56 protein-coding genes (2 of these 56 only partly in view) are annotated in these 57671 nt (G+C 38.5%); 22 read left to right on the top strand and 34 right to left on the bottom strand.

Translation table 11 applies throughout. The features are described from left to right. A protein-coding gene (locus B3E00_RS11760) for a hypothetical protein (protein ID WP_293884663.1) crosses the window boundary here: on the top strand, positions 1-234 show its 3' end. It extends 417 nt beyond the left edge of the window; the window shows 234 of its 651 coding nt (coding positions 418-651); its start codon lies off the left edge, out of view; it ends in the stop codon at positions 232-234. A gap of 46 nt (positions 235-280) precedes the next feature. On the opposite strand, the gene B3E00_RS11755 is transcribed toward B3E00_RS11760, so the two are convergent. After that, a complete protein-coding gene (locus tag B3E00_RS11755) occupies positions 281-679 on the bottom strand; it encodes a hypothetical protein (protein WP_293884664.1) in 399 nt (132 codons plus the stop codon). A gap of 216 nt (positions 680-895) precedes the next feature. On the opposite strand from B3E00_RS11755, the gene B3E00_RS11750 reads away from it, so the two are divergent. The 5 genes from B3E00_RS11750 to hemL all read left to right on the top strand — a co-directional run bounded on the left by B3E00_RS11750 (position 896) and on the right by hemL (position 7493). Further along, positions 896-1735, top strand: a complete 840-nt coding sequence (locus B3E00_RS11750; protein ID WP_293884665.1) for a hypothetical protein — start codon at positions 896-898, stop codon at positions 1733-1735. A gap of 218 nt (positions 1736-1953) precedes the next feature. After that, a complete protein-coding gene (gene hemA / locus B3E00_RS11745; RefSeq protein ID WP_293884666.1) occupies positions 1954-3195 on the top strand; it encodes a glutamyl-tRNA reductase in 1242 nt (413 codons plus the stop codon). A gap of 320 nt (positions 3196-3515) precedes the next feature. Then, complete coding sequence (hemC, locus tag B3E00_RS11740) at positions 3516-5102, top strand: hydroxymethylbilane synthase (protein WP_293938521.1); 1587 nt, start codon at positions 3516-3518, stop codon at positions 5100-5102. Between the two features lie 93 nt (positions 5103-5195). Next, positions 5196-6179, top strand: a complete 984-nt coding sequence (gene hemB, locus B3E00_RS11735; RefSeq protein WP_209577791.1) for a porphobilinogen synthase — start codon at positions 5196-5198, stop codon at positions 6177-6179. A gap of 3 nt (positions 6180-6182) precedes the next feature. Further along, positions 6183-7493 carry a glutamate-1-semialdehyde 2,1-aminomutase gene (gene hemL, locus B3E00_RS11730; protein WP_293938520.1) on the top strand — a complete coding sequence of 437 codons (1311 nt, stop codon included), beginning with the start codon at positions 6183-6185 and terminating at the stop codon, positions 7491-7493. A gap of 87 nt (positions 7494-7580) precedes the next feature. On the opposite strand, the gene B3E00_RS11725 is transcribed toward hemL, so the two are convergent. Genes B3E00_RS11725 through B3E00_RS11710 form a run of 4 tightly spaced genes read right to left on the bottom strand, consistent with a single transcriptional unit; the run spans position 7581 to position 9901 of the window. Continuing rightward, on the bottom strand, positions 7581-8126 hold the full coding sequence (locus tag B3E00_RS11725; RefSeq protein WP_293887617.1) for a DUF4252 domain-containing protein: 546 nt from the start codon (positions 8124-8126) through the stop codon (positions 7581-7583). A 5-nt stretch (positions 8127-8131) separates the two neighbouring features. Beyond that, on the bottom strand, positions 8132-8653 hold the full coding sequence (locus B3E00_RS11720) for a DUF4252 domain-containing protein (RefSeq protein WP_209577788.1): 522 nt from the start codon (positions 8651-8653) through the stop codon (positions 8132-8134). Positions 8654-8659: 6 nt separating this feature from the next. Beyond that, on the bottom strand, positions 8660-9343 hold the full coding sequence (locus B3E00_RS11715; protein ID WP_293884670.1) for a hypothetical protein: 684 nt from the start codon (positions 9341-9343) through the stop codon (positions 8660-8662). 42 nt (positions 9344-9385) lie between these two features. Next, positions 9386-9901, bottom strand: coding sequence for an RNA polymerase sigma factor (locus tag B3E00_RS11710; RefSeq protein WP_293938518.1), 516 nt, complete (start codon positions 9899-9901; stop codon positions 9386-9388). 273 nt (positions 9902-10174) lie between these two features. On the opposite strand from B3E00_RS11710, the gene B3E00_RS11705 reads away from it, so the two are divergent. Then, positions 10175-11011, top strand: a complete 837-nt coding sequence (locus tag B3E00_RS11705) for a hypothetical protein (protein ID WP_293884672.1) — start codon at positions 10175-10177, stop codon at positions 11009-11011. A 402-nt stretch (positions 11012-11413) separates the two neighbouring features. Here B3E00_RS11705 and B3E00_RS11700 read toward each other — a convergent pair whose 3' ends face one another. The 4 genes from B3E00_RS11700 to B3E00_RS11685 all read right to left on the bottom strand — a co-directional run bounded on the left by B3E00_RS11700 (position 11414) and on the right by B3E00_RS11685 (position 16369). Beyond that, positions 11414-12706 (bottom strand): DUF3472 domain-containing protein, encoded by a 1293-nt coding sequence (locus B3E00_RS11700; protein WP_293938516.1) that lies wholly within the window; start codon positions 12704-12706, stop codon positions 11414-11416. 464 nt (positions 12707-13170) lie between these two features. Further along, positions 13171-14184 carry an N-acetyl-gamma-glutamyl-phosphate reductase gene (gene argC, locus B3E00_RS11695; protein ID WP_209577779.1) on the bottom strand — a complete coding sequence of 338 codons (1014 nt, stop codon included), beginning with the start codon at positions 14182-14184 and terminating at the stop codon, positions 13171-13173. A 100-nt stretch (positions 14185-14284) separates the two neighbouring features. Further along, a complete protein-coding gene (argG, locus tag B3E00_RS11690; RefSeq protein ID WP_209577777.1) occupies positions 14285-15469 on the bottom strand; it encodes an argininosuccinate synthase in 1185 nt (394 codons plus the stop codon). Between the two features lie 183 nt (positions 15470-15652). Continuing rightward, complete coding sequence (locus B3E00_RS11685) at positions 15653-16369, bottom strand: GNAT family N-acetyltransferase (RefSeq protein WP_209577775.1); 717 nt, start codon at positions 16367-16369, stop codon at positions 15653-15655. A gap of 575 nt (positions 16370-16944) precedes the next feature. On the opposite strand from B3E00_RS11685, the gene B3E00_RS11680 reads away from it, so the two are divergent. Next, the gene (locus B3E00_RS11680; RefSeq protein WP_209577773.1) at positions 16945-17208 is read left to right on the top strand and encodes a hypothetical protein; all 264 of its coding nucleotides are present in this window, start codon (positions 16945-16947) and stop codon (positions 17206-17208) included. Positions 17209-17232: 24 nt separating this feature from the next. On the opposite strand, the gene B3E00_RS11675 is transcribed toward B3E00_RS11680, so the two are convergent. Further along, positions 17233-19341 carry a S9 family peptidase gene (locus B3E00_RS11675; protein WP_293938514.1) on the bottom strand — a complete coding sequence of 703 codons (2109 nt, stop codon included), beginning with the start codon at positions 19339-19341 and terminating at the stop codon, positions 17233-17235. A 338-nt stretch (positions 19342-19679) separates the two neighbouring features. Between B3E00_RS11675 and B3E00_RS11670 the strand changes: the two genes are divergently transcribed. The 4 genes from B3E00_RS11670 to recA all read left to right on the top strand — a co-directional run bounded on the left by B3E00_RS11670 (position 19680) and on the right by recA (position 23511). Beyond that, complete coding sequence (locus B3E00_RS11670) at positions 19680-21305, top strand: S8 family serine peptidase (RefSeq protein WP_293938512.1); 1626 nt, start codon at positions 19680-19682, stop codon at positions 21303-21305. Between the two features lie 80 nt (positions 21306-21385). After that, positions 21386-21577 (top strand): hypothetical protein, encoded by a 192-nt coding sequence (locus tag B3E00_RS11665; protein ID WP_209577767.1) that lies wholly within the window; start codon positions 21386-21388, stop codon positions 21575-21577. Between the two features lie 162 nt (positions 21578-21739). Then, positions 21740-22417, top strand: a complete 678-nt coding sequence (gene nth / locus B3E00_RS11660) for an endonuclease III (protein WP_293938530.1) — start codon at positions 21740-21742, stop codon at positions 22415-22417. 68 nt (positions 22418-22485) lie between these two features. Next, on the top strand, positions 22486-23511 hold the full coding sequence (gene recA / locus B3E00_RS11655) for a recombinase RecA (RefSeq protein WP_209577765.1): 1026 nt from the start codon (positions 22486-22488) through the stop codon (positions 23509-23511). 307 nt (positions 23512-23818) lie between these two features. Here the strand turns inward: recA and pruA are convergent, their stop codons facing one another. The 6 genes from pruA to B3E00_RS11625 all read right to left on the bottom strand — a co-directional run bounded on the left by pruA (position 23819) and on the right by B3E00_RS11625 (position 28251). Next, on the bottom strand, positions 23819-25456 hold the full coding sequence (gene pruA, locus B3E00_RS11650) for an L-glutamate gamma-semialdehyde dehydrogenase (protein ID WP_293938510.1): 1638 nt from the start codon (positions 25454-25456) through the stop codon (positions 23819-23821). A gap of 159 nt (positions 25457-25615) precedes the next feature. Then, complete coding sequence (gene msrA / locus B3E00_RS11645; protein ID WP_349681462.1) at positions 25616-26269, bottom strand: peptide-methionine (S)-S-oxide reductase MsrA; 654 nt, start codon at positions 26267-26269, stop codon at positions 25616-25618. Positions 26270-26517: 248 nt separating this feature from the next. Further along, a complete protein-coding gene (locus B3E00_RS11640) occupies positions 26518-27126 on the bottom strand; it encodes a superoxide dismutase (protein WP_209577760.1) in 609 nt (202 codons plus the stop codon). A 100-nt stretch (positions 27127-27226) separates the two neighbouring features. Continuing rightward, entirely contained in the window at positions 27227-27694 is a 468-nt protein-coding gene (locus B3E00_RS11635) for a nucleoside deaminase (RefSeq protein ID WP_293938506.1), read from the bottom strand. A 9-nt stretch (positions 27695-27703) separates the two neighbouring features. Beyond that, entirely contained in the window at positions 27704-28045 is a 342-nt protein-coding gene (locus B3E00_RS11630; RefSeq protein ID WP_209577756.1) for a tRNA-binding protein, read from the bottom strand. After that, complete coding sequence (locus tag B3E00_RS11625; protein ID WP_209577754.1) at positions 28042-28251, bottom strand: hypothetical protein; 210 nt, start codon at positions 28249-28251, stop codon at positions 28042-28044. Before B3E00_RS11625 ends, B3E00_RS11630 begins: the two co-directional genes overlap by 4 nt. Before the next feature lie 87 nt (positions 28252-28338). Between B3E00_RS11625 and B3E00_RS11620 the strand changes: the two genes are divergently transcribed. From B3E00_RS11620 to B3E00_RS11600, 5 genes are all read left to right on the top strand, one after another. After that, positions 28339-28947, top strand: a complete 609-nt coding sequence (locus B3E00_RS11620; protein WP_293938505.1) for a porin family protein — start codon at positions 28339-28341, stop codon at positions 28945-28947. A gap of 171 nt (positions 28948-29118) precedes the next feature. Further along, the gene (locus B3E00_RS11615) at positions 29119-29889 is read left to right on the top strand and encodes a succinate dehydrogenase cytochrome b subunit (RefSeq protein ID WP_209577750.1); all 771 of its coding nucleotides are present in this window, start codon (positions 29119-29121) and stop codon (positions 29887-29889) included. Positions 29890-29946: 57 nt separating this feature from the next. Then, a complete protein-coding gene (locus B3E00_RS11610; protein ID WP_209577748.1) occupies positions 29947-31881 on the top strand; it encodes a fumarate reductase/succinate dehydrogenase flavoprotein subunit in 1935 nt (644 codons plus the stop codon). Positions 31882-31895: 14 nt separating this feature from the next. Next, positions 31896-32669, top strand: coding sequence for a succinate dehydrogenase/fumarate reductase iron-sulfur subunit (locus B3E00_RS11605; RefSeq protein WP_293938502.1), 774 nt, complete (start codon positions 31896-31898; stop codon positions 32667-32669). A 166-nt stretch (positions 32670-32835) separates the two neighbouring features. Then, entirely contained in the window at positions 32836-36588 is a 3753-nt protein-coding gene (locus tag B3E00_RS11600; protein ID WP_293938500.1) for an ATP-binding protein, read from the top strand. Positions 36589-36795: 207 nt separating this feature from the next. Here B3E00_RS11600 and B3E00_RS11595 read toward each other — a convergent pair whose 3' ends face one another. The 3 genes from B3E00_RS11595 to B3E00_RS11585 all read right to left on the bottom strand — a co-directional run bounded on the left by B3E00_RS11595 (position 36796) and on the right by B3E00_RS11585 (position 39761). Then, positions 36796-37722, bottom strand: a complete 927-nt coding sequence (locus B3E00_RS11595) for a hypothetical protein (RefSeq protein ID WP_209577744.1) — start codon at positions 37720-37722, stop codon at positions 36796-36798. A gap of 90 nt (positions 37723-37812) precedes the next feature. Beyond that, positions 37813-38964, bottom strand: a complete 1152-nt coding sequence (gene gmd, locus B3E00_RS11590) for a GDP-mannose 4,6-dehydratase (protein WP_209577742.1) — start codon at positions 38962-38964, stop codon at positions 37813-37815. 242 nt (positions 38965-39206) lie between these two features. Next, entirely contained in the window at positions 39207-39761 is a 555-nt protein-coding gene (locus B3E00_RS11585) for a lipocalin family protein (RefSeq protein ID WP_293938498.1), read from the bottom strand. Between the two features lie 475 nt (positions 39762-40236). On the opposite strand from B3E00_RS11585, the gene B3E00_RS11580 reads away from it, so the two are divergent. Together B3E00_RS11580 and B3E00_RS11575 are read left to right on the top strand one after the other, a co-directional pair. Continuing rightward, entirely contained in the window at positions 40237-41151 is a 915-nt protein-coding gene (locus B3E00_RS11580; protein WP_293938496.1) for a lysylphosphatidylglycerol synthase transmembrane domain-containing protein, read from the top strand. Between the two features lies 1 nt (position 41152). Continuing rightward, positions 41153-41860 (top strand): SDR family NAD(P)-dependent oxidoreductase, encoded by a 708-nt coding sequence (locus tag B3E00_RS11575; RefSeq protein WP_293938494.1) that lies wholly within the window; start codon positions 41153-41155, stop codon positions 41858-41860. Between the two features lie 112 nt (positions 41861-41972). Here the strand turns inward: B3E00_RS11575 and B3E00_RS11570 are convergent, their stop codons facing one another. Continuing rightward, positions 41973-43346: an alpha/beta hydrolase family protein gene (locus tag B3E00_RS11570; RefSeq protein WP_293938492.1), complete on the bottom strand. Its 1374-nt coding sequence runs from the start codon at positions 43344-43346 to the stop codon at positions 41973-41975. 211 nt (positions 43347-43557) lie between these two features. Continuing rightward, positions 43558-43881 (bottom strand): DUF2089 family protein, encoded by a 324-nt coding sequence (locus tag B3E00_RS11565; protein WP_293938490.1) that lies wholly within the window; start codon positions 43879-43881, stop codon positions 43558-43560. Positions 43882-44004: 123 nt separating this feature from the next. Between B3E00_RS11565 and B3E00_RS11560 the strand changes: the two genes are divergently transcribed. Beyond that, a complete protein-coding gene (locus B3E00_RS11560; RefSeq protein ID WP_293884696.1) occupies positions 44005-44739 on the top strand; it encodes a lysophospholipid acyltransferase family protein in 735 nt (244 codons plus the stop codon). A 7-nt stretch (positions 44740-44746) separates the two neighbouring features. On the opposite strand, the gene B3E00_RS11555 is transcribed toward B3E00_RS11560, so the two are convergent. Further along, a complete protein-coding gene (locus B3E00_RS11555) occupies positions 44747-45877 on the bottom strand; it encodes a glycosyltransferase (protein ID WP_293938488.1) in 1131 nt (376 codons plus the stop codon). Continuing rightward, positions 45861-46835: a lysylphosphatidylglycerol synthase domain-containing protein gene (locus B3E00_RS11550; protein ID WP_293938486.1), complete on the bottom strand. Its 975-nt coding sequence runs from the start codon at positions 46833-46835 to the stop codon at positions 45861-45863. The genes B3E00_RS11555 and B3E00_RS11550 overlap by 17 nt, the downstream gene beginning before the upstream one ends. A gap of 100 nt (positions 46836-46935) precedes the next feature. Here B3E00_RS11550 and ruvC point away from each other — a divergent pair, with 100 nt between their 5' ends. Beyond that, entirely contained in the window at positions 46936-47502 is a 567-nt protein-coding gene (ruvC, locus tag B3E00_RS11545) for a crossover junction endodeoxyribonuclease RuvC (RefSeq protein ID WP_209577727.1), read from the top strand. Here ruvC and B3E00_RS11540 read toward each other — a convergent pair whose 3' ends face one another. Then, entirely contained in the window at positions 47503-48549 is a 1047-nt protein-coding gene (locus B3E00_RS11540) for a hypothetical protein (RefSeq protein ID WP_293938484.1), read from the bottom strand. A gap of 385 nt (positions 48550-48934) precedes the next feature. On the opposite strand from B3E00_RS11540, the gene B3E00_RS11535 reads away from it, so the two are divergent. Then, positions 48935-49408 (top strand): Lrp/AsnC ligand binding domain-containing protein, encoded by a 474-nt coding sequence (locus B3E00_RS11535; RefSeq protein WP_046674894.1) that lies wholly within the window; start codon positions 48935-48937, stop codon positions 49406-49408. A 36-nt stretch (positions 49409-49444) separates the two neighbouring features. Here B3E00_RS11535 and B3E00_RS11530 read toward each other — a convergent pair whose 3' ends face one another. The 10 genes from B3E00_RS11530 to rpsM all read right to left on the bottom strand — a co-directional run. Beyond that, entirely contained in the window at positions 49445-50509 is a 1065-nt protein-coding gene (locus B3E00_RS11530; protein WP_293938483.1) for a M20 family metallo-hydrolase, read from the bottom strand. Then, positions 50499-51305, bottom strand: a complete 807-nt coding sequence (gene proC, locus B3E00_RS11525; RefSeq protein WP_293938481.1) for a pyrroline-5-carboxylate reductase — start codon at positions 51303-51305, stop codon at positions 50499-50501. Before proC ends, B3E00_RS11530 begins: the two co-directional genes overlap by 11 nt. A gap of 27 nt (positions 51306-51332) precedes the next feature. Beyond that, positions 51333-52130: an acetylglutamate kinase gene (argB, locus tag B3E00_RS11520; RefSeq protein WP_293884702.1), complete on the bottom strand. Its 798-nt coding sequence runs from the start codon at positions 52128-52130 to the stop codon at positions 51333-51335. Positions 52131-52181: 51 nt separating this feature from the next. Then, positions 52182-53144: an acetylornithine carbamoyltransferase gene (locus tag B3E00_RS11515; RefSeq protein WP_293884703.1), complete on the bottom strand. Its 963-nt coding sequence runs from the start codon at positions 53142-53144 to the stop codon at positions 52182-52184. A 132-nt stretch (positions 53145-53276) separates the two neighbouring features. Beyond that, entirely contained in the window at positions 53277-54422 is a 1146-nt protein-coding gene (locus B3E00_RS11510; protein ID WP_293887612.1) for an aspartate aminotransferase family protein, read from the bottom strand. Positions 54423-54579: 157 nt separating this feature from the next. Then, the gene (gene rplQ, locus B3E00_RS11505) at positions 54580-55083 is read right to left on the bottom strand and encodes a 50S ribosomal protein L17 (RefSeq protein ID WP_209577717.1); all 504 of its coding nucleotides are present in this window, start codon (positions 55081-55083) and stop codon (positions 54580-54582) included. A gap of 130 nt (positions 55084-55213) precedes the next feature. Then, positions 55214-56206, bottom strand: coding sequence for a DNA-directed RNA polymerase subunit alpha (locus B3E00_RS11500; RefSeq protein WP_046674887.1), 993 nt, complete (start codon positions 56204-56206; stop codon positions 55214-55216). Between the two features lie 95 nt (positions 56207-56301). Then, the gene (gene rpsD / locus B3E00_RS11495; RefSeq protein WP_293881583.1) at positions 56302-56910 is read right to left on the bottom strand and encodes a 30S ribosomal protein S4; all 609 of its coding nucleotides are present in this window, start codon (positions 56908-56910) and stop codon (positions 56302-56304) included. A 60-nt stretch (positions 56911-56970) separates the two neighbouring features. Then, positions 56971-57360, bottom strand: a complete 390-nt coding sequence (gene rpsK, locus B3E00_RS11490; protein ID WP_046674885.1) for a 30S ribosomal protein S11 — start codon at positions 57358-57360, stop codon at positions 56971-56973. Between the two features lie 10 nt (positions 57361-57370). Then, positions 57371-57671, bottom strand: partial view of a 30S ribosomal protein S13 gene (rpsM, locus tag B3E00_RS11485; RefSeq protein WP_209577713.1) — the 3' portion only. It continues 77 nt past the right edge of the window; the window shows 301 of its 378 coding nt (coding positions 78-378); its start codon lies beyond the right edge, outside the window — the gene reads right to left on this strand; it ends in the stop codon at positions 57371-57373.

Below are 57671 nucleotides of genomic sequence, written 5' to 3'. Positions count from 1 at the left end.
AAATGGCCGACCTTCCGTTTTCAGATCTTACGCCATAGCAGCATTTTGCAGGAGCTGACCCCGCCAATCAACAAAGAACAGCGTGTGCGTCCGGTAGACCTCACTAACCCTAAAATTCTTAACGAAATTTTGGATGAAAAGATATGGTCATACGAATTGGATAAGATCGAAGAAGATTTAGGACTGGACAAATTGAAAAATCATTTTATACCGCATCGTCCAAACAAAAAATAAGCTAGGTGTTTTTCATCTAGCTTATTTTTTTCTGCAAAAGCCTTCACTACGCTGCCGACGCGACAACCTTTTTGGTACTCAACACCAACAATAAGATGCCTACCAGATAGACAATCCAGCCCCAGCGCATATGCAGGGATTTAGACAGCAATTTATCAGCAAAGCCCCAACCGAAATAATTATTGATCTTAAACCAGACCGCTGTGATACTCACAATATACCAGCAGGCCGCCAATCGCGTCATCCATTGATAAGCGCGAACTGCACGAACAAAAAACAAAAGCGCAGTCACCCCCAGAATCAGCAGGGTAATAAAGAACAAATAAGCATCTACCTGATAGAGGTTCCAATTTCCCTTAATAGGTACTTTTAAAAACGGCGTCATACTGGAAAAAAAGCAGATCACCAGTCCGACAATGGCAACGTATTTTTTGATAATAATCATAATTCAAATTGCTTTAAAATTCGTACGAATATAAGTTGAATATTGACACTTATATAACTTGTCTTTCGCTTTTTGAAAAATTATTCTATTTTTAGAGACAATTCTAGTTCAGTGTTAGCCACATTGATGCTAATCAAGAGCACATGGCGTAGGGCTTCACTGTGGTGATGAATATAAATGGGAGAATAAATTGTAGCATTAAGCCGAATAATAAACATGAAAAGAGAAGTTGAGGAAATAGCCGCAGAACAACCGGCACAGCCGAACAGAAAGAAAAAAGTCTATATCATTATCGGTGTCGTCCTATTGGTTATCCTGGCTGGCGGCGGCTATTACAATTATAACCAGCGACAAGCGATCCATGGATTGGAGGTCGATAGCACTGCCACCGCTGCTATCGGATATGAGAACGCAGACCCCAAAGACCTAGAAGACGCTGATGGTTGGAGTTCATTGGAAGACTATCAGCACTGGAACAATGCCATCTTCACTATACCGGAATATGACAATATTCCCTTGCGTTATAGAAGGGGTATTACAAAGATATTCATGGGCAACAACTATCTTGAACCTGTAGAGGATAAACCCATATACAAATTTACCCGGATAAAAGACCGCGCTAAATCTGTTTTCTGTTATGGAAACTTCACCGATCGCAACGATTCAGATAGTTGGAATAAGGAAATGGCATTTTTGATTGAAAAAAATGATTACCAAAGCAGTGCGATCTGGATCATTTCAGCAAAGGGTGATATTCTCTTCTGGAAGGAATATTCCAGTGAATTGCCGCTGATCAACAGTTTCAAAAAGGGACAAAAGATTTTTATGGATGAAATGAAGTTGGTCCCTGCTCCTGCCGACGGGATTATCGTTAAGAATAAGAACTCCAAATACGCATTGATTTACAATAAAAGTAGCAAAACTTTTGACAGCTATTACCAATATAGTGACAGTGAAATTCAAGAAGCTACGGCCTCAGAAGAGACACCATATGTGGAAGAATTGGAAGATGTCACCGTGGATTCTGTTGGTATTAATTCGGATGTTAACGAGTAGGGATTGCATTTTTTAGTTCAAAATTCTCGTCACTCCCGATCATGACGAAAATCATTTGGTCACAAAAAAAAATACAACAACCTGTAAAACAAAGAGTTAAAAATTAAAAATAGCTATTTAAAATCTTTCTAAATTAATCCCTTTGACAGATTTTTGACACAAGCACAAAGCTTTTAAGCTACATTTGTACCGTTAAATATAAGCGAGGGATTAGAGCTTTGAAAAATCTTAAAGTATTAGCGTTTACTCATAAACATGTCGAACTAAAAGATCTAGGTAATCTAGTAATCTGCAATGAGGATTTAGAAAGTCGGCTCATCAATCTAAAGCATAGCTTAGATATTCCGGAGATCTTTTATATTGGTACTTGCAACCGAGTAGAGTTTGTATTTTATGGTGCTCATGAATTGACCCATGAATTTATCGCCGATTTTATGGGTAAGTTAAACTTCTGCGTACCTCAAGAAAGGCTACAGTGCTACTTAGGACAGGTCAATAAATATGAGGGAATGGATGCTTTAAATCATTTACTTCGGATGTCCTGCTCACTTGAAAGTCTTGTCGTTGGTGAAAAAGAAATTCTGGCACAGGTAAGACGGGCTTATGATCGTTGTAGAGAAGCTGGTTTTACGGGAGATTTTTTACGCCTAATGATGGATCGTCTTGTAAAAACAGCTAAAGAGGTATACACCTATACTAAAATTTCCAGAAATCCCATCTCAGTTGTTTCTCTTGCTTACCGCAAATTACGTGAGTTAAAACTGGTTGAAAACCCTAGAATTGTCATCATCGGTTCTGGAGAAACCAATCAGAATTTAGCGAAATATTTCCAAAAGAATCAAAAAGCTAAGTTTGTTATTTTCAACCGTACTGTGGAGAATGCCAAGGCCTTAGCCAAAGAATTGAATGCTGAAGCTTTTCCTTTAGCAGACATTGGTCAATATAAAGAAGGTTTCGATATTCTGATAACCTGCACAGGCGCCCCTACCTCAATTGTCGACAATGCACTTTATCAATCCTTATTAAATGGTGAGACGGATAAGAAAGTTATCATTGACTTAGCCGTTCCGAATGATATTGATGCTGAAGTTCTCAAAAATAATCCGATTCACTATATCGAAGTGAGCAGCTTACAAGCAATTGCAGAGAAAAATATTCAAGAGCGTTATAATGAATTAGAGAGTGCGGAGAAGATCATTCAGGACAATATTGAGGAGTTTTTACCGTTAATCAAACAACGCCGTGTGGAAGTTGCGATGCGTGAGGTTCCTGAAAAGATTAAAGAAATTAAATCTTTCGCCTTAAATGAGGTATTTGCCCAAGAAGTGCAAGCCTTAACTCCAGAGGCACGAGCGGTGCTGGAAAAAGTAATCAACTATATGGAAAAAAAATACATTAAGGTTCCGATGGTTATGGCGAAAGAAATTTTGGTTAAAACTCCCGAAACCGAGAAAAACTAGCACTCCCACCCCGAAGTTTTTGTGCTTGACTTACCCTGTAATTCTTGAGTAGATTCTGTTTCTGTCCAGTGGGGCCAATCGTTGGCTGTTTCCTTTAAATTTCGGTTTATCAACTATTTCCTGACATATAATGACAGTAACGTGTCAACATATTCCTTCTATTTATTTATTTTTGTTCAGATAAATTGTTTTAAACAAATTTTCCGAAACTGTTCATTTCCGAAGCTGAATTGAATCAATAACGCGCCCAGTGCGCAAAGCATTTGTAGCTATCGGCAGAACATTTTTGTGATCGTTTTAATAGGTAAAGTAAAATTAACGTGAATAGAAAACTAATTATTGGTACCCGGGGAAGTGTTCTTGCCATGTGGCAGGCAAATTTTGTAAAAGATCGATTGGCAGAAATTGGAATTGAAGCAGAATTAAAAGTCGTAAAAACACAGGGTGATATCATACAACACCTTCGTTTGGATAAATTGGAAGGCAAAGGATTTTTCACCAAAGAGCTTGAAGAAGAACTTTTAAGCGGGACCATCGATTTAGCTGTTCACTCTCACAAAGATTTACCTACAGTCAACCCACCGGGATTGATTATTGCAGCGGTTTCTGAGCGCGAAGATCCGTCGGAGTTATTGATTATTCACAAAGATTGTGTGGACATTAAAAAGCGTCTTTCATTGAAGCACAATGCGACTGTTGGCACATCATCCAACCGTAGAAAAGCTCAGATATCAGCGCTTCGCCCTGATCTGGAATTTGACGATCTCCGGGGTAACTTGCAGACGAGGATGCAAAAGTTACGGGACGAGCAATATGACGCTATTGTGCTTGCAAAGGCAGGGATTAGCCGTATTGAAATGGATATCAGTGATTTCCATGTAGAAGAAATCCCTCCTGTTGAAATTATCCCCGCTCCAGCGCAGGGAGTGTTGGCGATCCAGATTCGCGAAGTTGATCAGGAGCTTTTTGACGCTTTGCAGCCATTGAATAATGAAGAAGTATCCAAAACAATCGCTGTAGAGCGTTTGGTATTGAATAAATTTGACGCAGGCTGTCATGCTCCGCTTGGCTGTTATTGCCGCAAAAGCGGTGATGAATACGAAGCTTGGGCTTCTATTGCCGAAACAAGTGAAGACTTCCCTGACCGGGTTTACCTGAGAGATACCGACGCAACACGTTTAGCAGAGCGCATCTTCAGCAAATATTCAAAGGACAGAAGACTGCCGCAGTCTGTATTTATTTCCCGGGAGGTAGACGAGAATTCCTATTTCGCAAGGTCCATGGCCAAACATAATATTGCAATTGAAGGCCGTTCGTTGATTAAAATATTTCCTATCATCAATAAATTGGATCCGTTCATTTTGAAACACGTGGATTGGATCATATTTTCAAGTAAAAATGGTATTGAGCACTTCTTCAATTTGGAACCTCGTTTGAGTAAAAAGACTAAGATCGGTGTCATCGGTCGCGGCTCAGAAGAGGTTTTACGCAAGTATGATCGCGTCGCGGACTTTTCTGGTGACAGCGAGGGGATTAATATGGAAGAAATTGCAAAGAAATTTGCAGAACTGGCGAATGGTGGTACCGTACTTATTCCACGGGCAAAAGAGTCTCTGGAAACAATCCAAAAAGCATTGAGTGCTGAGACGAAAATCATCAACATGCCGGTGTATGAAACTGTTTTAGAAGAAAATGTAGATCCATCGAATGCGGAAGTCTTGGTGTTTACGAGCCCAAGCAATGTGGAAGCTTATTTTGCGGACAATCTATTGGAACCTGGCCAGAAAGTAATCTGTATTGGTCGTTCTACAGGCGCAAAATTTGATGCGATGAATGTTTCTTATACACTTCCTTATTCTCCGGATGAAATTGGTCTTTCCGAAGCCGTTTTTGGATTGGAGTATTAGTGATTGGATAAAGCCGTTCGTACGTCAAACTGAGCTAATGGTTTTACCGCATTTGCATTTAAACAACACTAGATCATAAATAATCTTAATATAATGTTACAACGTCCGAGAAGAAATCGTAAATCTGCCGTGATTCGCGACATGATTCAAGAGACACGTTTAGACGCGTCAAATTTGATTTTCCCTCTTTTTATTGTTGATGGGCAAAATCAAAAAACTGAGGTTAAATCGATGCCGGGCATCTATCGCTATTCTATAGACAATCTATTGAAAGAAGTAGAAAGCTGCTTAAAACTGGGCTTACGCTCATTTGATCTTTTCCCAAATATTGAAGAGTCACTAAAAGACAAGTATGCTACAGAAAGCTACCGTGACGGAAGTTTATACCTACGTGCAATTGCCGCTGTCAAGAAAAATTTTCCAGAGGCTTGCATCGTGACAGATGTTGCCATGGATCCCTACAGTAGCGATGGCCATGATGGCATTGTCGAAAACGGTGAAATCCTAAACGATGAGACATTAGAAGTATTGGGTAAAATGGCCTTGGCACATGCACAATCGGGGGCTGATATTATCGCTCCATCGGATATGATGGATGGCCGCATCGGTTACATCCGTGAGCTACTGGACCATAATGGTTTTACCAAAGTTTCTTTGATGTCTTATACGGCAAAATATGCTTCGGCTTATTATGGCCCTTTTAGAGATGCTTTAGGTTCTGCGCCTAAACATGGGGATAAGAAGACCTACCAAATGAATCCTGCAAACGCAAAAGAAGCGCTTATCGAAGCCCAGCTTGATGCACAAGAAGGAGCTGATTTTCTGATGGTAAAACCTGGACTTCCCTACTTAGATATCGTTAAACTTCTAGCGGACAACTTCGATCTTCCGATTGCAGTGTATAATGTGAGCGGAGAGTATGCGATGTTAAAAGCCGCAATTCAAAACGGCTGGTTAGACGAACGTGTCATTCTAGAAACGTTATTAAGTTTCAGACGTGCCGGCGCCACTGCCATCCTATCTTACCACTCCAAGGAAGTATTGGAGAAAGGTTTTATTCCGCATTCAACTATTTAGACTATGCAAGCACCTGATATATCAAGAGCACAATCTGCTGAGCTATTCGAAAAAGCAAAACAATATTTCCCTGGAGGCGTAAACTCTCCCGTTAGGGCTTTCAAATCTGTATATGGTACCCCATTATTTATTGAACGTGGTGATAAAGCACATCTTTGGGATGCTGATGGGAATGAATTTATCGATTTTTGCTGCTCATGGGGCCCATTAATTTTAGGGCACAACAATGAGCAGGTTCGAGAGGCTGTAGCCGCGCAACTAGGCAAAGGATTAAGCTTTGGCGCTCCTACGGCATTGGAAAACCAATTGGCTGAATTGATTATTGAAAACAATAGATTTATTGAAAAAATTCGCTTTGTGAGTTCGGGAACTGAAGCAGTAATGTCTGCCATACGTTTGGCTAGAGGCTACACAAAACGGGATAAGATCATCAAATTTGACGGCTGTTATCATGGGCACTCCGACTCCCTTTTGGTGAAAGCTGGTTCGGGTTTGGTCACCTTTGGCGAGACATCCTCAGCGGGTGTTCCTAAAGCATTTGCAGATGAAACCATCGTTATTGAATTAAACGATAAGCAAGCTTTAGAAGCTGCATTTGCAGAATTTAAAGATCAGATCGCAGCAGTTATTATTGAGGGTATCCCTGCAAACAATGGATTATTGTTGCAGTCCAAGGAATATATTCACTTCTTGCGTGAGATCACCAAAGAAAATGGTGCGTTGTTGATAATGGATGAAGTGATTACCGGATTCCGCATCGGCTTTGAAGGTGCTTCAGCTTACTATGATATACAACCGGATATTATCACCTACGGGAAAATTATTGGTGGCGGAATGCCTGTTGGAGCTTATGGTGCATCGAAAGAGTTGATGGCTTGTATTTCTCCTGACGGTGCCGTTTACCAAGCCGGAACTTTATCTGGCAATCCAGTTGCCATGGCTGCCGGTATTGCAGCATTGGGCATCTTAGCTCAAAAAGATTTTTACACAAATTTAAATGCCAAAACAGAAGCTTTCGTCAATGATATGCGTGCTTACATTGCCGAGAAAGGGTATAAAGTTCAACTTTTCCACGTAGCTTCTATTTTTTGGTTTGCATTTACAGAACAGCAAGAAATTCAAAAAGCAAGTGAGATCGATCCTAAATCAATGGAATCGTATAAAGTAATGCATCGCGAATTATTAAATCGTGGTGTTTATTTTGGTCCATCTGGATATGAAGTTGGTTTTGTCTCTGACGCACATACGAAAGCAGACCTTGACCAGGCAAAACAACATATTTTTGATGCTTTGGATATTGTTTTCAGCGCATAAAGACTTTGCTATCTATAAAAAAATGCCCTCTNNAGAGGGCATTTTTTTATAGATGAGTAAGGATGGATTATGGAATCAGCGGCCTTATTAAAGTTTGTTGGCCAACTTCTTATCTTTAGACTTCATCTTATTCAGTCCGGCGATAAGTTCATCCAATGAAAACTTGCCTTTGATATCCATGAATACACTTTCGTCTTCATTGTCGTGGACCAGTAGGGAAACACGCTGAATGACATTGTTTTTATCAATACGGGCGTTCAATGATATTTCTTGTCCATCGGTATTGACAACCAAAAGTTCCTCAAATTTATTCTTCCTTAAAAACTTATGGTAGTCGTCCAAAATGCGTGCGTTCTTCGTTTTATCATTATTGGAAAGCGTCAGCATCCTGAACTTTTTTAAGTTCTTTACAATCGCGGCCATGGCTCGAGCGTCTTCATCGCTTTCATCCTTTAACGCTTTTTTCATAAAGGGTTTTGTTAACCACATCGGTAAATTGATGGCAACAATCTCGGCCTTGTCAGAGACATTAGACCGACTGATGAAATCCATATTGGACGTTTTTTTTATCATGCAGGACTGCATGGACAATAGAACGCCAACGAGACATAACAAGGTTAGTAATCTTTTCATAATTCTTATTTTTTCTCGTTATCGCCTTTGTTCTTATTAGCTTTATTATTGCCTTCATTGACCAAGTTAGTTACGTCTTTCAACGGTATTTCCCCATCAAGGATCATAAATAGATTTTGTCCATCTCCATTGATTGTGAGTAGAAGATTGTTTAAAATATCGGCATTTACAGACATATTTTCCACCATAAACCGGATATCCTGACCTTCGCTATTGAGCGACATGAGTTCCTCATACTTTAAGTTGGAAACCGCCCCCCGAATAATATCTGTCAAGGCTTTATCTTCACCATCCTCAACGATGAGCATACGCAGCGATTTAACGTTCTTTAGCAGCGGGCTGATGGTCTGCATATCATCATCGTCTATTTTTAAATTGCCCAACAGTTTGAACATCGGTGCTCCGATTTTAAGTGTTGTTACACCTTTCTTTCCCTGATATTGTTCAAAGAGCTTATCCAATTTTGAAATTTGTGCATTTGCCATACTTGCTACAAGTAGAAGGCAAGCTATTAAAAAACCTTTCATATTATTTTAGTTAATCGTTATTGACATTTGTTTTATATTCATTGCTTTATCTACGCCATTTTCCAGGTTGTTTGCCAGCAGGCCTAATGACTTTAACGTCAATTCGACGGCTTCCTGTTCGTTAGCGACAGGCTTACCGTTCAAGACAACATAATCTGCCTGATAGGACGTTTCCGATTCCAAACTTTCAGTTGCTACTTCCTTCTTCACTGCCCGACTTTCGGTTTGTTTTCCAATTTTTGGACGTTTGACTGTCTCAGCTGTCTGTAATGTTTTAGTACGTTTAATTACCTGGATCCTATCCTCAGTATGAGGATGCACTATTTCTGTGCGCTGATGTCCGACCGGCCCATTGTCAGCTGGTTTGAGATCATTTATTTCCTTTTTCGCGAGCAAAGGCGATTGTATTGCTGATTGCTGGTTTAGAAATAATGCTAACCCAATACTCATCAAAAGCACTGCCGCTGCTGCGTATTTTATCCAGCTATCATTCCACCACATATTCCCCTTTTTACTTTCGTTGATGTTGCTTTCAAAATCCTCGAAGGACCATTCCATCTTAAGATTCTTCTCTTCGTTCAATGATTGAAAAAAGAAATCCTCCGAATTTTTCAATTCTTTTTCTTCCTCTAATGACGACTGCCCATTAAAGTATTTGTCTTTCAATTCCTTTAACCTTTTATCTTCCATCACTCTATATCTTATTGTTCATTGATTTGGAAACCATAACAGCTATTTTCTGTCGGAATAAATACGTGCGGTTTCGTAATCGAATAATTTTGTCAGCTGCTCTTTCACCTTTTGTCTTGCGCGCATCAGATTAACCCGCACTGCCGACTCGCCCATCTCCAATACCTCAGCAATTTCATCAATGTCATAGTCCTCAACATCGCGCAGATGCATGACAAGGCGTTGTTTTTCTGGGAGTGAATTGATCATCCTGACAATAATTTCCTTTGTATTTCCAATAGTATACTCTGTTGTCGAAACCGCCTGATATTGATTGACATAATTCGATCTAACCTTACCTTTTTTAATCCGATTTAATGCCTCATTTTTTACACTCTGCATGCAGAAAGCTTCCATGTTTTTATATTGAAGCAACTGATCTTTCAATTGCCACAACCGCATCATCACATTCTGTACTGCATCAAAAGCTTCATCATCATCGACCAAGATCCGTTTCGCGAAGCGAAATAGCTTATCCTTATGGATGAAAACGGTATTTTTAAATTGCTCTTGGTTCATGCTATCATCAATATTGAGATTTACTCTGTTTTTAATTTCTAATCGGCTCTTGCACCATCTCAATATCACCTCCGCCTTTTATATCATCAAGACATTTCAGCATATTGATTTATTACATCTAATATGACTATTTTTTTAAGATTATTTATTTCACAGTAGATTATTCCTAAATCGGTATTGAAAAAGACCTATTTTTAACCTTATTACAAACAAAACATGCATACCAACTGTTACTTAAGATGCTGAGTGATTAAAAAATTAAACAGAAAAATTATGAAGTATTACAGAATTACAGGTATTACTGCTGCATTAGCGTTGATGGCAGGCGCTATCGGATGTAACAACTCTTCTACAAAAAGTACAGATGGGGCTGACTCAAGCAGCAGTATTGATACCAATACCGCACAAAAAATGGACGCTATCACGGTTAGCCCAATTGCAGACTCCAAAGAATTTCCTGGAGCTGATCTACAGATCGCATCGATCAGTTCGGAAAAGGTAGGTACTGACTCCGCAAAAGTATCGGTAAAATATGCAATTAAAAATTTCAAGTTGACTGAAATGACCGATGATGCCCATGCTACTCACATGGCAAACTCACACGATGGACAACACATTCATTTTATTTTAGATAATAAACCTTACACGGCTCTTTATAAGCCAGAGCACTCCGTGACTGTGGCGTTAAATTCGGAGCATTATCTACTCTCTTTTTTATCGAGATCGTATCATGAGTCCATAAAAACTACTGAAGCGTCTAAGTTGGTAAAATTTAAAATTGATGCCACAGGTAAATTGACAACGGATGCGATGCCAAAGGAACCGTCGCTATTCTATTCTCGACCTAAAGGTGAGTACAAGGGTGATGAAACAAAAAATCTATTGTTGGATTTTTACTTGGTCAATACTAAACTTGCACCAGATGGAAATAAGGTCGTAGCGGATATCAACGGGCAGACATTTACATTGGATAAATGGGGTCCTTATGAAATAAAAGGCTTACCATTAGGCGATACTAAAGTAAAACTGACTTTAGTAGACAAAGAAGGTAATGCAATTACAGGTGATAATGTTTCGGTAGAACGAGATATTAAGCTCATTGAGAAATAGAGTTAAAAAAATAAAAGAGTCGCATTTTGATGCGACTCTTTTATTTTTTACCAATTATTACTAGTAATTGATGCAATTTTTTCTTTCAACGAATGAATAAATTCATTTACATTTTTGTCAATTAGCAGCACCTCTCTTTTACTAATTATTTTTCCTTCTTCAGTAAAAAGACCGCTTGCCCCTGATCCGAATGTTTTCTTTCCAACTAAACTTAACGTTATACTGGAGCCATATTTTACACAATCAAAAATGGGTTCAAATCGAATTTTGCCATCTCTAAATTGCAGATCATATTTATAATGATATTGGGCATCCAACGCTCCTGTAAAAATCCCCTGTTCAACTTTAATGCAATCACGACCATTGATTGCTAAATATTTAAAAGAAAATTAAACATAAGTTTTAAGGTAATTTATCAAAGTCAATTTTTGGAGCTTTTCCCTTATTGACAAATTCAAATTTGCTTCCTGGCTTAACGATTTCATTAAAGAAACCACCATTTTTCAGAAAATAACCATTTTTTGTTATACCACCAATTGCATCAATTCGCTGATTAGCACGATACGTATTGTCGACACTCAATGACGCCTCTTGAACAGCCTTCCACTGCCCATCATATACCCATTGATTGCCAAACTCAACCTTTCTACCTAGATACCCTTGATTAGGGCTAAAATTCTCCAAGAAACTGTGGAATCGCTTCAGATAGGTATTCGTTTGTGGGCGTTTGAAACTTGCAATCACATTCCAGGCATTCTCTTCCGGAATAAAAAACCAAGCGGTATAATCAGTATTTCCTTTTCCATCGGGCTCTCCTTTCAAGAGAAACTTATAGGTTACCCCCGCCTTCCAAAAATACTTGCGGTAACTCTGTCCGCCAGAACCCTCGTTGCCAAATTCTCCGGAATGCACCTCTTTTCCTTTTTTCAGCAAATGGATTTTCTGTTCCTCCGGAATACTTTTCGGATCATCCGTATGGAATGGACTCCATACTGAAAAAAGAATACGTCGTTCTGTTTCCGAATTTACCTGTATACCAAAATATCCTTCTCCAAAACCGTTGGCCATAAAATAGGAACCAACTTTATCTTCTCCTGGAGGAACCGTCACCTCATTATAATAGTAGCTGACATTGCCTGCTGTAGGTACTGTGTAATTTAAATGGCAGGAAGGCCCTCTTCTGGACCAGTAATAATATTCGGGATCACTCGAGTAGATAAGACCATTGGATGCAGCCTCTCCACTAACAACTAATGCTGTTACATCGGCGAAGCGACGACCTGATTTACTTACTCCTGTTAAGTTGACCTGTACATAACCTGGAACCTTGATATCAATTAATAAAGCAGCTGTTTCCGATAGTTCAGTACTTTCTACATCTACGATCGCTTTTTTTCCCAATGCTGCGATTTCGATTTTAGATCTACCACCATCATTTTTTGCTTTCAGCTTTAGTGTTAACTTGCCTGCTTTTTGTGCTCTAAAATAGACCGATGCCACTTCTTTTTCGCTGGACCATCTCACAAGACCATTTCGACCAGAAATCTCTGCATTACCAGTTTGTCCTGCGGTAATGAAAGCATTGCCTGCAAGCGGAACTGTAAAAGTCTGTTGCGCTGTCTGCGCGATACTCGAAATTGACCCACAGAATAAGGCCCCCATAAAGAAGTACTGGATAAAGTGTTTTCTTTTCATATTTTATTTATCAATGTATATATGCACAGATTAGTATACCAACTTGGTCATTCATGCTTTCCATGAATTTAAGCTACCGTTATACCCGAAGCCCTCACATCGCCCAACTGCTATATCCGTTCTGAAATTTGACGTATAAGCTATCCTTCACTTTACTATTGAATAAGGATGGTATCGGTTCCTGAGCCGGATTATTGGATGAAGATAAGGGTTAGATTTAGAGAAAAAGAAATCAAATGTATATCAATCGATTGTGTAAAAAAACAGCCATAAAAAGAAGAAGATTCCAGCTGTAATCGATTGATGAGAAAAGGAGATAAAACGTATCAAACCACCAAGATTTGTACTACAAATGACCAATGCATAAAAAAAGTGAAGGGCTTGACTCTTCACTTTTCCACATGATGTTAATAACTATGTTAATAACATTACATCGATTGTAAGGTTATCACTGAGCTGATTAGTTAAAAACCAACGCTCTTTAAATTTAATCCTGTACGTTCATCTAAACCGAACATTAAGTTCATATTTTGCACCGCCTGTCCAGACGCCCCTTTCAGCAGATTGTCTGTTGCATTTAAAATAAGCAACTTGTTTCCATGCTTTTCGAGGTGGATAATACTTTTATTCGTATTGACAACCTGCTTGAGGTCGATATTTTTTTTGCTGACATGCGTAAAAGGGTGGGCTGCATAATACGTCTCATACACTTCATAAGCCTCTTCTTCGGACAAGTCCGTATCAACATAAATTGCCGAAAAAATTCCTCTGGCAAAATCACCACGCTGCGGCACAAAATTAATTCTTTCAGCGGCACGTTCCAGTAATGACTTGCTGGACACAGGTAAAAACCCCGCTTGAAGTTGATCCAGCGACTCGGAAATTTCCTGCAAATGCTGGTGCTCAAAAGACTTGTAGGCCGAAAGATTATTGTTGCGCCAAGAAAAATGTGTCGTCGCTCCTGGTTTCTGTCCCGCTCCCGTAGACCCAGTAGTTGCATTGACATGAAGCTGATTTGGCAACAAACCTTTACTAGCCAATGGCAACAGCGCCAACTGTATATTTGTTGCAAAACATCCTGGATTTGCAATATATTGTGCGATCTTGATTGCTTCTTTGTTTAATTCCGGAAGCCCATATACAAATTGCTGTCCTTGATAAGCCGTATTTGCCCGGAGCCGGTAATCTTGTGAAAGATCAATAATCTTCACAGATGCATCAACTGCATTTGCATCCAAAAATTTACGTGCATCGCCATGGCCAACACATAAAAACAAGACATCAATATCAGAGTGAAAATCAGAGGAGAACGTCAATTCCGTATCTCCGAATAAATCATTGTGTACTTCATATAACTTATTTCCGGCATTAGAAGCACTATTGGCAAATACGATTTCCACCTCAGGATGGTAAATCAACACACGTAATAACTCACCACCGGTATATCCTGCCGAACCAATTATCCCAACTCTTATCATTTTCTTGAATTTAGTATTTAGGTATGATTTAAAATGTTATGCAATGCATTTTTTTCTATTAATTTCGTCATAGGGAAAAATACATTGCATAAAACATGGTTTATTTTTGATTCACTTTGTGCCAAATGATCGTTTGATTTCCAAAAATTTTGGAGAAACCTTTCACGTCGTCACCTGTATAACCTTTATTCATTTCACCGTAACTACCAAATTTATTAGACATCAAGTCATGCTCAGACTCCACACCGATAACCACAAAACGATATGGATGAAGTTCAACTATCACGCGGCCAGTCACAGTCTCTTGTGAGGATTGTAAGAATGCTTCGATATCGCGCATAACCGGATCGTGCATCTGCCCTTCGTGCATATAATTACCGTAGAAAGCAGCGATCTGATCTTTCCAGGATAATTGCCATTTGGTTAAGGTATGCTTTTCTAAGGTGTGATGTGCCTTAATTAGAATCACTGAAGCTGCGGCTTCAAAACCCACACGCCCTTTGATACCGATGATGGTATCTCCGACATGAATATCACGACCGATTCCATAAGGTTGAGCAATAGCTTGCAATTCCTGAATGACCTTAACAGAAGCCATTTTTTCTCCGTTTAAAGCTACTGGCTCGCCCTTTTCAAAATCTATTGTAATTTGCTGTGGTTCTGAAGATGTCACTGGAGTCGGCCAAGCCGATTCTGGCAGATATTGATTGGATGTCAATGTTTCTGCTCCACCAACAGAGGTACCCCAAAGGCCTTTATTGATCGAATATTTCGCTTTTTCGGCGGAATATTCAACCCCATGTTTGTTCAAATATTCTATTTCTGCTTCACGGGACAATTGTAGATCGCGGATAGGCGTAATAATTTCAACCCCTGGGATTAATGTCTGGAAAATCATATCAAAACGAACCTGATCATTTCCTGCACCTGTAGAGCCGTGGGCGACACATTCAGCGCCGATTTGCTTTGCATAGTTTGCGATAGCAGTAGCCTGACATACGCGCTCCGCAGAAACTGACAATGGGTAAGTCGCATTCTTTAACACATTACCGAAGATCAAGTATTTAATAGTTTCGCGGTAATAGTCTGCTGTTTCGTCAATCGCCGTATGTGATTTTACACCTAATGCATAAGCACGTGCCTCAATATTCTTCAATTCTTCATCCGAAAAACCACCTGTATTTACAACGACGGAATGAACCTCTAAACCTAAATCTTGCGTAAGATAAATACAACAAAACGAAGTATCTAATCCTCCGCTGAATGCTAAAACTACTTTTTTCATTGAGATAAATTGTTTTTTTATTATGCTGAAACTCTTCTTAAGCGACCGGCTCTAATTAAGCCTGAAGCTTGCTGTTTCATCACTGTTCATTATTTATTTTCACTGGCTGCTAAGCCAGTTGACATACTATGTATGAAATTGTGGAGAACGATGTATGACATCAAATCGCTCCTATTAAACTTATCAAAATCCCTTTGCGACTTTGTTGTGCTTAGACAAATTGATAGACGCAAACTTGTTTGCCGATTTCCAGAACTTCGCCTGTATACGTTTTAACAAAGATTGTTTTTGTGTAATTCTTTCCAAGCGTTCCTTGGCTTCATGCTTACGCTGGATCTTCTCACGCAATTCACGTTCCTTTTCTTCCGGGTCCCAAAGCATGGCTGTGCACATACAATTTTTACGGTCTTTACTCATCAGGATCTCATAGTTGACACAACTCTGGCAGCCTTTCCAGAATTCATCATCTGTAGTCAGTTCGGAATATGGAACCGGTTCGTAACCCAATTCCGAATTGATTTTCATTACGGCGAATCCCGTTGTCAAGCCAAAAATCTTTGCTTTGGGGTATTTTTCACGAGAAAGGTCAAAGACTCTTTTTTTGATTGCTTTGGCCAAACCTACTTTTCGGAATTCGGGATTTACAATCAGACCGGAGTTGGCAACATAATCACCATGTCCCCAAGTTTCTATATAACAAAAACCTGCCCATCGGCCATCTTTATGTAAAGCAATCACTGCTTTACCTTCATTCATTTTGTTGGCAACGTACTCTGGTTTACGACGCGCAATACCAGTGCCACGAGCCTTTGCAGACTCGAACATTTCGTCGCAAATAACCTCTGCATAATGTGCATGCTCAGGTTTAGCCGGGATAATTAAAAAATCTGATATAGTCATTGACTTACGACCCTAATAATAAAACAACAACTACCGCCGTGTTTTGTTGACTAAATAAATTAAAATAACGGATTCAAAACCATCGGACAATCATGGTCTTACTTGGAAAGATTCACTACCTCAAATCAAGCCCGAGGTAGTATGGGTCGTCGGAAGCGTAAAACAGGTATTTCTACGAAAATGAAAGCACAGAAGACCTTCTTCATAAACTTTTCAAAAGTTTGCGTATAAGAATAATCTTTCTTTTTGTTCTGTTTCATTTTTTATGATCTGTCAATTGTTTCTGACGATGCAAATGTATAAAAATATTTTTTTCTTTTCCACAATATTCTTATTGATTTTTTGCAAAAATTAAAAATTCAAAATCTAACACAAAAGCTGCTATGTAAGCTTCATTTTCAAGCGATTAATCCGCAACAATACGGGACTATACTGCACATATTAGCGATGTTAATTTGACAATAAAACAGATAAAGGTTTAACGCTTTATCAATTGAAATTGTTGTTTTCTCTATAGGTTCGTTATTTTTAGTCAAAAACGATACTTTTGTAAGGATCATTTAATGGAGAATAATATGTCACCGAGTTTAATTTTCTATATTATTTTTGCGGTCCCTTACATTGTATTTATGTATTGGCTCGTTAAACAAGACAAGCATAAGTATGCCTGGGGGATAGCAATCATTACTATCGTTGCCATATTGGCTATCTACGTGTCGCAGAAAGCCAGTAAAGTGGCAATGGACAATTATCAACAGCATCAGATCGATTCGAGAGAAATCGAACGAGAAGAGCGTTTACAAAAACAACAGGATAGTATTAATCATGCTCGACAATAAAAAAAGCGGTTAATACCGCTTTTTTTATTGTTCGTTTGCATAGTCTGGAATAATTCCTTCCAATTTAAAGAGAAAAGCATATTCCAATGCGATTTCCTTTAAATAGTCAAACCGACCAGAGGCTCCACCATGGCCATAATCCATATCTGTTTTCAAAAGTAAAACCGCATCCCCAATTTTTGTTGCACGCAGTTTGGCCACCCATTTAGCCGGTTCAAAATACTGCACCTGACTATCGTGTAGCCCTGTGGTAACAAGCAAATTTGGATACTCTTTCGGTTCAATGTTCTCGTAAGGCGAATAGCTTTTCATATAAAAATAAGCCTCCTCATCATTTGGATTACCCCATTCATCATATTCATTTGTCGTCAACGGTATTGTATCGTCCAGCATCGTATTCACAACATCCACAAAAGGAACCTGAGCTATAATGCCATGGTATTGCTCGGGTGCAATATTAGCAACTGCTCCCATTAGCAGACCTCCGGCACTACCTCCTTGCGCATAGAGATGTTCCGATATACAATAATGCTGGTCAATCAAATATTGACCACAATCCACAAAATCATAAAAGGTATTCATCTTGTGCATCATTTTTCCCTCTTCATACCATTGACGCCCCATTTCTTCTCCACCTCTAATATGTGCCAAGGCGTAGATAAATCCACGATCCAGTAAACTCAGCCTATTGCTTGAAAAAGTAGGATCCATCGAAGCCCCATAGGAGCCATATGCATACTGCAATAAAGGGGCTGTGCCATCCAGTTTGGTTCCTTTCTTATATACAATAGATATAGGTACCCGAACACCGTCTCTTGCAATAGCAAAGATACGTTCGGTAATATAGGCTGCTTGGTCATACCCCCCCAAAACTTCCTGTTGCTTCAATAAAACTTTACGCTGTTCGGCCATATCATACTCGTAAACCGAATTTGGCGTCACTAAAGAGGTATAACCATATCGTAACTTATCACTGTTGTATTCAACATTAATACCCGGGTATACCGTATAGGCAACTTCTCCGAAATCCAAATAGTGCTGTTGATGACTGTTTAAATTGTAAATCGCTAATTGAGTCAATCCATTTTTCCGTTCAGCAATCGCCAAGAAATCCTTAAATTCTTCGATATCACTGATCAATACATCTGGTCGATGGTCTAAGAATATTTGCCAATGAATACGCTCGGTGCGATCCAATGGACATTGCATGATTCGAAAATTAATAGCCCCATCATTCGTAAGAATTAAAAACCGATCTTCCAATACAACAACAGAATAAAGAACATCGTGAATCCTAGGCTGAAAAACACGAAATGCTGACTGCGGGAAATCCGCATTCAATAACCAGATTTCCGAGGATAATGTTCCCTCCGAGTTGATAAAGATATATTTTCCATTTTTCGATTTACCAACTGCAATATAATTTGTGTTATCTTTTTCTTCATAAACAGCCACATCCGAAGCCGGATCACTTCCCAATGTATGCCGCATAATCTTTTCACTGAGCAACGTAATAGGGTTCTTTGCGGTATAAAAAAGGGTTAGGTTATCATTTCCCCAAATTGCCGCCCCCTCGGTATTCCTTATCTGATCGGGGAAAATTGCTCCAGTCTCCAGATCCTTCACATATATCGTATATTCTCTACGGGAAACGGTATCTACACTAAAAGCAAGCAACCGGTTATCCGGACTCACTGAAAATCCTTTTGCTGTGTAATATGCATGTCCCTGAGCAAGCTGGTCGACATCTAGCAATACTTGTTCTTCGGCATCGAGTGTACCCTTTTTCCGACAGAATTTAAAATATTGTTTTCGCTCTTCTGTCCGGCTATAATAATAGTAGCCGTTTTTATAATAAGGCACTGACTCGTCTTTTTCTTTAATACGGGATTTAAGTTCATGAAATAGATCTTCCTGCAGGTGCGCAGTATCTTCAAGCATCAAGTTGGTATAAGAATTCTCTTCCTCTAGATAATCAATCACTTCTTGCGCTTTTTCTCCCTTTTTAAAGTAATCGATCATCCAGTAATAATCATCTTGAACAGTATCATTATGTACCTTTCTGATATGGGGATAAACAGCTGCTTTTGGGACCATCAAGTTAGGCCAATATATTTTTTTATGGTGTTGCATGCTCTTTTAATATGCTATTTTGATGAACTATTTTTAGGAAACGGACTGTTTCACTGGAGTAAAACAGAATTTGTTTATAAATGGGTTGAATTTAAGATATTTCTTCAACAGTTCGGCGTGAAGGGATAGATTATAAGCACTTTTAATAAAAATTAACAGTTTCAGAAGAGCCATTAGCATTATCTTTGCTATCCTACTTCAGTCAGGCGTTGTTGCACTTACCTGCGTAGGAAGAACATGCGCAGGAAGAAAATTTAATATAAACACAATAGCTTATCATGTGTCATAGCTTCAATGAAAAAAATGAGTGCAGACACCTTATTAATAATTATTTGCATATGAATTTAAAGAAATCACTATATCTCATTACTTTAGGCGCTTTACCCCTCTTTTCTTTCGGGCAGTCGGATACCATTCCAGCAAATTGGTTCAATCTGGATTATAAAACGGACGGGGTAATGGGAATCAGTACCGAAAAAACATATAAAACTTTGTTGAAAGGAAAAAAATCTATCCCAGTCATTGTTGGTGTACTGGATGGTGGGGTGGATATTCATCATGAGGATCTCAAAGATGTGGTGTGGATCAATACGAAAGATAGTCTCTCCAATGGTGTGGACAATGATGGAAATGGTTATATCAACGATAAATACGGCTGGAATTTTATCGGAAACGCTGATGGAAAGAATGTTCAGTTTGACAACTTGGAATTGACAAGGCTGCTTAAGGCATTGGATCAAAAATTTGCTAACATCACAGCTGCATCTGAGCTCAATGACGTAGGCCGAAAAGCCTTCGCCAACTATCGAAAGATGACTGCTGAATATAAAAACAAACTCGAAGAAGCGAAGATGGGACAGTTTTCATATGATGCGCTTAAACGCAATATAGATGCTGTCGTGCGTGAAATCGGTAAGAAACCCGAAGACATCACGCAAGAAGATATAGACAATTTTAAAGCAACCTCGAGCACCCAACGGATTGCACTTGGCTATGCAAAAGATGAAATACAAAATGGTGGTTTTGCCAAATTTTTCGATGATATTACCGAAGGCGCAAAATATTTCAATAACCAGGTAGATTACCATTTAAATAAAACGTACAATTCTCGACCTATCGTTGGTGATGATTACGAGGATGCTTCGGAGCGATACTATGGTAATGCCGATGTGAAAGGGCCAGACGCATTACATGGAAGCCATGTAGCGGGAATTATTGGTGCAAAACGTAATAACAACATTGGTATTAACGGAGTAGCAGACAATGTTAAGATACTCACCGTTAGACTTGTCCCTGATGGTGATGAGCGCGATAAAGATGTGGCAAATGCGATTCGCTATGCAACAGACAACGGCGCAAAAGTAATTAATATGAGCTTCGGAAAGGGTTACGCCTATAATAAACAGACGGTAGATGATGCAATCAAATATGCTGAATCAAAAGATGTATTGATGATCCATGCTGCAGGGAATGACAGTGAAGATAACGATATTGAACCTAATTTTCCGATGAAATATTATACTGATGCAAAAGGGGATACAACCGGAGCTGCCAATGCTTGGATCACAGTAGGTGCAACTGGCCTCCACCTGGACAACGAACTTCTTGCGGATTTTTCCAATTATGGCAAAAAAACTGTCGATGTTTTTGCACCTGGTGTGCGCATCAATTCAACCATACCGGATTCGAAGTATAAAGAAGAACAGGGTACTAGTATGGCTGCTCCCGTTGTTGCCGGTTTAGCCGCAATGATCCGTTCTTATTATCCAACTTTAAATGCTGTGGAGACCAAAAAGATTATTATGGAATCTGTGGAAAAGCCAGACCAACTGGTACGCGTGAAAGTTGGTGAAGATGCAACAAAAACGGTTCGCTTAGCCGATATATCCGTCACTGGAGGTATTGTCAATGCCTATAATGCCATTATTAAAGCAGAGGAATATACCAATAGAAAGAAAAAATAAATATTTTCTCGTTTTTTATACCAAAACCATCTTTTGTCCGTTTAATTATTTAACTTACAGAGACAAAACACAAGATGCTTATGGTAGAAAATTTTACCCAATCAGAAAACGAAGTTCAAAATTTGATCACCCAAAATGAAAAGGTAATGACAGACGAGGACATTGAAAATGAATTGAAACTTCAATTACCAAAAATGTTGCTTCATCCAAGCAAAAGATGTATTAAGAATATACTCGCATATTCTAAACAACTGGAAAAAAGAAAGGCCTAATCTCGAGATTAGGCCTTTCTTTTTTAAACTTACATCGCTAGTAGCAATTGGTCTAAACCAGCGACAGTTTTTTTGCACCTTGTAATCTAAGGGTAGATTATTCCCCATGTAATGCATTCCAAAATTTCTTTTTTGATGGAAATTTTGGCTAGTTTTGAAGCAATGTTAAAACAAGAACGATACAAGGCTTTCGTAGATTATTTCTCCAAAAATAGTCCTGATGCACAGACAGAACTCAATTATGGTAATGCATTTGAATTACTTGTTGCGGTTATTTTATCTGCACAGTGTACAGATAAAAGGATTAATCAGGTCACGCCCAAATTGTTTGAGCGCTACCCCGATGCACATAGTTTGGCAGCTTCTAGCGTAGAAGAAGTATTTAGCTATATACGATCGGTAAGCTATCCGAATAACAAAGCTAAACACCTTGTCGGCATGGCTAAAATGCTGCTTGAGCAGTTCGACAATAAAGTGCCGGAAAAAATCGAGGATCTTGTGAAACTTCCGGGTGTCGGTCGAAAAACTGCTAACGTCATTTCTTCTGTCGTCTATCATAATCCAGCGATGGCCGTAGACACACATGTTTTTCGTGTAGCAAATCGTTTAGGCCTAACCTATCGCGCCACAACGCCGTTGGCCGTAGAAAAACAGTTGGTGAAAAATTTGGCTAAAGACACGATCGCGATTGCGCATCATTGGCTAATTTTACATGGACGATACATCTGTCTAGCCCGAAAACCACGCTGCGAGAAATGCCCGATCACTTATATGTGCAAATATTTCGAAAAAAATCATCGTATCAAAAGTGTTTCGGATAAGCTAGAAATAAAAAGCTAATTTTTTTAGTGAATAATAGTTGGTTTATGATTTTTAATTTTTAATTTTGAGAAATATATACTAAAAATATGAGCAACACAGATAAACTAAAAGCGTTACAGCTGACGTTAGATAAATTAGAGAAGAACTTTGGAAAAGGTTCAATTATGAAATTAGGAGATACTGCTGTTGAGCCTATCGAGGCTATTTCTACAGGATCTCTTGGTTTGGATATCGCCTTAGGGATAGGTGGTGTACCAAAAGGCCGTATCATTGAAATATATGGACCAGAATCTTCAGGTAAAACTACTTTAGCAACACACATTGTTGCCGAAGCACAGAAAAAAGGCGGTATTGCAGCTATCATCGATGCTGAACATGCTTTTGATAAATACTACGCTCAAAAATTAGGCGTAGATGTGGAGAATTTATTGATTTCTCAACCAGATAACGGTGAGCAAGGTTTAGAAATTGCGGATAACCTAATCCGTTCTGGAGCAATCGACGTTATTGTTATTGACTCCGTTGCAGCTTTGGTACCAAAAGGCGAAATCGAAGGTGAGATGGGTGACTCTAAGATGGGACTTCAAGCTCGTTTAATGTCCCAAGCTTTACGTAAGCTGACGGGTACAATTTCAAAAACAAACTGCTGTTGTATTTTCATTAACCAGTTGCGTGAAAAAATTGGTGTAATGTTTGGGAACCCAGAAACGACAACGGGTGGTAACGCACTTAAATTCTATTCTTCTGTTCGTTTAGATATCCGTCGTACATCACAAATCAAAGACTCTGATGAAGTATCGGGTAACCGCGTAAAAGTTAAGATTGTAAAAAATAAAGTCGCCCCTCCATTCCGTATTGCAGAATTTGATATCATTTTTGGTGAAGGTATCTCTAAGGTCGGTGAAATCATCGATTTGGGTGTTGAATACGGCATCATAAAAAAGGCAGGTTCTTGGTTTAGCTATGGTGACACGAAACTAGGACAAGGCCGGGATGCTGTCAAATCCTTGTTATTCGACAACCCTGATTTAATGGATGAACTTGAGGGAAAAATCCGCGCCGAAGTGACAGGAGAAGATCCGATGCTTAACGTCGAGGAAAACGAAGACTAGTTGCTGTAAAAATTAGTATAATGTAGGTAGCCATTCTATATAGGATGGCTACTTTTTTATAGGACCTATCTTGACACCTTGCCACAAGGTTAAAAAATTCAAAGGTTGAGTCCGTAAAGCTACAAGAAATCGAATACTATTATGTTCAATCAAACGCACTAAAAAATTCGCTGACCGCGCCTAATGCTATAATAAAAATTAATCCTATTCAAATAGAATAAATGTGCGTAGAGAAGTGAAATTCTTTTAAAAATAGAAAAGGACGCTTAAAGCGTCCTTTTCTATTTATCAAGGTAGCTTAGCTTCCCTATTCTCCTTTTTCCAAGAAAGGATATTTATAATCTGTATCCGGATTAAATGTCTCTTTGATTGTACGTGGAGACACCCAACGAAGCAAGTTGATCATTGACCCGGCTTTGTCATTTGTACCAGAACCTCTAGCACCACCAAAAGGCTGTTGACCTACGACAGCACCAGTACATTTGTCGTTCACATAGAAGTTACCCGCAGCATGTCTTAATTTATCTGTCGCTAAATTGATAGCATAACGGTCCTGTGCAATAATTGAACCTGTTAGCGCATAAATGGAAGTTTTGTCGACGATAGCTAATGTTTCTTCAAACTTAGCATCCTCGTAAACATATATAGTCAAAACTGGCCCGAACAACTCTTCAACCATGGTCTCGTAATCTGGCTTTGAAGCTTCAATAATTGTTGGATGAATGAAATAGCCCTTAGATTTATCGTAAGTACCACCGACTACAATTTCTGCATCAGTAGATTCTTTAGCTCTATCGATGTATTTTGCCAATTTATCAAATGATTTCTCATCAATAACAGCATTGATAAAGTTTGTAAAATCTTCTGTTCCACCGATTGTAAATGACTTCACATCGTTCGTCATAGATTCTTTCAATGCAGGCCACAATGATTTAGGAATATAGGCACGTGATGCTGCTGAACATTTTTGACCTTGGTATTCAAAGGCGCCACGAACCAATGCCGTATTAGCAACTTTCAGATCTGCCGAGGGATGAACAACGATAAAATCCTTACCACCTGTCTCACCAACAATACGTGGATACGTTTTATATCGGTGAATATTATTACCAATCGTTTTCCAGATATCCTGGAATACTCCTGTTGAACCTGTAAAATGGATACCTGCAAAATCAGGGTGTTGGAAAATCACATCACCTGCATCAGGACCAGAAACGTACACCAAGTTAATAACTCCATCGGGAAGTCCTGCTTCACGGAAGATCTTCATTAGTACATTCGCCGAATAGATCTGTGTATTGGACGGTTTCCATACCACGACATTTCCCATCATGGCGACACATGAAGGTAAATTACCTGCAATAGCTGTAAAATTAAATGGCGTTAATGCAAATACGAAACCCTCCAGAGGGCGTTGTTCCACACGGTTCCAAACACCTTTTCCTGAAATAGGAGGTTGTTGCTTATAGATCTCAGTCATGTATTGCACATTAAAGCGCAAAAAGTCAGTGATCTCACATGCTGAGTCAATTTCTGCCTGATAGGGGTTTTTAGATTGACCCAACATCGTCGCAGCATTCAGCTCATAACGGTATTTTCCTGAAATCAATTCAGCAGCTTTTAAGAAAATCGCCGCACGATCTTCCCATGCAAGATTTTCCCAATCTTTTTTTGCGGCTAAAGCGGCATTGATTGCGTCTGTTACGTGAGATTTATCACCTTGGTTGTATTGACCTAAAATATGTTGATGGTCATGTGGAGGAGCTATTGTTACTTTTTTAGAAGTAGTGATTTCTTTACCGCCAATATACATTGGGATATCGATCTGTTTTGAACGTGCCTCATCAATTGCTGCTTTCAACAATTTACGTTCTTTTGTTCCGACAGCGTAAGTATACACCGGTTCATTGGTAGGAACAGGAACTGTAAAAAATCCTTTAGACATATTACAAGTATTTATTATTCAATCAAAAATGCTATTTATTAATCATGAAGTCTATCCACCCTCTTATTTGGTATAAAAGACCATGACTTCAACTTATTAACTTGAAACTAAATAGCGCTAATAGCGTAAAATTACCTTAAATATTATGAATACCCAAAGTTACTGCCTCTCTTTCACCACCTTGGAAAAGATACGTTTAAATTTTTCCAATTTCGGTTTAATGACCAATTGACAATAAGGTTCCTTTCCATTTAAGCGATAATAATCTTGATGATAGTCTTCTGCCGGATAAAATATCGTCGCCGGAACTACTTCGGTTACAATAGGTTTATTAAAAACCTTTTCTTTTTCCAAAGCCGAAAGATAATACCGCGTCTTATCAAGCTGTTGTTTAGTATGCACAAATATAGCAGACCGATATTGCGTACCAACGTCGTTTCCTTGTCGATTAAGTTCAGTAGGATCATGTGCTACAAAAAATGCCTCTAATAGCTTATCGTAACTGATCACACCGGGATCAAAAATAATATTCGTTGCTTCAGCATGCCCGGTGCTCCCGCTACAAACTTGGGTATAGGTCGGATTCTTGGTCCATCCTCCGGTATATCCTGAAACAACATTTACAACACCTTTCAGTTCTTTAAACTGTGCTTCGGTACACCAAAAACAGCCTGCGGCAAATGTCGCCGTATCCAGCTTAGCCGTATTTTTTTCAGGTAATTTTGAAAAGTCTGTTTTCTTTGCTCGCTGTTCCTGCCCCTGACAGGATGTAAAAACAACAAGTGCCACCAACATTATATAAAGATTTTTCATATGCATATTGTCAATTTGTTTGTACACACTAGATACCGTGCTGGTTTTATCAGCAATGCTGTACAAATCTAAATAATATAAAAAATAGCCCCAGTTTACTGAAATAAACCTTCGTGATCTTGTAGCTACAAACAGCAAGGAGAGCGAACTGAAACTTCTTTATAGCCAACACCACGGGAAACTTTCAGAAAAAAAAAGCGACAATACATTGAATTGTCGCTTTTTCTGATTTACTATCAAATCAACTTTTATTTTGCTGCAGCATAGTTCTGCGCTACGGCATCCCAATTGATCACATTGAAAATCTCTTCCAGATATGCTGGACGCTTATTTTGAAATTTCAAATAATAAGCGTGCTCCCAAACGTCAATACCTAAAATTGGTGTACCTTTCACTTCAGCAACATCCATCAAAGGATTATCTTGATTTGGTGTAGAAGTTACAGCTAATTTTCCATCAGCATCAACGATTAACCAAGCCCAACCAGATCCAAAACGAGTGGCACCAGCCGCTTGAAGTTGTTTTTTCAACTCATCGAATGAGCCAAAAGTAGCATCGATTGCTTCAGCTAACTCACCTGTTGGAGCTCCGCCCGCGTTTGGACCTAAAACTTTCCAAAACAAAGAGTGGTTGTAGTGACCACCACCGTTGTTACGTACAGCTGCAGAATATTTACTTACATTTTTGATAATATCCAATAACGATAGATTCTCTGCGTCTGTGCCAGCGATTGCTTTATTTAAATTATCCACATATGCCTGATGGTGTCTGTCATGGTGGATTTCCATTGTAGTCTTATCAATATGTGGTTCCAATGCGTCGGCTGCGTATGGTAACGCTTCTAATTCAAATGCCATATCTATTTAATTTAAATGTTTATTACTTTGTTTATATATACAAATATAACACAATATATAACGTTATGTTTTTATGTGTTACAATAAATTCAATATCCTACTACCGTTTTTGACGAAAAAATGATTTTACTAAATCCGCGCATTCTGCTTGCAAAACACCATGGGAAATTACAGTTTTGGGATGCAATATTTTATCATGATAATGTGAATAACCGCGTTTTTCATCTTTGGCTCCATACACTATTTTCCCGATATGCGTCCAATAAGCTGCTCCAGCACACATAATACAAGGCTCTATAGTGACATATAATGTACATTCATCAAGGTATTTACCGCCGAGATAATTTGCAGCGGCTGTAAAAGCCTGCATTTCTGCATGGGCTGTTACATCATTCAATCGTTGCGTCAAATTATGCCCCTTTCCTATCACACGGCCGCGATGAACAATAACTGCACCAATGGGTACCTCTCCCTCTTCATAGGCTACCCTTGCTTCGTTCAAAGCCATACGCATAAATGACTCGTCACCATCAATCAGTTGTGTTCCTTCAAAATCTATAAATGTCATGGCACAAACTTAGCTAAGTTTAGATCCATTTGGTAATTTTTTATCGACAGAGGTCAAAATAATATCCCCATTTTCATCTGGAAATCCTGTCACTAGGCACTCAGAAAAAAAATTGGCGATCTGCTTTCGAGGGAAATTTACCACTGCAACCACCTGTTTTCCGATTAATTCCTCTTTGCTATAGCGTACTGTAATTTGGGCACTACTTTGTAAAATACCGATTTCATCTCCGAAATCAATTTTCAGTTGATAAGCTGCCTTTTGTGCTTTAGGGAACTCTTTCGTCTCCAAGACAGTTCCTACCCTTAAGTCAACTTTTTCGAATTCGCTCCAACTAATGGTACTCTTCATAATCTGTTGCTACTAATATCCTGAATCTCTTTACCTATCGTAAATAAAACATAGGAGGGTTTCCGCCGCAAACGCAAGGACAATCTACTGATTAGTTTATCTTCCTCCCCTGTTTGAAAAGCTAAATCCTCATCAGTTAAATGGTTGTACTTGCGGCGGAGTTTTTCTTTGGCTACTTGCCATTGTTCTTCGTTAATTTTCAGCATAACTAAGATTTAGGTATAAAATTTGTATATCTTTACCAGACTGTAAAAGTTTCTTTAAAGATACAATATATACATAAATAAAAGATTATGAAAAAGATTTTACCAGCATTACTTTTGATTTGTGGTAGCGTTGCAACGGCACAGGCGCAGCTTCTGCCCGGATTTGAGGTAGGTGTAAAAGGAGGTTTAAACTTCTCGAAGCTTAAAAGCGATGGCAAATATTTCAATTCTGACACGAAAGCTGGCTACCAAGCGGGTCTTTATGGCCGTGTTGGTGTATTAGGTTTCCATATTCAACCTGAGGTATATTTAACAGGTAAAAACACGACTGTTAATGGAAAGGATGAAAATGGCTCGACAACTACCACCAATGTTAAATTCACCAGTATTGATGTTCCCGTTTTATTGGGTAAACGTTTTGGTTTGGGACCGATTGGCGCACGGATTCAAACTGGTCCAATATTTTCATTTAATGTAGATGACAAGCAGGCTAAATTCATTGATCAATTAAATCCAAATAACTATAAAAAGAGTGGTACATCATGGGCATTTGGTGTAGGCGCTGATGTTTCCAGTTTGCGTGTAGACCTCCGTTATGAAATGGGTTTAAATAAAGTCAATAATGAGAGCCAGGCAAATCCAAAAATCAACATGTGGAGTATTGGCTTAGGCTATAGATTATTCAGTATTCTATAGTAGGCTAAGCCTAGTTTATATACCGTTCGAAAGTCCGTTTTTATTCAAAACGGACTTTTTATTTCAATAAACTTTAGAACCGTTCTAAATTGTTGCTTTTTCTTGTCAAAATGGTATCATATTTAATAGCAAATAGTAGATTTGCCTAATTAAAATTAAATTACAAGGATAATGAGTAAATCAAAGCCAGTTTTCAGTTCTTCGATTGGGAAGAAGCTAATCATGAGCTTAACAGGAATCTTCCTATGTTTATTCCTAGTTGTTCACTTGGTTGGTAACTTGCAATTATTTAAAGATGATGCGGGTCTAGCGTTCAACAAGTACGCCTATTTTATGACTCACTTTACACCAATCAAAGTTGTTTCTTACTTATTGTATGCTTCGGTAATTGTTCACGTCATCTATGCTATCACATTGTCGATGAAAAACAAGGCCGCCCGTCCTATTGGTTATGCCAAATATGATGGTCAAGCAAACAGCAAGTGGAATTCACGCAACATGGGTATCTTAGGTACTGTCATTTTAGTATTCTTAGCGACACACATGTCTAATTTTTGGTGGAAGTTTCACAATGATGAAGTGCCGTACATCGAATACCGTACTGATTTGGCAACAGGGCAAACCACAGCGAGAGAACTTCAAGCATCTGAATTTCATGACTACCAAGAAACGGTAGAAAACAATGTTCAAATCGTAAAAGCAAGAGATTTGTACAAGCAAGTTGACTTTGCTTTCAAAAATGTTGCATTGGTAGCTTTGTATGTTATTGCGATGGCAGCTTTGGCGTTCCACTTAATTCACGGTTTCCAATCTGCATTCCAAACTTTAGGTTTTAACCACAGAAGATATATTGGAATTGTCAGAGCAATCGGTGTTTGGGTATTTGGGGTATTAATTCCAATTGGCTTTGCAATAATGCCATTGTTTTTCTTCTTTAAATAATTCAGAATCTTTTAAGATAAAGCTCCGGCTCTATCGATCAATATAAAATTAAGAGATATGTTAGATTCAAAAGTACCAGCGGGCCCATTAGCCCAAAAGTGGTCAAATCATAAATTTAATCTGAAGCTGGTTAACCCTGCTAACAAACGTAAATTTACAGTTATTGTTGTTGGTACAGGACTTGCTGGTGCATCTGCAGCAGCGTCGTTAGCCGAGTTAGGATACAATGTAATTACATTCTGTTATCAAGATTCACCACGTCGTGCACACTCTATTGCAGCACAAGGTGGTATCAATGCAGCAAAGAGTTACCAAAACGATGGGGACTCTGTTTTCCGTTTATTCTACGATACAATCAAAGGTGGTGATTACCGCTCCCGTGAGGCCAACGTTTACCGTTTGGCAGAGGTATCTGTTAATATCATCGACCAATGTGTCGCTCAAGGTGTTCCATTTGCACGTGAATATGGAGGTTTATTAGATAACCGCTCTTTCGGTGGCGCGCAAGTAAGCCGTACGTTCTATGCCCGTGGTCAAACTGGACAACAATTATTGTTAGGTGCTTATTCAGCATTGAACCGCCAGATAAAAAAAGGGAAAGTAAAATCCTATACGCGTCATGAGATGTTAGACCTTGTTATGATCGATGGTCATGCTAAAGGTATCGTCACTCGTGACCTGGTTTCAGGTAAAATAGAAACGCATGCTGCACACGCAGTATTGATGTGTACAGGTGGTTACGGTAACGTATTTTTCTTGTCTACAAATGCGATGGGTTGTAATGTTACAGCTGCTTGGAGAGCACACAAACGTGGCGCTTACTTCGCTAACCCTTGTTATACACAGATTCACCCAACTTGTATCCCTGTAACTGGCGATCACCAATCGAAGTTAACATTGATGTCAGAGTCTTTACGTAATGACGGTCGTGTATGGGTTCCTAAAACTCAGGAGATGGCTGAAAGATTGCGCAAAGGTGAGATCAAAGCCAATGATATCAAAGAGGAAGACAGAGATTATTTCTTGGAGCGTAAATATCCTTCATTCGGTAACTTGGTACCACGCGATGTGGCCTCTCGTAATGCGAAAGAAGCTGTCGATGATGGTCGTGGTGTTGGTAAAACTGGCTTCGCGGTATTCTTGGATTTCAAAGAAGCTATCGGTCGTCTAGGAGAGGACGCTGTACGTGCTAAATATGGTAACTTATTTGACATGTATTATCAAATCACTGACGAGAACCCTTACAAACAACCAATGCGTATCTACCCAGCTGTACACTACACAATGGGTGGTGTTTGGGTTGATTACAACTTGATGACAACAATCCCTGGCTTATATGCTTTGGGTGAGTGTAACTTCTCTGATCACGGTGCAAACCGCTTAGGTGCATCGGCATTAATGCAAGGTCTTGCCGACGGTTACTTCGTCATTCCTTACACTGTGGGAGATTACTTAGCAAAATTAGGTTCATTTGCACCAGTAGATCATAATCATCCCGCTTTCGAAGCTACCCGCAAGGAAGTTGAAGAGAAAATCAACAAATTATTGTCTTTAAACGGTACACAAACTGTTGATGATATCCACAAAAAATTAGGTCTCATTATGTGGGAATATTGTGGTATGGCTCGTACAGCTGAAGGTTTGCAAAAAGCGCAAGGTTTGATTCAAGAGTTGAAAAAAGAGTTCTGGACGAATGTTAGAGTGCTTGGAGAAAATGAAGAATTAAATCTTTCGTTAGAAAAAGCTGGCCGCGTAGCTGACTTCTTAGAATTGGGCGAATTGATGGTTGTGGATGCCTTACAACGCGCAGAGTCTTGTGGTGGTCACTTCCGTTTGGAAAGCCAAACCGAAGAAGGTGAAGCAAAACGTAATGACGATGAATTCGCATATGTATCTGCTTGGGAGTACAAAGGAGACAATGTACCTGAGGAATTACACAAGGAAGACCTGGTATTCGAGAACGTTCAGTTAACACAAAGAAGTTATAAATAAGAAAGAAAATTATCATGGCACAACATATGAATTTAACGCTAAAAGTTTGGCGTCAAAAAAATGATAAAGATAAAGGTCAATTTGTAACTTATCAGGCAAACAATATCGCTGATGATATGTCCTTCTTAGAGATGCTTGATATTGTCAATGAAGAGTTGACTCGTAAAGGAGAAGATCCCGTATATTTCGATCACGACTGTCGTGAAGGTATCTGTGGGATGTGCTCATTGGTGATCAACGGTCGCCCGCATGGTCCGAAAGAAGGTACTACAACGTGTCAATTACACATGCGTAGCTTCCACGACGGACAAACGATCGTGATTGAGCCTTGGAGAGCTGCTGCATTCCCTGTATTAAAAGACCTTGCTGTTGACCGTACTTCTTTTGACCGCATTCAACAGGCAGGTGGATATGTAAATATCAATACAGGTGGTGTTCCTGATGCCAATGTTATTCCTATCCCTAAACGTATTGCTGACGAAGCTTTCGAATCAGCGACATGTATCGGTTGTGGCGCTTGTGTCGCAGCATGTAAAAATGCTTCTGCTATGTTATTCGTATCGGCAAAAGTATCTCAATTTGCACTGTTACCACAAGGGCAAACTGAGCGATATGAACGCGCGCAGGCGATGGTAGATCAAATGGATGCAGAAGGCTTCGGTAACTGTACAAATACTGGGGCTTGTGAAGCTGAATGTCCTGTGGGCATTAAACTAACAAACATCGCTCGCCTAAACCGCGAGTATTTGACTGCTAAAATCTTCCGACAAGAAGAGCCTCACGTTTAATTATTGGCATTCGATACCTTTCGTGTTTTCAATAGCTTACAAAGCAGCGAAAACAGTGCAAAAATTCTCTCTGACCAATCAAAGGAGGTCATATAGAAAAATAATATAAAAGTCCTTGCCATAAGAAAGCAAGGACTTTTTTTTATATTTACAATAATGTAAATTGATGAATGTGAATTCTGGTATAAAAATTCGACTACTCTTACTTATCTTAACGCTATGCTTTATAGGAACAGCTATCACCATCAAAGAATCTGTTACCAATAAGGAAATATTAGACATTGATACAAAATCACTCAATAACTATATCGCTCAACAAGAGAAAAAAGTCGACCGTATTTTCAACGATTCTCTTTTGCTCAAAACTTTCAAAAACTACGATCAGTATCCAATCGCGGTTTATCAGGCCTTTGAAAAATTCAAAACCAAAGAAAATGTCTATCTATTTCTTTTTAAGGACCATGAGCCGAAGATGTGGAGCACACATCTATTTGTACCGATTACTGATCAGGGATTTCCTGAAAAATCCAATTTTATCCAAGATGATAACCGCTCTTACGTCGTTAGAAAGAAAACAATTGGTAATATCAGTATACTCGCCTATATTATTGTAAAAGGATATACCAACAACAACAATCTCTATTTAAGCAGTTCACTGCGGAGAAACTTCTTCGACTCCAGAAATATCGATATTGCCTCCTATACAGATACGGTAACCATTAAAAACATTTACAGTAAAGAGGGGTCTTACCTTTTTTCTGTTAAGCTCAAAGACGGAGAGCATGAAAATGCTTATACAATTTTGCAATTTTTCTGCTGGTTACTTGCTTTAATTGCGTGGTTGATCTTCTTCAATAGTCTTTGCCTTCATATGGCCAAAACAGGCAGGGCTTGGTGGTCTATACTATTGCTATTGGCGATATTTAGTTTGGTCAAATTCGCCGATCTTAAATGGAATTTGCTATCTGAAAATGCGACATTTTCAATTTTCGACTCGCGCAACTATGCCTATAATCGTTTCTTCCCGAACATCTGGTCGGTCATGTCCACCACAATTTTAATATTATGGCTCATTCTATTTATCTATTCAATTCGCAAAGAGCTTAATTTTGACAAAATAAAAAATATCCGGCTCTTTAGAGTGCCCATAGCCATCGGATTTATTCTGAGTATATACCTGTCGTTCGCGCTATTATACGATATCGCCGGAACGTTAATTACGCACTCCAATAATATTTATTTTGATTTTACAAAACTGGTCGATTTACATTTCTTAAGTTGGGTCGATCTTGGCATTGTCGGCATAGGTATTTTGGCCTTAAGTATCTACATCGACCTTGTGCTCTTTTTTCTTAAAAAATTAGAGTTAAAGCCAACGCAGTTACTAAATATCCAACTGGCATGCGTCATCTTTGTCATTTTGATCATTTCCTTTTATATAGAAAAAAATAGCCTTGTCAACTTACTACTCGCGCTAATTATCCTTATTAAATCATTCGGTGAGAAGTATTTCAATCGGCATATACTCACAAACTATATCGCGGTACTGATACTTTGGGCAATCATAAGTGCTATTACGCACGCTCGTTTCTACCAGGAAAGAAACTTGATTGACATGAAGATATTGTTGGGCAACCTACAGTCCGAAGATGATGCAAATGCCGTGTCGTTATTCTCCGATATTGAAAGTAGTCTGGCAAACGATCAAGAATTAAAGCATCTATTTAATATCAGTCTACCCTACACAAACACGGAGGGCATCAACGACTTCATTAAGAAAAAATACTTTAGCGGCTATCTCTCCAAATACGAATTCAAAGCCTATTATTATGATCAGAACAATAATCCACTGAATGCTGCAAGCCAGAATAAGCTCAATGAGTATCGCGAAAAAGTGATCAATAAGTCGATAAAAGTAACTCAAAACTTCTATCGTGCCGGCGGAGAACTCGGTACACATGAATACTTTTCTATCATTCCAGTGTCGATTGACCAAAATAGAATCGTCAACGTTATTATCAATCTCTCCAATAAAGACTTCAGTTACACGGTCCCTTATCCCGAAATCCTTACCGATATGCGGATCAACAACTCACAGTATTATAATAAAGGAGATTATTCGATAGCCCTTTATAAAGCAGGTTCTCTAATAACACAATTTGGAAAATACACATATGAAAACAATTTAAGAGGTCTCAAAGGTACTCCTGGAGAATATATTGAGATTCTAGACAAAGATGCATACCTGCACATGGCCTACATCGCCAATAAATTTTCAACCTATGTTATCAGTAAACAAAAACCTTCTTTTTGGGACTATTTAGCAACTACATCTTTTCTATTCCTGGTGTTCTTTATGATTTTCATGCTGTACCACTTCATAAAATCACTCTATATTTTTCTTAAAAACACCAAGCTTACTATCCGAAATTTAAAGTATCAGTTCTACAGAATTGTGAATAAGATACAATATTCTACACGTATTCAAACATCTATTATCTCCTCCGTTATACTCGCTATTCTTATTTCAGGTGTAATTTCTTATATCAGTATCAATAAACAACTCTATAACAACAATAAAACAAGTAAAGAGCGTTTTATAATTGAACTTGGCAAACGGATGGAAAATATGCTGACATATACGGATGAAATTTCCACCGAAACTCAACTCATCAGCATTCTAAAGACATTGTCCGAAACAATTTCCAAGGACTTCAATCTTTATTCCAAATCAGGCAGGTTGCTGTATAGTTCACAGCGTAGAATTTACGATTTGGAGCTTTTCTCTACATTCATCAATCCCGCTGCACTGAAGAATCTATCGATATTAAAAAAGTCGGAGACGATTGAAGATGAGCGGATAGGTACTTTCCAATTTGAGACTAGTTATGCCACCATCAGGGACAAAAATTACAATACCCTGGCTTATATTGGCATACCAAACTTCTCCCTTCAAAAAGAAGAAAATATCAATAAAAATCTTCTTTTAAATACCATAGTAAATATTTATTCGCTGATCATCATTGGCTTTGGGTTTTATGCCACGTTTGTTGCCAACAGTGTCACCAATCCACTGAGCATCATCAGTAAGAAAATTTCACAGCTGCGCTTGGGACAACCCAATGAGCCGTTATTTTGGCAGCGAAATGATGAAATAGGTACATTGATCAAAGAATACAACCTCATGATCATAAAACTTGAAGACTATGCCAATAAAATCAAAGATACGGAGCGGGAATCCACCTGGCGTGAGATGGCTCAGCAGATAGCACATGAAATTAAAAATCCATTGACACCAATGAAATTGGGTATTCAGCAACTACGCAGATCTTACAAAGATGATGATCCTAAATTTCCAGACAGATTTAATAAATTCTCTATTTCATTTATCGAGCAAATCGATGCTCTAACGCATATTGCATCCGAATTTTCGCATTTTGCAAAATTTCCAAATACGATGATGGAGAATATCAATATCGTTGAAAAAATAACAAAGTCTATTTCGTTATACAATAATACGCCGAGTGTAAGTATCCGTCTCATCAATAACGCTGATCACAAAACATTGATTGTAAAAGCTGATGGTAATGAACTCTTGCGGACGTTCAATAATTTAATAAAAAATGCTATCGAGGGTGGCTATGGCCGAAAAAACATGAAGATCGAAATTTCCATTGAACGCTACTCGGATAATTTTGTTAAAATCGATGTCAAAGACAATGGGTATGGAATTCCGAAGGAAATGCAGGATAAAATTTTCCAGATAAATTTCACCACAAAAAGTTCGGGAAATGGTTTAGGATTGGTACTTGTCAAGAAAACAATCGAAGCCAGTAACGGTCAGATCTATTTTGAGACCGTAGAAGGCGAAGGCACGACATTTCATATCCTGCTTCCCTTACAGCAGGCAGAATCTTAATAGTGATTTAGCCACAACAGAGATAAGAGAAATTGGAGAAACCAAGTATATCCGGCTTATAGCTCAATAATGATGGTGTTTAATACGTTAAAGCTACTTGATAGCCATACCCTTATCCTTACGGATCGATATAGTAAGAATTTGTACTTCACAAAAAAGCTCTTTACAATCATGTAAAGAGCTTTTAGTTTATTTGTTTATCTCCTTTTAACGCAATACAATCGTAGATCGTCCCATGATTGCATTATCTTCATATAACAATACCGTATAGGCACCTTTAGAAAATCCCTGCTCTGCTGCCCAATAAATGATATAATCTTCACCCTTGTTGGTAAACAAAATATTATGTTTAAATGTATACTGTAATTTCTCGCCATGTACATAGAAAATATTATCGTCCTGCACGACTAGATTTCCTTGTGGGTCGATAATTCTAACATATATATCACGTTCTCCATTTTTTGCTAAAGGATTATCAGCAATGGTAAAACTGATTTTTAACTTATCAATTTTCTTCGCACGTTCTTCTACTAATTCCTTTCCATTTTTTTTGACTTCAAGGCCATTCATACTAATGCTTGAAACTTTCAAGGCAGAAGCTGTTGCAACCTTCTCTTTCAATTCAGAATTTGAAGTAACCAATGAAGTAATTTGCTTCTCCTTTTCGACTACAGATTCGTTCAGATTGATATTTTGTTTGGATAAAATTTGATTTTCCTGAATCAGCCTTTGAACATTTACGCGATAGGTATCAACCTGTTTTTTAAGCTGGTTGATCTTGTGTTGCGCTTCATCGATATCTTTGGGAGTAATACTTTTATTTTCGAGCTTCTTACGAAGCACCGCAATCTCCATTCTGGAATCCTCTTTTTGCAGCGTCATCTCAGGAGTCAATTGCACATTTTCTACATCAATTTTATCCAATTCAGCTTCAATACGATCTATCTGTACCTGAAGATTCTCTTTTTCTACTGTAAGCGTATAAACCTTTTCACCGTTGGTTTTAAACTTAACATAAAAATATATATTCGTTGCAAGTAATGCTGCTATCGCAATGATAAAGAAGTAAATTTTCGAAGAATCTTTCTTTTTTTCTTCTTCTTTCTTACTCGAAACAACGTCTGAATTTATCATAATATACTGTCATATTCATAGTATACAACTATACCATTGAATGTTTAAACAAAAATTATTCCAGTTTTATTTTCTGCTACAGATTGTAACTTATTCAAAATAATTTAAAGTCTCAAATCCTCCTTTTTTCAAGTATTCTTCCTTCCTCATCAAGTGAAGATCAGATTGTACCATATCTGTTACCAGCATCTGGAGATCATATTTTGGCTGCCATCCAAGTTTTGTATTTGCTTTTGTCGGATCACCAATAAGTAAGTCGACCTCAGTCGGCCTATAATATGCAGGATCAACTTTGACAACAGTCTGACCAAATTTAATCATTGACTGATCGATATTCAACTGCAGCAAACGCTCTTCATCAATATCGATAATAACACCCTTTTCCTGTTCTCCTTTTCCACTAAATTCAATCTCAATACCCAATTCAGCAAATGCCATCCGCACAAACTCTCTAACGGTAGTGGTCACACCTGTTGCTATTACAAAATCTTCGGGTGTTTCCTGCTGAAGAATCAACCACATCGCTTCCACATAATCCTTCGCATGCCCCCAGTCGCGTTGCGCGGATAGATTACCGAGGTATAGCTTATCCTGAAGTCCAAGAGCTATCTTTGCAACTGCTCTGGTGATTTTACGTGTCACGAAGGTTTCTCCCCTTACCGGGCTCTCATGATTAAATAAAATACCATTACAGGCATACATCTTATAGGCTTCGCGGTAATTTACAGTAATCCAATAACCATACATTTTGGCTACAGCATAAGGACTTCGGGGATAAAAAGGTGTTGTTTCGCTTTGTGGAACCGCTTGCACCAAACCATAAAGCTCAGAAGTAGACGCCTGATAAATCCGGGTTTTCTCAATCATCCCCAATAGCCTCACCGCTTCAAGAATACGTAATGTACCGATACCATCTGCATTTGCAGTATATTCTGGGGTGTCAAAACTAACTTTTACGTGAGACTGAGCAGCAAGATTGTAGATCTCATCCGGTTGGGTTTCTTGTATAATACGAATTAAATTGGTTGAATCAGTCAAATCGCCAAAATGCAAAGTAAAATTTCTATTGTCAAGATGAGGGTCTTGATAAAGATGGTCAATACGATCCGTATTAAATAAAGAACTTCGACGCTTTAAGCCGTGTACTTTGTACCCCTTTTTTAATAAGAATTCTGCTAGATAGGCACCATCTTGTCCTGTTATACCCGTTATTAAAGCAGTTTTGGTGTGTTGTTCAGCCATGTTTCTCTCTAGATTATGCAATACCCGACGAATCACCAGGTATTTGTCCCATCATCATATCTACGATAAGCGTATCCGTCCACAAGATTCTATGCATACATTGCTTCAAAATGTTGTGAATCCCCCCAGCTATGGCGTAAATAATCATAATGAATTGGGAATGTAAAAGTATTAAATTTTAAACAAAAAAAGCCATAGGAAATCCTATAGCTTAATGTTTTTCTACTTTTATCGTTTTGCGATTAATTAGAGCGCGTGAAATTAAAGACTAAATACGCCTCTCCATTAGCAACTGTCAATGGCATGCGCATAACTAATTTATTCCCATCCGAATAAGATAAATCTAAGCGATAACCAGTCGTTACGTTCTTTGCTTTGTCGCCTGCATAGATTTTTTTTAACTGAAACTGTGGTTCCCCTAGACCTTTTCCAGGATTATAGATAGACCAAAAGATCTCGCGTGATGCACCTGGAGCGCACAAAGTTCCCTGAGCGTTAAAGGTAATTGACCCCTTGCCATTTCCAATAAAATTCCATGTACTGCCTACAAAACATTCTGCAGGGGCTTCTTCAAAAACACTTTTAATTGTGAATGAAGATGGTAAATTCTCTCTATCGATTGTATTCAATGTCCAAGTTCCTTTAACGGCAGATTTCCAATCAGAAGCGCTTGGACCAGAAGCTGCACTCGTATTGGAAGAAGGATTTCCAGTTGATGTACCTTGCTTTTGTGCTCCACAAGAAAATAAGGTCACGGTAGCAAAAACAGTTGCTAATGATAAAACGAATCGATTCATATGTATAAATTTTAATTTCAAATTGTATTTTTGGAGTAAATTAATTCACAAATCATGAAGATTACAGCCAAAAATCATACCATAAGCAAAATAATAGCAAAAACTCTATTGCGGTTATTTGTCATTTTATTGGCCTTTGCTACTTATCCGCTTTTCTTAGGACAGGAAGCAAAAAGCAAATTGGATCAGATAAGCCTTGCATTTACGAATAAGATAGCCCTTTTAGCGCCTATTTTATTATTTTGCATCATCATTGGATTAATGATTGCTGTACTCAAGCACAAATATAACAGAATTGACCTAAATTGGCTATTTTCGCTCGCGACTATCTTTGGTATTTTGTATTTGATATTATTGTATTCAAGAATTTACCCAACGATTGCTTAAGCACAATTGCACATTTCCACAAAGTTTCTAACTTTGGATTCGCCAAATCGCTAATTACAGCCGAAGAGGATTGAACGCATAACTTTATATGGATAGAAAGAAGGGGCTCAAAATAGCCAAAAATATAGCAAAGATTGTTGTTACGGTGGGCGCCTTATATTGGGTATTCAGCAAGGTATCGGTAAAAGATCTAAAAGAAGCCATCATCCATTCCAACCCACTTTATCTATTCTTTGCTTTAGTCGCGTATAGTATCTCTATTTTTATTTCCTCTTCGCGCTTATTGACGTTTTTAAAAGCGATCGGCCTGGATGTCACTGAAAGATATAATTTAAAATTGTATCAACTCGGTCTATTTTATAACCTTATTTTACCTGGTGGTGTGGGCGGAGATGGATACAAGATATTCTTCCTCAGGAAACGATTTAATATTAAAGGAAGAAAACTATTTACGGCTCTATTTTTAGACAGATTAAGTGGTTTATGGGCATTATGCCTTATCATTGCAGCACTGGTAACCTATATGCCACAGCTGGGAATTCCAAACTATCTGACCATTATTTTATTTATTTTAGGGAGCATTCTCTATTATTTTATCGTCACCAAGTTCTTTAAGGAATACAAATCAACATTTTTAAAAGCGCATTTAAAGGCCATCGGCGTACAGTCGATGCAAGTTATCGCAGCTATCCTCATACTTTATGCTTTGGGTTTTAGCGGCAAATTCTCCCCTTACCTGTTTTTATTCCTAGCCTCTTCACTAGTTTCAATCATCCCCTTTTCCGTTGGAGGTTTAGGCATGCGTGAACTTGTGATTATGTGGGGAGCTGGTATCTTTCATGTCGACTCACACAATGCGGTATTAATCACATTGTTATTTTATATTATTTCTGCTCTCGTTGCGCTTTCGGGAATTTATTATATCTTCCATCCCAAAGCCATCGGAGAAGATAAATTGCCTACTGTCGAAGAAGTTGAACAAAGTCAAAAACTAGAAGAATAACATGGCAAATATTATTATTACAGGAGCCAGCAGTGGTGTTGGATTTGAAGCGGTATTGGATTTGACCTCTAAAAAGGACAACAACGTAATTGCATTGGCTAGATCAGCGGACAAACTAAGAAAGCTTCACGAAATTGCAGGCCAACTCAATTTTGATGGCGGAGCGTTATATCCTGCCCAATTTGATATTGTCTACGACGACTATGCTACGCTAGTCCCCTTCATTCAGTCAAAATTTGATAAGGTTGATATTTTGATAAACAATGCGGGTGCACTCATCTATAAGCCATTTATGGAAACTGATGGACAAGATTTTGCTGAAATGTTGCAGATCAATGTAATGGGGCACGTTAATATGATACAACATGTTGTCCCCATGATGCATGCAGGATCACATATTGTAAATATCAGCAGCATGGGCGGCTTCCAGGGATCCATGAAGTTTTCTGGTCTTTCAGCATATTCAGCCAGCAAAGGAGCATTATCGATACTCACAGAGTGTTTGGCAGAAGAATTTAAGGAAAAGGGAATTAAGGTTAACTGTTTAGCGTTGGGATCTTCTCAGACTGAAATGTTTGAGGCCGCTTTTCCGGGTGTTGAAGCCGGTACATTGGCCTTCGAAATGGGACGCTATATCGCGGATTTCGCTCAAAATGGACATCGCTATTTTAATGGAAAAATACTTCCTGTAGCGAATACAACACCTTAGTAAGTATACGATCTGCCCCAACTTAAAATCAGTACAAAAACAAAAAGAAGGTAATTTAATAAGCGGCTAAATTACCTTCTTTTTGTTTAAAACTATGCGGATAGATAATGAATTACTTGGTCTTCATCTTAAGCCACTTTGTCAGATCATCCATCAGTTGCTCGTTAAAGCTTTCTGAATTCTCAAAGTATTCTTCGATTTTACCCGTTTGAGTATTTTGAAAAAGATGGTTTAAGTTTGGATAATTTTTAATTGTCACATCTGTCGTATTTAGGTGCAGACGCTGAAGGCTATAAATATTTTCATTTGCAGGCACCTGAACATCTTTCCCGCCAAAAGAAGCAAAAATAGGTACTTTCAGCTGCTTCAGATAATAAGCCGGATCAATTCTGAGAAAAGTCATAAACCAAGGACTCATCATCGGACTGAGTTTAATTCTCATATCGGGAGTCAACGGATTGTTGTTATTTTGATGAATAAGTTCCTGTTCCAAAGTTTCAGCCAAAACCTTTGGTGGTTCATCCCTCATTAAAATAGTATATAATTTTCTGTTGTTTGCTTTATTGATCGTTAATGCCGCTTCCGACAATCCACCCGCCTTTCCTAAAGCATAACTCTGTAAGATTAACAATGAGTCTCCTTTTAATACCGGTCCAGATAGCAGTGCAATATACTTTACGTTATCATTCTCGGATGCGACTATTTCAGCAATTAAAGCACCCTCGCTATGGCCAATCATCCCGATTTTATCAACGTCAACGATGTTTTTTTTGCTTAAAAAATCTACTGCGGCGCTCGCATCAGAAGCAAAATCGATCGTTGTCGCTAAATTCACTTCGCCTTTCGATCCACCTATTTCGCGGTCATCATAACGCAGTACCGCAAAACCATTTTTAGTAAGATGATCAGCGAGAACCTTAAAAGGTCGGTGGCCAAACATTTCAGAATCTCTGTTCTGTTGTCCACTACCATTGACCAATACCACTGCAGGAAATGGTCCCTCACCCTTTGGATAGGTTAAGGATCCCGTTAAAAATGAATTACCTTTGTTATTTTTAAATGATACTTCCTCTTCCATATAGTTATAGGGAGGAAAAACATCCTGCTTACGAGACAGTCCACTCTGTTCATTTTCGCTCCTAACCAGAATCATCGCAGATTCAAAAGTTCCCTGCTTCATGCCGCCTTTCATCACATCTTTGTCCCGATCCAAAAAACCAGCATAAGCTAAACCGATATTTTTCACATCCATCCAAATAGAATCGTGTTGGATCCGTATTTGGCTTATTGCAAATTTTTGTGAAGTTTGCATTGGACTTTCAAAGGTTCCATTCCAATTTCCTGTGCTATCTTGCTGTAGATTGAATACCAGTAGCAACTTCTGCCCCGAAACACTTACCTCGCCCTTCCATGAGCCATCAAATGTCTGTGCATGGGAACATGAAAAATGGAAATAAATGATAAATAGGTACAAAATTTTTCTCATTGTCATTTTTTACTAAAAATATAACTGTTACTTAGATCCAATATAAAATATAATGCCACAAATAGTTTACTGATCTCCATTTTCTTATTGTTAACGATCACATTCATACCCCTCACCAACAAATTGAAGTGATAAAATAGGGATAACAAGCTGCCGATCGCAAAGATACCCAACAAGAGGATCTCCATTTTTATCAGCTCCCTCCAATGTATCATCGCCCTTTTGCACCGCTATCAGCCTTAATCGGCGAGTTTGTATAGGTCGTTGTACTAGCAAGAGATTTCAATTTATAAATCAGATCGTCGAGAATATTACGGACTGTCGGATAGGATTTTCCCATCTGATTTGCCATTTCTTTTAAACTTCCTGAATACTTCAAAAAGTTCATGACAAATTCCTGTTCCTCGACAGTGAGCTGCATGAGTAAGGGCAATGAAAATTTACCGACAACCTCAGTCTCACAGGAGTCACACACCAACTTAGAAACCTTTAACTTCGCTTCACAACAGGGACAATCAATTGGTATTTTTTTCATTAAACAATATGTATATTAACATTATTAAAGATAACATTAATAATGTTAAAACAAAACACTATAAAATCAATATCTTTCAAAAACCATTGCTTAATGATATATTTGTATCATTAAATAACGTTTATGAAGAAGTTTTTAGGCTATTTCCTATCTATAATATTTTGGTTCTGTTTTGGTTTATCCTTGATTATCTTCCACCCCATACAGTGGCTATGTTTGAAGCTAGGAGGATACAATGCCCATAAAAGGAGTGTAGATATATTAAATGCCTGTCTTGTCGCTTCCTATTACACGCTCTTTAACCGCGTGACATTTATCGACAATAAAAATATTCCAACGGGACAGCCCATTGTGTTTGTAGCCAATCACCAAAGTACGTTTGATATCCCCCCAATGATCTATTTCTTACGTAGATTTCATGGGAAGTTTATTTCCAAAATAGAACTTGCTAGTGGTATACCGAGCATCTCCTTTAACCTGAAACATGGCGGCGCCGCAAATATCGATCGCAATGACCCCAAACAATCTATTGCCGAGATACTGAAACTCGCCAACAATATGAAAACCAAAAACTGGTCGGCGTTTATTTTTCCGGAAGGAACGCGATCAAAGACGGGGAAAATGAAGGCCTTCCATGTTGGTGGAATTGCCACATTATTAAAGAAAAATCCAAATGCACTCGTTGTTCCGGTTGCCATCACCGGGTCCTACGAAATGGTACAATATGGGATGTACCCACTGACACCGTTTCTCCATATGACGTGGGAGGTACTCAATCCCTTAGATACGGAAGGTAAGACAATTGAGGAAATCGTAAAATCAGCTGAAGAAGCCATAAGATTGAGGGTCGAAAAATAGGAAAAAATTATTTGACTTGCCGACCTTTCCAGTCATACTTCCCAACATTACCCAATATACCGATATAAGTTAGGTAAAAGATATGCGCTAAGCTCAGTAAAGGCAGATACCATAAGAGTTCCTTTCTGCTTGCGAATACAGTTAAGGGCCGAATAAAAAGAAATTCGACGATCATCTTTAATAGCAATGCAAAAAGTACGACCCAGGCAACGAAATTTACGCCAAAAAGAGCGAGAACCAAAGCAACTAAAATCAATACATTAAAAAACCAAATGGAAATTCCCAAGGCGATCACACCTTTATTTTTATATTTAGTACTTTTCGAAGCCCAGCGTCGGCGCTGACTGATAAATGACTTTAGATCTGGTTTGGCATCCGTGTAAACAATAGCATCTTTTGATTTGCAAAACGTTATTTTTTCAGGATACTGTTCTGCGACTTTATGTAAGAAAAGTTCATCATCTCCCGAGGCAAGCTCATCGATTCCTTTAAATCCACCCATCTGTTCAAAAATATCTTTCCGATATGCCAGATTCGCCCCATTACAAGTTGTTGGTTTCTTATTTCCAATACCCGCAGCGCCAAGGCCTATCAAGTAAAGGAATTCCAAGGTCTGGAGTCGTTCAAAAAATACCTTTTCTTCTGAATACACTACTGGAGAAGACTGTAAATAGGCATTTTCTTTTTCGAATGTACCGACGACCGTTGCTAACCAATTTGGTCCCATACGGCAGTCTGCGTCAGTGGTTATAATAATTTCGCCCTTACAGCATGCTATAGCCCTTGAAATTGCCAGTTTTTTGTATGAATTCAAACGACCATTTTCATTCAATTGAATTAGCCTCACCCCTTTTCCAGCGTATTTCTTCACAATCAACGACGTATTATCGTCTGAATGGTCGTCAATAATAATAAGCTCCAAGAGTGCTGCCGGATAATTCTGCGCCAATATGCAGTCAATGGTACGGCCTATGTTTAGCTCTTCATTCCGCGCAGCTATAATCACAGAAATCGCTTTTGTTGGCTGAATAAGATTGCTGGGTACTGGGATTAAAGCCCAGCCTCTACGCATCCATAAAACCAGGATTGCGTAAACGCAAGCAAAACTGATCAATAAATAGTTAAGTATTTGTATCACCGAAAAAATTAATCTTAAAAACAAAAATAGAACCAAATACTGCCGGAAGAATCAAATTCACAAACCAAATACAGGAAACAATAGCCATGACAGCTATTTCTTGTGTCGTGATATAACTATATAGATTACTTGCTACAAAACTTCTTACACTGAAATCAAAAATATCCAATGTTGGTAAGGCGGCCTGGACAAAAAACAGGATAAAAATCATCAGAATCATGGATAACAGCGGCAGTTCAGGCAATGTAAGCTTCATTAAGATGATATACTGAGATGTAAAGATAATAAATCGTGCTAAGGAATTTAAAAGAACAATACTGAGTTCGGACATTGAATAATGCTCTAATACTTCAAAAAAAGGTTTAATACGGGTCAAAAACTTAATTTTACCGACCAACAAGTCAATCCATTTTACGTTGAAATATAATATGACAAATCCAGCAGCATAGATTATAGCGAGCAGCCATACGCCAAATTGTACCGATAAAGGGGGCGAAAGAAATCTACAGACAAACCAAGCAATACTCAACGCGCCGGCAACACTTGTCAAAACCAATTGCGCAAATAATCCTACTCCCATCGCCACAGCGCCCTTAGCCCTATGCTTGGGTTGTAGAAAAAGTACCCTCCCGCCATACTCTCCAATCCTATTAGGGGTAAAAATAGCCCATGAGAGTCCGCAAAAAACTGACTGAAATGCCCTCCAAAAAGAAATATTTTCCAATTTAGATGCGAGGTATCGCCATTTTACGACCTCAAGCAACCAATTGACAAGCATTAATACTACGATCAGGACAAGCGTCCATGCAACAGAATGTTGTTCCAAGCCAGCAATTAGTGTCTTAAACTTCTCAATATTATTTTTATCAGATACTTTCACGACGATATACCAGGTCGCTAGGGCGAACACCAATATCTTCAATAAAAGACTGACGTATTTTTTTTGTATTCCAGTCAACTTTTGATAATTAGAGAGCAATGTTACTAAATTTTAGCCAAATGATTAAGTTTTGTCGCATGCAATCCACGAATAAAACGCAAAATTTGTATTATTGCATATGCAGAAGGAAAAGGCGAAAGAAAGAATAATTTTAGGAATCGATCCTGGAACAGTCGTACTCGGATATGGTATCATCAAAGAAGTGGGCAATAATATATCACTGATCTCCATGGGTGTGATCAAAATGGGCCATTTAGATGATCAGGCACTAAAACTACAACGTATTTTCAAAAAAACCTCTGCTTTGATGCAAGAATATAATCCCGACTGTGTAGCACTCGAATCACCGTTCTATGGCAAAAACATACAGGTAATGCTTAAGTTAGGACGAGCACAGGGTGTTGCCATGGCGGCAGCACTTGCACAAGATATTCCGATTTTTGAATATTCTCCAAGAAAGATAAAACAATCTGTCACAGGGAATGGAAATGCCACGAAGGAGCAGGTTTCTGCAATGTTAAAGAATCTATTGAAATTTGAAGAAACACCTCAGTTTCTAGATGCTACTGACGGCTTGGCAATTGCTGTGTGCCATTCTTTTCAGAAGAATGCGGTATCTGGCAGCAGTAAATCCTACTCAGGATGGTCCTCCTTCATCAAAGACAATAAGGATCGCGTCAAGTAATTACATCTGCACCTGACGAATCACACTTTTTACGTTTAACTCGACGATATCGGTCATCGTTTTACATTTGAGGTAGGAGTTATTCTGATAGAATTCCGCATAGCCCTCGCGTAGCTGTTTAATATTTTCTAAAGTGGAGAGTACCTGCGTCTGCGAAGCATCCCTCAAATCAGCAATTCGGTGTCTTTCGCTTCGAACTCTGTGTACAATGGAAGAACGCTCCTCTTGTTGATATTGTAATACTGTCTTTTCGTTCAAATGTTCCATGGCCAGCTTAACATAGGGAAGGTTTTCCTTAAAAAATTGAGGCATATAAACTTTCGGATTCCCCTCATAAAACTGTTGGTCGAAATCAATAGCTCTAATTCTAAATTGAAAATCATCAAAATCAGGCGTAATCTGCATGACGAAATTATAGGCTCGCATATCACCCAATAAGGTAATAATACATCTCTCATTAAATTTTACAAACTCTTTGGAAATTCGGGTCAAATTATAATCCGGAGAAAACATCCGTGTTTTTGAAAACGTATCTCCAGGGATTCCGACAATATGTTCTTCAACCAGCGTATCGTGGTCTACCATGTAATTTACCTGATTGGGAGACAATATTTCTTCCAGCTCCAATCCATATATTCTCGACGCGTCGGCCTGTTTGATGTAGAAATAATCGTAAACATCATTTAGACGATTTACGATCCGTATACGAAATGGCTTCGTATTACCAAAACCGCAATATTCTACACGATCAATATATTTATGTTGTACTATACGCGTATTACCCGATGCTTTCAATTTTGCATAAATCACCTTTAGTCCGTCATACAATTGATCCATAAAGTAGGGTGGATATAGTGGAGTCTCCCAAAAGGTGTCGTTGCCAAATTTATCCATGACAGGTACTGTTTCCGTGAAATTCAGAAGATCCTTATATCCTATTGGCAGCTTTTCATCGCGCTGATACAGCTTAAGATATTTATGAAGTCCCTCACCAACTTCAAAAATTGGTTTCTTCTTCGAAATCTTTACGTCTTGAACTTCTTCCATCTCCTTTTCCGCTTTATTTTATTTACTCTACCAAAATATGGCGTTCAAATTTTTAAATGATCATACGATAAAACAAAATCATCAAATTTATAGTACAGTAAATCGATATTCTTTAATTATTCGCAATATATACTTAAATAATCTAGCCCAATATTGCTATCGTCCATGATAGCAATTACTTATCCAACAACAAAATATGCGCTAAAATAAGTATAACCACTTTCTATCAAAAACATATAACATTATCAATATCAATTCGTATTTTTTATTAAATTTACATCTATAAACCGAAAATTCTTAGTAATTTTGAAATAAATTTAATTATTTTAGCTATTGGTCCGATTCTGATGCAACGGCCAGTTAATGAACACAAAACCCATTGTTAATGGAAAATCAATATGCAAACTATGATCTAGACAATTTGGATATCCAAATCTTGTCTATTCTAATGAACGATGCCTCTATTCCTTATACCGAAATAGCAAAAAAGCTAATCGTATCAGGTGGTACAATTCACGTTAGAATGAAGAAGATGGAAGAACTAGGTATCATTAGAGGATCAAATCTGATTATCAATCCTCAAAAAGTCGGATTTGATATTACGGCTTTTTTGGGTATCTATCTTGAAAAAGGTTCACAATATGCAGATGCAGTAGATAAATTGAAAGAAATCAAAGAAGTGGTCGAATTACATTATTGTACTGGCCAATACAGTATTTTTGCCAAAATAATCTGTAGAGATACAGTGCACCTCAGAAAAGTACTGAATGAAGATATTCAATCTGTGCCTGGAATCCAACGTACAGAGACCATTATCTCTCTAGAAGAGAGTATAAAACGTCAAATCAGCTTGGTCTAGTATAAAAAAAGCTTCCATCAAAAATGGAAGCTTTTTTTATACTATCATTTCTAACATGCCGATATAGAGATCTATTCCAGCCCTAATCTCGTCAATATAAATAAATTCATCCGCCATGTGTGAGCGTGCGCTATCGCCAGGCCCTAACTTCAAAGAGGGAACAGGGATAAGAGCCTGATCACTCATCGTAGGTGAGCCATAAACTTTACGTCCCAGTGCAATACCCGCTTTAACGATTGGATGGGTGTCAGAAATCGAAGACGACTTCAAACGTGTCGAACGCGCTGAGACCTCCGATTTCACATGAGCTTTGATAATAGCTAATGTCTCTTCATTCGAATAAGCGTCTGTAGTCCTCACATCAACAACAAAGCTACAAGTAGCCGGTACAACATTATGCTGCGATCCCGCCTGAATAACTGTTACCGACATCTTAATTGGACCTAAGGTTGGTGAAGTTTTCTCAAATAAATAATTCCGAAACCAATCAATATCTTTGATCGCTTTATAGATCGCATTATCTCCTTCATCACGCGCAGCATGTCCAGCGGTTCCCACAGTGGTGCAATCCAATACCATCAATCCTTTCTCTGCAACAGCCAAATCCAACAAGGTGGGCTCCCCCACAATAGCAAAATCAATAGGACCAATTTCATCCAAAACAGATTCTATACCATTCCTACCAGAAATCTCTTCTTCGGCGCTTGCAACGAGACAGAAGTTATATTTTAAATCCGATTGCTGGTAAAAATACAAGAAAGTTGCGATCAAAGAAACCAGACAGCCACCAGCATCGTTACTTCCCAGACCGTACAATTTCTCGTCCTCTACCGTAGCCTTTAGCGGATCCCTTGTATAACCTGTATTTGGTTTTACTGTATCGTGATGAGAGTTGAGCAGTATTGTTGGTTTAGCACGATCATAATGGGCATTATACACCCAAATATTATTGCCCTTTCGATAGGTTTTGATGCCTCGTTCCTCAAAGAAACCATAAATAAGATTTGCTGTAAGTTCCTCTTCTCTACTTAAAGAGGATAATCCAATTAATTGTTTCAAAAGATTTAAGGCATCCTCAAACAGGCATTCCTTATCCTTCATGATACAATCCTCCTGCCTTATCTGCAGACAGCTTAATCCCTTTTATAAAGGCAGAACTAAAACCGTTATGTTCCATCTCATTTAGTCCCGCAATTGTACAGCCCTTTGGTGAGGTTACTTTATCAATCTCTCCTTCAGGATGAGCATTGGTATGCAGCAACAAGTCAGCAGCCCCCTTTGCGGTCTGAACAGCCATTTTAAGTGCGTCATGTGCATGAAATCCAATTTCAACTCCGCCTTGTGAAGCCGCACGAATAGCACGAAGAAAGAAAGCGATACCGCACGCACATAATGCCGTCGCCGATGTCATGAGATCTTCATTAATGACAACCACTGAACCCACCGATTCAAACATATTTTCAACCTCTTTCAAACTATCGTCCGTAGCATTGTCACTGGCAATACATGTCATTGATTGACCTATTGCTATTGCCGTATTTGGCATCGCACGTATTACCGTGGCATCCTCACCCAACTCTGCTTTTAAATCAGCACAGGAAACTCCCGATACAATGGACACAAAAATTTGATTTGTCTTTTCAATTACAGGGGCTACTTCTAGCAGCACCTTTTTAAGCTGTTGCGGTAAGATAGCAAAGACGACAATATCAGCCCCCTGTACTGCGGTTTTATTATCATTGCTTACTGAAAAGCCACGGCTCGCTTCTTCGGCCAAAGCGTTCAGATTTCTCCTTGTCAATGTAATATCAGCAGCATGCGCAAATTGACTTTTTACAAGTCCCTTTGCCAAAGAAAGACCGATATTACCACTTCCGATAATGGTGACCTTTTTCATAGCGATCGTTAGGTTTAGGTTAGATTTTTATTTTAATGTCAAACAGGTACCAAACTGCCCTTGCTGGAATAAATGCAAATTATTAGCATTTCCAATATAGACCTCTTGAACACCTTTATTTATAGCATTGAATGCATTTTGCAGCTTAGGAATCATTCCTTCATGAACGACACCGGATTCCTTCAGCTGTTCAAACTCTTCAGACTTGATGGTTGGGATGACAGAATTCTCATCTGTTACATCACGTAAAACACCATTCTTCTCAAAACAGTAAACCAGAGACGTTTCATACAACGAAGCCAAAGACACCGCCAATGAGGAGGCGATGGTATCCGCGTTGGTATTAAGCAATTGACCAAGGCCATTGTGAGTAATCGCTGAAAATACAGGAACAAACCCGGCTTCTAGAAATTTCTTAATCGCAAGGGTGTTCACAGAGTCATGGAGCAAATCACCCACAAAACCGTAATCGACATCCTTAACGGGACGCTTTATAGCTTTTATAACATCACCATCCGCTCCTGTTAATCCAACAGCATCACATTTCAGATTTTGTAGTTTGGCAACGATAGTCTTGTTTGTCAATCCAGCATATACCATCGTTACCACACGTAACATTTCCTCATTTGTGACACGACGTCCCTCAATCATTTGGGCTTGAATCCCCAATTCATTGGCTAAACGAGTCGCAATTTTACCCCCGCCGTGGACAAGAATTTTCTTTCCTGACAATGCGGAAAACTTTTCTAAAAAAGAATCCAATTGGTGCTCATCATCAATAATATTGCCACCAATTTTAATTATATTTAATACACTATTAGCCATTACGCAACTTTTCCCAATAAAAATAGTTTTTCAATAATCAATAGGACTGGATTATACCAAATCCTCTAACATACGTTTCAAAACAACCTGAGCAGCCCATACACGGTTGCTAGCCTCCTTAATCACAAGTGAATTTGGCCCATCCAAAATCTCAGATGATAACTCCAGATCTCTTCTTACAGGCAGACAATGCATGACTTTAGCGTCATTCGTCAAACTTAGCTTCTTATTATCCATCATCCAATTATCTTCCACACCATATACCTCACCATATTCCTGATAAGAAGACCAATTTTTTACATAAACAAAATCAGCATTATTTAAACTTTCCTCGAGATTATTTGATATTGTTGCACCAGCAGTAAACTCTTCACTTAACTCGTATCCCATAGGCTGAGCTATCGTGAAATCGACCAATCCTTCCTCTTGTGCTTTACACATCCACTCTGCAAAAGAATTGGGTACTGCTTGAGGTAAAGCCTTAACGTGGGGAGCCCAAGCTAATACTACCTTTGGTTTTTCAACTTTCTTGTACTCCGTGATGGTAATCATATCCGTCAAACTCTGTAACGGATGACGTGTTGCGCTCTCTAAGGAAACAACAGGAACGCCACAGTACTTCATGAATTTGTTAAAGAGGTCTTCGCTATAATCTTCTTCCCGATCTTTCAGTTTTGGAAACGACCGTAGTCCCAAGATATCACAATATTCACCCATTACAGCTGCGGCCTCACGAATATGTTCAACAGTTGTCCCGTTCATCACAACACCATCCTGTGTCTCAAGAGCCCAGCCGTCTTTATCCATATTCATGACCATGACATTCATCCCCAAATTCATCGCCGCTTTTTGTGTGCTTAAACGCGTACGCAAACTCGGATTCAAAAAAACAAGTCCTAACGTCTTATGCTGACCAAGTTCCTGATTATCATAGGGTGCAGCCTTCAAAACCAACGCTTCTTGAACAACGTCAGCTATACTAGGTACATCCTTAACAGAGAAAAATCTTTTCATCTATATTTATTTATTCGAGTGCACTTCAACGGACAATATTTAGACACGTCACACTCAGTATATATTTAAACTAATACAACACAATAAAATCTGCTCAGGCTAAACCATCATGGATTAAACCCAGCGACAGTCTTATGCAACCGTTACTGCACTGATCTGCTTCTTCAATGCTACTAAAAATTGATCAGCATGCTCCTTCGTAATATTCAAAGCAGGCAGCAAGCGAATGACAAAAGGCTTAGCTTCTCCAGTAAATATACGATTCTTTAACAAGAGATCTTTCTTTACATGAGCCAAAGATTCCGGCAATTCTATACCAATCATTAAACCTCGACCTCTTACTTCTATAATCTCCTCAATCTGTTTAAGTTCATCAATAAGATATTGTCCCACCTGAGCAGCATTTTCCATAAGCTTCTCTTGTTGGATAACCTCCAATACAGCCAATGCAGCTGCGCAGGCCATATGATTTCCTCCAAATGTCGTTCCTAAGCTGCCATAACTAGCCTCAAATTTCGGTGAAATACTAATTGCGCCAATAGGGAAACCATTTCCCATACCCTTTGCCATGGTATAAATATCTGCATCAACTCCGGAGTAGTCTTGCGCATAAAACAAGCCAGTTCTTCCATACCCACATTGTACTTCGTCGGCAATAAACACAGCCTTATATTGGTTACAAAGAGATCGGATCAAGCGAAGAAAGGAGACTGAGGCTTCTCTGATCCCTCCTACCCCTTGAATACTTTCAATAATCACAGACGAAATTTCATTGCCATATGATTCGAAGGCGGCCTTTAAAGCTTCTTCATCATTAAAAGGAAGGAATACAACATGGTCTGTCTCATTAACGGGCGCCACGATACTTGGATTGTCTGTTGCTGCCACTGCAAGTGATGTTCTGCCATGAAAAGCTTTTGAAAACGCTATAACCTTTTTCCGTTTGTTATAAAAAGAAGCTAGCTTAAGCGCATTTTCGTTTGCTTCCGCGCCCGAATTACAAAGGAATACATCATAATCAACCTTACCGGAAACCTCCCCTAGTAATCGGGCAAGTTCACGCTGAATTGGAATTTCAACAGAATTTGAATAGAAGCCAATACGGTTCAATTGTTCTGTGATACGTTGTACATAATGTGGGTGCGTGTGTCCGATCGATATCACCGCATGGCCACCATACAAGTCCAAGTAAGCATTTCCTTCGGCATCCCACACCGTCGATCCATTAGCCTTTACAATGTTAATGGGATTAATGGGATAAACATTAAATGGTTTCATCTTAATGAATTATAGATTGATAAACGAAATAGCTAGTAATAGAAAAAGCTATCAGATTTTAGCAATACAAATATATTAGTTATAACGGTAGGAATGGTTATAAAATAAAAAAAGTCCCCTTAAAAAGAGGACTTTTTTATGCTATATCAGAAGAAGACTATTCTCCGTCAACTTTTTCTTCACCTTCTACTTCAGCTTTAACTTCTGCAGGAGCTTCAGTTTCGGCAGCAGCAGCTTTCTTAGCACCACCACGACGGCGAGTAGCTTTTTTCTCAGAAGCAGCAGCCTTTTTACCGTAGATTTCGTTGTAATCAACTAACTCGATGAAAGCCATTTCTGCATTATCACCTAAACGGTTTTCCATTTTGATGATACGTGTATAACCACCTGGACGATTAGCAACTTTTTCAGATACTTCGCGGAATAAGATAGAAACTGCATCTTTATCTTTCAAGTAAGCGAATACTGTACGACGAGAGTGAGTCGTATCATTTTTAGATTTAGTAATCAAAGGCTCAACATACGTACGCAACGCTTTTGCTTTAGCCAAAGTAGTTGTAATACGTTTGTGTTTGATCAATGACGTTGCCATGTTAGCCAACATTGCTTTTCTATGGCTATCCGTACGGCCTAAGTGATTTACTTTTTTTCCGTGTCTCATTTTGGATTTTATTATACTACATATACCGTTCTTGCATTCCCTAATCTACTACACATTCAATGGTTTATATTCCATCAAATTGAGCCATTAGCACAAGAGGAATTATATATAGTGGTCGCTTATTAAATAATTATTCTTCGTCTAATTTGTATTTTGCCAAGTTCATTCCGAATGACAAACCTTTCGATTTCACCAACTCTTGAATTTCACTTAACGATTTTTTACCGAAGTTCCTGAATTTCAACATATCAGCTACGTCGTAAGTAACCAACTCAGCTAATGTGCGAATATCAGCAGCTTTCAAGCAGTTCAATGCACGCACAGAGAGATCAAGATCTACTAACTCTGTTTTCAAGATCTTACGCATGTGTAAGATTTCTTCATCAACAACTTTCGTTTCTTCTTTAGTTTGAGATTCAAGAAGCATATTCTCATCAGAGAACAAGATAAAATGTTGAATTAAGATTTTAGCAGCTTCTTTCAGCGCCTCTTCAGGGTGAATTGAGCCATCAGTAGAGATATCCAACAATAATTTCTCGTAGTCAGTTTTTTGCTCTACACGGTAATTCTCAATGGTATATTTAACATTCTTGATCGGAGTAAAGATCGAATCGATTGCGATAACACCTACTGGCGCATCAACGACTTTATTCTCATCAGCATTTACGTATCCACGACCTTTGGCAATACTCAATTCCAATTCAATTGTCACTGAATTATCCATGTTACAGATTACCATGTCAGGGTTTAAGACCGTAAAGTTATTAGAGAACTTGGTGATATCACCAGCTAAGAACTGTTCTTGACCATTGATTACTACAAATACCTTTTCGTTGTCGCCAATCTCACCTGTTTTTTTGAAACGGATTTGTTTCAAGTTCAAGATAATTTCAGTTACGTCTTCAACAACACCTTTTATCGTTGAAAATTCGTGCGAAACGCCAGAAAACCTTATCGACGTAATTGCATATCCTTCTAAAGAGGACAATAGAATACGGCGCAAAGCATTACCAATGGTTACACCAAAACCAGGCTCCAATGGACGAAATTCAAACGTACCATCAAAATCCGTAGATTTTTGCATGATAACTTTATCCGGTCTTTGAAATGCTAAAATTGCCATTTATTTTCTTTTAATTTTTTATTTGTAATAATAATAGTAATACAATAGAAGATGCATACCCCAAAATTGGACTATGCATTCTTCTATTTTATTTATTATTTAGAGTATAACTCAACGATTAAGTTCTCTTTAATGTTTTCAGGAATATCAGCTCTTTCTGGATAGCTTAAGAAAGTACCTTTCAATTCCTTCGCATTCCACTCTAACCAAGAAAATTTATTTACAGTACGACCTGCAACTGAATTTGTAATGGCCTCAAGCGTTTGAGAACGTTCACGAACTGCTACAACGTCACCAGGACGTAAGCTATATGATGGAATGTTAACAACTTCGCCGTTAACAGTAACATGTTTATGGGATACCAACTGACGAGCAGCGGCACGAGAAGTAGCAATACCTAAACGGTAAACTACGTTGTCCAAGCGAGCTTCTAGTAATTTCAAGAAGATCTCACCTGTAATACCTTGTTTAGAGGAAGCTTTAGCAAATAAGTTTGCGAATTGACGCTCTAATACACCATAAGTGTATTTTGCCTTTTGTTTTTCTAACAACTGAATAGCATATTCAGATTGTTTACCTCTGCGTTTAGAAGCTCCATGTTGTCCAGGAGGGTAATTTTTCTTTTCTAACGCTTTATCTGGGCCGAAGATCGGCTCTCTAAATTTACGGGCAATTTTGGACTTAGGTCCTGTATATCTAGCCATTTTTTTTTACAATTAAAGTATCTATCAGCCTATAGCCAATGAATCTTATCTTTAAATTAATTAAACTCTTCTACGTTTTGGAGGACGACAACCGTTGTGAGGAAGTGGAGTGATATCTTTAATAGTAGTCACATCAATTCCCACAGTTTGTAATGTTCTGATTGCAGATTCGCGACCAGCACCAGGACCTTTTACAAACACTTCAACTTTACGTAGACCCAAGTCGTGTGCAACTTTTCCACAGTCTTGTGCAGCTTGACCAGCAGCATATGGCGTGTTCTTTTTAGAACCACGGAAACCCATTTTACCAGCACTAGACCAAGAAATAGTTTGACCTTGATTATTCGTCAAAGTTACAATGATATTATTAAACGTTGCGTTAATGTGAGCCTGACCTACAGGTTCGATAACAACGATACGCTTTTTTGCAGCTTTTTTAGTTTTAGCCATTTCTTATTTATTATTTAGTAGCTTTTTTCTTGTTTGCAACTGTCTTACGTTTACCTTTACGAGTACGTGAGTTGTTTTTAGTACGTTGACCACGAACTGGTAAATGTTTACGGTGACGCAATCCGCGGTAACAACCGATATCCATTAAACGTTTGATGTTTAATTGAACTTCGGAACGCAATGCTCCTTCAACTTTCAGTTCGTCGTTAATGATAGTACGAATTGCTGCCAATTGGTCATCATTCCATTCTTGTACCTTCACATCTTCGCTGATACCAGCCTTTTCCAAGATATATTCAGCTCTTGTACGA

Source organism: Sphingobacterium sp. UBA5996, from assembly GCF_002429765.1.
Classification (GTDB): Bacteria; Bacteroidota; Bacteroidia; order Sphingobacteriales; family Sphingobacteriaceae; genus Sphingobacterium.
This window is presented reverse-complemented; position numbering and strand designations above follow the sequence as displayed.

Excerpts from the sequence above, each read along its gene's own strand:
- B3E00_RS11755 (WP_293884664.1), bottom strand. The coding sequence starts at position 679 with ATGATTATTATCAAAAAATACGTTGCCATTGTCGGACTGGTGATCTGC.
- B3E00_RS11750 (WP_293884665.1), top strand. The coding sequence starts at position 896 with ATGAAAAGAGAAGTTGAGGAAATAGCCGCAGAACAACCGGCACAGCCG.
- hemB (WP_209577791.1), top strand. The coding sequence starts at position 5,196 with ATGTTACAACGTCCGAGAAGAAATCGTAAATCTGCCGTGATTCGCGAC.
- hemL (WP_293938520.1), top strand. The coding sequence starts at position 6,183 with ATGCAAGCACCTGATATATCAAGAGCACAATCTGCTGAGCTATTCGAA.
- B3E00_RS11725 (WP_293887617.1), bottom strand. The coding sequence starts at position 8,126 with ATGAAAAGATTACTAACCTTGTTATGTCTCGTTGGCGTTCTATTGTCC.
- B3E00_RS11720 (WP_209577788.1), bottom strand. The coding sequence starts at position 8,653 with ATGAAAGGTTTTTTAATAGCTTGCCTTCTACTTGTAGCAAGTATGGCA.
- B3E00_RS11715 (WP_293884670.1), bottom strand. The coding sequence starts at position 9,343 with ATGGAAGATAAAAGGTTAAAGGAATTGAAAGACAAATACTTTAATGGG.
- B3E00_RS11710 (WP_293938518.1), bottom strand. The coding sequence starts at position 9,901 with ATGAACCAAGAGCAATTTAAAAATACCGTTTTCATCCATAAGGATAAG.
- B3E00_RS11705 (WP_293884672.1), top strand. The coding sequence starts at position 10,175 with ATGAAGTATTACAGAATTACAGGTATTACTGCTGCATTAGCGTTGATG.
- B3E00_RS11700 (WP_293938516.1), bottom strand. The coding sequence starts at position 12,706 with ATGAAAAGAAAACACTTTATCCAGTACTTCTTTATGGGGGCCTTATTC.
- argC (WP_209577779.1), bottom strand. The coding sequence starts at position 14,184 with ATGATAAGAGTTGGGATAATTGGTTCGGCAGGATATACCGGTGGTGAG.
- argG (WP_209577777.1), bottom strand. The coding sequence starts at position 15,469 with ATGAAAAAAGTAGTTTTAGCATTCAGCGGAGGATTAGATACTTCGTTT.
- B3E00_RS11685 (WP_209577775.1), bottom strand. The coding sequence starts at position 16,369 with ATGACTATATCAGATTTTTTAATTATCCCGGCTAAACCTGAGCATGCA.
- B3E00_RS11680 (WP_209577773.1), top strand. The coding sequence starts at position 16,945 with ATGTCACCGAGTTTAATTTTCTATATTATTTTTGCGGTCCCTTACATT.
- B3E00_RS11675 (WP_293938514.1), bottom strand. The coding sequence starts at position 19,341 with ATGCAACACCATAAAAAAATATATTGGCCTAACTTGATGGTCCCAAAA.
- B3E00_RS11670 (WP_293938512.1), top strand. The coding sequence starts at position 19,680 with ATGAATTTAAAGAAATCACTATATCTCATTACTTTAGGCGCTTTACCC.
- B3E00_RS11665 (WP_209577767.1), top strand. The coding sequence starts at position 21,386 with ATGGTAGAAAATTTTACCCAATCAGAAAACGAAGTTCAAAATTTGATC.
- nth (WP_293938530.1), top strand. The coding sequence starts at position 21,740 with ATGTTAAAACAAGAACGATACAAGGCTTTCGTAGATTATTTCTCCAAA.
- recA (WP_209577765.1), top strand. The coding sequence starts at position 22,486 with ATGAGCAACACAGATAAACTAAAAGCGTTACAGCTGACGTTAGATAAA.
- pruA (WP_293938510.1), bottom strand. The coding sequence starts at position 25,456 with ATGTCTAAAGGATTTTTTACAGTTCCTGTTCCTACCAATGAACCGGTG.
- msrA (WP_349681462.1), bottom strand. The coding sequence starts at position 26,269 with ATGAAAAATCTTTATATAATGTTGGTGGCACTTGTTGTTTTTACATCC.
- B3E00_RS11640 (WP_209577760.1), bottom strand. The coding sequence starts at position 27,126 with ATGGCATTTGAATTAGAAGCGTTACCATACGCAGCCGACGCATTGGAA.
- B3E00_RS11635 (WP_293938506.1), bottom strand. The coding sequence starts at position 27,694 with ATGACATTTATAGATTTTGAAGGAACACAACTGATTGATGGTGACGAG.
- B3E00_RS11630 (WP_209577756.1), bottom strand. The coding sequence starts at position 28,045 with ATGAAGAGTACCATTAGTTGGAGCGAATTCGAAAAAGTTGACTTAAGG.
- B3E00_RS11625 (WP_209577754.1), bottom strand. The coding sequence starts at position 28,251 with ATGCTGAAAATTAACGAAGAACAATGGCAAGTAGCCAAAGAAAAACTC.
- B3E00_RS11620 (WP_293938505.1), top strand. The coding sequence starts at position 28,339 with ATGAAAAAGATTTTACCAGCATTACTTTTGATTTGTGGTAGCGTTGCA.
- B3E00_RS11615 (WP_209577750.1), top strand. The coding sequence starts at position 29,119 with ATGAGTAAATCAAAGCCAGTTTTCAGTTCTTCGATTGGGAAGAAGCTA.
- B3E00_RS11610 (WP_209577748.1), top strand. The coding sequence starts at position 29,947 with ATGTTAGATTCAAAAGTACCAGCGGGCCCATTAGCCCAAAAGTGGTCA.
- B3E00_RS11605 (WP_293938502.1), top strand. The coding sequence starts at position 31,896 with ATGGCACAACATATGAATTTAACGCTAAAAGTTTGGCGTCAAAAAAAT.
- B3E00_RS11600 (WP_293938500.1), top strand. The coding sequence starts at position 32,836 with ATGAATGTGAATTCTGGTATAAAAATTCGACTACTCTTACTTATCTTA.
- B3E00_RS11595 (WP_209577744.1), bottom strand. The coding sequence starts at position 37,722 with ATGATAAATTCAGACGTTGTTTCGAGTAAGAAAGAAGAAGAAAAAAAG.
- gmd (WP_209577742.1), bottom strand. The coding sequence starts at position 38,964 with ATGGCTGAACAACACACCAAAACTGCTTTAATAACGGGTATAACAGGA.
- B3E00_RS11585 (WP_293938498.1), bottom strand. The coding sequence starts at position 39,761 with ATGAATCGATTCGTTTTATCATTAGCAACTGTTTTTGCTACCGTGACC.
- B3E00_RS11580 (WP_293938496.1), top strand. The coding sequence starts at position 40,237 with ATGGATAGAAAGAAGGGGCTCAAAATAGCCAAAAATATAGCAAAGATT.
- B3E00_RS11575 (WP_293938494.1), top strand. The coding sequence starts at position 41,153 with ATGGCAAATATTATTATTACAGGAGCCAGCAGTGGTGTTGGATTTGAA.
- B3E00_RS11570 (WP_293938492.1), bottom strand. The coding sequence starts at position 43,346 with ATGAGAAAAATTTTGTACCTATTTATCATTTATTTCCATTTTTCATGT.
- B3E00_RS11565 (WP_293938490.1), bottom strand. The coding sequence starts at position 43,881 with ATGAAAAAAATACCAATTGATTGTCCCTGTTGTGAAGCGAAGTTAAAG.
- B3E00_RS11560 (WP_293884696.1), top strand. The coding sequence starts at position 44,005 with ATGAAGAAGTTTTTAGGCTATTTCCTATCTATAATATTTTGGTTCTGT.
- ruvC (WP_209577727.1), top strand. The coding sequence starts at position 46,936 with ATGCAGAAGGAAAAGGCGAAAGAAAGAATAATTTTAGGAATCGATCCT.
- B3E00_RS11540 (WP_293938484.1), bottom strand. The coding sequence starts at position 48,549 with ATGGAAGAAGTTCAAGACGTAAAGATTTCGAAGAAGAAACCAATTTTT.
- B3E00_RS11535 (WP_046674894.1), top strand. The coding sequence starts at position 48,935 with ATGGAAAATCAATATGCAAACTATGATCTAGACAATTTGGATATCCAA.
- B3E00_RS11530 (WP_293938483.1), bottom strand. The coding sequence starts at position 50,509 with ATGAAGGATAAGGAATGCCTGTTTGAGGATGCCTTAAATCTTTTGAAA.
- proC (WP_293938481.1), bottom strand. The coding sequence starts at position 51,305 with ATGAAAAAGGTCACCATTATCGGAAGTGGTAATATCGGTCTTTCTTTG.
- argB (WP_293884702.1), bottom strand. The coding sequence starts at position 52,130 with ATGGCTAATAGTGTATTAAATATAATTAAAATTGGTGGCAATATTATT.
- B3E00_RS11515 (WP_293884703.1), bottom strand. The coding sequence starts at position 53,144 with ATGAAAAGATTTTTCTCTGTTAAGGATGTACCTAGTATAGCTGACGTT.
- B3E00_RS11510 (WP_293887612.1), bottom strand. The coding sequence starts at position 54,422 with ATGAAACCATTTAATGTTTATCCCATTAATCCCATTAACATTGTAAAG.
- rplQ (WP_209577717.1), bottom strand. The coding sequence starts at position 55,083 with ATGAGACACGGAAAAAAAGTAAATCACTTAGGCCGTACGGATAGCCAT.
- B3E00_RS11500 (WP_046674887.1), bottom strand. The coding sequence starts at position 56,206 with ATGGCAATTTTAGCATTTCAAAGACCGGATAAAGTTATCATGCAAAAA.
- rpsD (WP_293881583.1), bottom strand. The coding sequence starts at position 56,910 with ATGGCTAGATATACAGGACCTAAGTCCAAAATTGCCCGTAAATTTAGA.
- rpsK (WP_046674885.1), bottom strand. The coding sequence starts at position 57,360 with ATGGCTAAAACTAAAAAAGCTGCAAAAAAGCGTATCGTTGTTATCGAA.